The organism is Virgibacillus chiguensis, assembly GCF_900129865.1.
GTDB lineage: Bacteria > Bacillota > Bacilli > Bacillales > Amphibacillaceae > Virgibacillus > Virgibacillus chiguensis.
On the sequence record NZ_FQXD01000009.1, the window covers coordinates 115,343 to 168,029 of the forward strand.

At 36.0% G+C, this 52,687-nt stretch carries 43 protein-coding genes and 1 riboswitch (1 of these 44 only partly in view); of the genes, 34 read left to right on the top strand and 9 right to left on the bottom strand.

Going from position 1 to position 52,687, the window contains the following annotated elements; translation table 11 throughout:
• From BUB45_RS11630 to BUB45_RS11700, 15 genes are all read left to right on the top strand, one after another.
• A protein-coding gene (locus BUB45_RS11630; RefSeq protein ID WP_073009317.1) for a C40 family peptidase crosses the window boundary here: on the top strand, window positions 1–166 show its 3' end. Its footprint begins 833 nt before the window's first position; the window shows 166 of its 999 coding nt (coding positions 834–999); its start codon lies beyond the left edge, outside the window; it ends in the stop codon at window positions 164–166.
• On the top strand, window positions 120–1,079 hold the full coding sequence (locus tag BUB45_RS11635) for an ABC transporter ATP-binding protein (RefSeq protein WP_073009320.1): 960 nt from the start codon (window positions 120–122) through the stop codon (window positions 1,077–1,079). The genes BUB45_RS11630 and BUB45_RS11635 overlap by 47 nt, the downstream gene beginning before the upstream one ends.
• A gap of 475 nt (window positions 1,080–1,554) precedes the next feature.
• On the top strand, window positions 1,555–2,754 hold the full coding sequence (gene spoIID, locus BUB45_RS11640) for a stage II sporulation protein D (protein ID WP_073009323.1): 1,200 nt from the start codon (window positions 1,555–1,557) through the stop codon (window positions 2,752–2,754).
• A gap of 307 nt (window positions 2,755–3,061) precedes the next feature.
• Window positions 3,062–3,940 (top strand): stage II sporulation protein SpoIIQ, encoded by an 879-nt coding sequence (gene spoIIQ, locus BUB45_RS11645; protein WP_073009325.1) that lies wholly within the window; start codon window positions 3,062–3,064, stop codon window positions 3,938–3,940.
• A 468-nt stretch (window positions 3,941–4,408) separates the two neighbouring features.
• On the top strand, window positions 4,409–4,696 hold the full coding sequence (gene spoIIID, locus BUB45_RS11650; RefSeq protein ID WP_073009328.1) for a sporulation transcriptional regulator SpoIIID: 288 nt from the start codon (window positions 4,409–4,411) through the stop codon (window positions 4,694–4,696).
• 512 nt (window positions 4,697–5,208) lie between these two features.
• The gene (gene mreB / locus BUB45_RS11655; RefSeq protein WP_073009330.1) at window positions 5,209–6,210 is read left to right on the top strand and encodes a rod shape-determining protein; all 1,002 of its coding nucleotides are present in this window, start codon (window positions 5,209–5,211) and stop codon (window positions 6,208–6,210) included.
• A 31-nt stretch (window positions 6,211–6,241) separates the two neighbouring features.
• A complete protein-coding gene (locus BUB45_RS11660) occupies window positions 6,242–7,045 on the top strand; it encodes a flagellar hook-basal body protein (protein WP_073009333.1) in 804 nt (267 codons plus the stop codon).
• A gap of 13 nt (window positions 7,046–7,058) precedes the next feature.
• A complete protein-coding gene (locus BUB45_RS11665; RefSeq protein ID WP_073009336.1) occupies window positions 7,059–7,886 on the top strand; it encodes a flagellar hook-basal body protein in 828 nt (275 codons plus the stop codon).
• Window positions 7,887–7,998: 112 nt separating this feature from the next.
• The gene (locus BUB45_RS11670; RefSeq protein ID WP_240458747.1) at window positions 7,999–8,349 is read left to right on the top strand and encodes a DNA-directed RNA polymerase subunit beta; all 351 of its coding nucleotides are present in this window, start codon (window positions 7,999–8,001) and stop codon (window positions 8,347–8,349) included.
• A gap of 87 nt (window positions 8,350–8,436) precedes the next feature.
• Window positions 8,437–8,856, top strand: a complete 420-nt coding sequence (gene fabZ, locus BUB45_RS11675; protein ID WP_073009338.1) for a 3-hydroxyacyl-ACP dehydratase FabZ — start codon at window positions 8,437–8,439, stop codon at window positions 8,854–8,856.
• Window positions 8,857–9,008: 152 nt separating this feature from the next.
• A complete protein-coding gene (locus BUB45_RS11680; RefSeq protein WP_073009341.1) occupies window positions 9,009–9,287 on the top strand; it encodes a hypothetical protein in 279 nt (92 codons plus the stop codon).
• Between the two features lie 777 nt (window positions 9,288–10,064).
• Window positions 10,065–10,580: a competence protein ComK gene (locus tag BUB45_RS11685; protein WP_073009343.1), complete on the top strand. Its 516-nt coding sequence runs from the start codon at window positions 10,065–10,067 to the stop codon at window positions 10,578–10,580.
• A gap of 405 nt (window positions 10,581–10,985) precedes the next feature.
• Window positions 10,986–11,861 carry a TetR/AcrR family transcriptional regulator gene (locus BUB45_RS11690; RefSeq protein WP_073009346.1) on the top strand — a complete coding sequence of 292 codons (876 nt, stop codon included), beginning with the start codon at window positions 10,986–10,988 and terminating at the stop codon, window positions 11,859–11,861.
• Window positions 11,862–11,893: 32 nt separating this feature from the next.
• Window positions 11,894–12,748, top strand: a complete 855-nt coding sequence (locus BUB45_RS11695) for an efflux RND transporter periplasmic adaptor subunit (protein ID WP_073009349.1) — start codon at window positions 11,894–11,896, stop codon at window positions 12,746–12,748.
• A gap of 3 nt (window positions 12,749–12,751) precedes the next feature.
• On the top strand, window positions 12,752–15,820 hold the full coding sequence (locus BUB45_RS11700; protein ID WP_073009352.1) for an efflux RND transporter permease subunit: 3,069 nt from the start codon (window positions 12,752–12,754) through the stop codon (window positions 15,818–15,820).
• Window positions 15,821–16,106: 286 nt separating this feature from the next.
• Here BUB45_RS11700 and BUB45_RS20645 read toward each other — a convergent pair whose 3' ends face one another.
• The 7 genes from BUB45_RS20645 to BUB45_RS11730 all read right to left on the bottom strand — a co-directional run bounded on the left by BUB45_RS20645 (window position 16,107) and on the right by BUB45_RS11730 (window position 21,511).
• On the bottom strand, window positions 16,107–16,235 hold the full coding sequence (locus BUB45_RS20645) for a hypothetical protein (protein WP_280157455.1): 129 nt from the start codon (window positions 16,233–16,235) through the stop codon (window positions 16,107–16,109).
• A 36-nt stretch (window positions 16,236–16,271) separates the two neighbouring features.
• Window positions 16,272–16,697, bottom strand: a complete 426-nt coding sequence (locus tag BUB45_RS11705; protein ID WP_139300147.1) for a hypothetical protein — start codon at window positions 16,695–16,697, stop codon at window positions 16,272–16,274.
• Between the two features lie 49 nt (window positions 16,698–16,746).
• Window positions 16,747–18,234 (bottom strand): glucose-6-phosphate dehydrogenase, encoded by a 1,488-nt coding sequence (gene zwf / locus BUB45_RS11710; RefSeq protein WP_139300148.1) that lies wholly within the window; start codon window positions 18,232–18,234, stop codon window positions 16,747–16,749.
• 50 nt (window positions 18,235–18,284) lie between these two features.
• A complete protein-coding gene (locus BUB45_RS11715) occupies window positions 18,285–18,728 on the bottom strand; it encodes a threonine/serine exporter family protein (protein WP_073009359.1) in 444 nt (147 codons plus the stop codon).
• Between the two features lie 103 nt (window positions 18,729–18,831).
• The gene (locus tag BUB45_RS11720) at window positions 18,832–19,578 is read right to left on the bottom strand and encodes a threonine/serine exporter family protein (protein WP_073009362.1); all 747 of its coding nucleotides are present in this window, start codon (window positions 19,576–19,578) and stop codon (window positions 18,832–18,834) included.
• Window positions 19,579–19,985: 407 nt separating this feature from the next.
• Entirely contained in the window at window positions 19,986–20,684 is a 699-nt protein-coding gene (chbG, locus tag BUB45_RS11725; RefSeq protein ID WP_073009365.1) for a chitin disaccharide deacetylase, read from the bottom strand.
• 71 nt (window positions 20,685–20,755) lie between these two features.
• Window positions 20,756–21,511 carry a GntR family transcriptional regulator gene (locus tag BUB45_RS11730; protein ID WP_244527724.1) on the bottom strand — a complete coding sequence of 252 codons (756 nt, stop codon included), beginning with the start codon at window positions 21,509–21,511 and terminating at the stop codon, window positions 20,756–20,758.
• 440 nt (window positions 21,512–21,951) lie between these two features.
• Between BUB45_RS11730 and BUB45_RS11735 the strand changes: the two genes are divergently transcribed.
• A complete protein-coding gene (locus BUB45_RS11735) occupies window positions 21,952–23,490 on the top strand; it encodes a PTS transporter subunit EIIC (protein WP_073009367.1) in 1,539 nt (512 codons plus the stop codon).
• Window position 23,491: 1 nt separating this feature from the next.
• Complete coding sequence (locus BUB45_RS11740; protein ID WP_073009370.1) at window positions 23,492–24,190, top strand: N-acetylmannosamine-6-phosphate 2-epimerase; 699 nt, start codon at window positions 23,492–23,494, stop codon at window positions 24,188–24,190.
• Window positions 24,191–24,201: 11 nt separating this feature from the next.
• Here BUB45_RS11740 and BUB45_RS11745 read toward each other — a convergent pair whose 3' ends face one another.
• A complete protein-coding gene (locus tag BUB45_RS11745) occupies window positions 24,202–25,008 on the bottom strand; it encodes a MurR/RpiR family transcriptional regulator (RefSeq protein ID WP_073009373.1) in 807 nt (268 codons plus the stop codon).
• Between the two features lie 478 nt (window positions 25,009–25,486).
• A riboswitch (TPP riboswitch) is annotated at window positions 25,487–25,594 on the top strand.
• Between the two features lie 354 nt (window positions 25,595–25,948).
• On the opposite strand from BUB45_RS11745, the gene BUB45_RS11750 reads away from it, so the two are divergent.
• The 3 genes from BUB45_RS11750 to hprK all read left to right on the top strand — a co-directional run bounded on the left by BUB45_RS11750 (window position 25,949) and on the right by hprK (window position 29,630).
• Window positions 25,949–26,767 (top strand): lipoate--protein ligase family protein, encoded by an 819-nt coding sequence (locus BUB45_RS11750; RefSeq protein ID WP_073009377.1) that lies wholly within the window; start codon window positions 25,949–25,951, stop codon window positions 26,765–26,767.
• Complete coding sequence (gene lipA / locus BUB45_RS11755) at window positions 26,760–27,704, top strand: lipoyl synthase (protein WP_073009380.1); 945 nt, start codon at window positions 26,760–26,762, stop codon at window positions 27,702–27,704. The genes BUB45_RS11750 and lipA overlap by 8 nt, the downstream gene beginning before the upstream one ends.
• Before the next feature lie 996 nt (window positions 27,705–28,700).
• Complete coding sequence (gene hprK, locus BUB45_RS11760; protein ID WP_073009383.1) at window positions 28,701–29,630, top strand: HPr(Ser) kinase/phosphatase; 930 nt, start codon at window positions 28,701–28,703, stop codon at window positions 29,628–29,630.
• Between the two features lie 294 nt (window positions 29,631–29,924).
• On the opposite strand, the gene BUB45_RS11765 is transcribed toward hprK, so the two are convergent.
• Window positions 29,925–30,329: a hypothetical protein gene (locus tag BUB45_RS11765; protein WP_073009387.1), complete on the bottom strand. Its 405-nt coding sequence runs from the start codon at window positions 30,327–30,329 to the stop codon at window positions 29,925–29,927.
• Window positions 30,330–30,716: 387 nt separating this feature from the next.
• Between BUB45_RS11765 and BUB45_RS11770 the strand changes: the two genes are divergently transcribed.
• The 14 genes from BUB45_RS11770 to BUB45_RS19905 all read left to right on the top strand — a co-directional run.
• Entirely contained in the window at window positions 30,717–31,793 is a 1,077-nt protein-coding gene (locus BUB45_RS11770) for a glycosyltransferase family 4 protein (RefSeq protein ID WP_073009390.1), read from the top strand.
• Window positions 31,794–32,175: 382 nt separating this feature from the next.
• Entirely contained in the window at window positions 32,176–33,585 is a 1,410-nt protein-coding gene (gene gndA, locus BUB45_RS11775) for an NADP-dependent phosphogluconate dehydrogenase (RefSeq protein WP_073009393.1), read from the top strand.
• A 1,467-nt stretch (window positions 33,586–35,052) separates the two neighbouring features.
• Window positions 35,053–38,853 (top strand): S8 family serine peptidase, encoded by a 3,801-nt coding sequence (locus BUB45_RS11780; RefSeq protein WP_084723645.1) that lies wholly within the window; start codon window positions 35,053–35,055, stop codon window positions 38,851–38,853.
• 390 nt (window positions 38,854–39,243) lie between these two features.
• Entirely contained in the window at window positions 39,244–39,780 is a 537-nt protein-coding gene (locus tag BUB45_RS11785; RefSeq protein WP_073009396.1) for a DUF1572 family protein, read from the top strand.
• A 362-nt stretch (window positions 39,781–40,142) separates the two neighbouring features.
• Window positions 40,143–41,603: an APC family permease gene (locus BUB45_RS11790; protein WP_073009399.1), complete on the top strand. Its 1,461-nt coding sequence runs from the start codon at window positions 40,143–40,145 to the stop codon at window positions 41,601–41,603.
• A 155-nt stretch (window positions 41,604–41,758) separates the two neighbouring features.
• The gene (locus BUB45_RS11795; RefSeq protein ID WP_073009421.1) at window positions 41,759–42,493 is read left to right on the top strand and encodes a glycerophosphodiester phosphodiesterase; all 735 of its coding nucleotides are present in this window, start codon (window positions 41,759–41,761) and stop codon (window positions 42,491–42,493) included.
• Window positions 42,494–42,943: 450 nt separating this feature from the next.
• Window positions 42,944–44,143, top strand: coding sequence for a glycosyltransferase family 4 protein (locus tag BUB45_RS11800; protein ID WP_073009424.1), 1,200 nt, complete (start codon window positions 42,944–42,946; stop codon window positions 44,141–44,143).
• 11 nt (window positions 44,144–44,154) lie between these two features.
• Window positions 44,155–45,435 (top strand): glycosyltransferase, encoded by a 1,281-nt coding sequence (locus BUB45_RS11805; RefSeq protein WP_073009427.1) that lies wholly within the window; start codon window positions 44,155–44,157, stop codon window positions 45,433–45,435.
• 38 nt (window positions 45,436–45,473) lie between these two features.
• Complete coding sequence (locus BUB45_RS11810; RefSeq protein WP_073009430.1) at window positions 45,474–46,730, top strand: nucleotide sugar dehydrogenase; 1,257 nt, start codon at window positions 45,474–45,476, stop codon at window positions 46,728–46,730.
• Between the two features lie 24 nt (window positions 46,731–46,754).
• The gene (locus BUB45_RS11815; protein WP_073009433.1) at window positions 46,755–47,579 is read left to right on the top strand and encodes an ABC transporter permease; all 825 of its coding nucleotides are present in this window, start codon (window positions 46,755–46,757) and stop codon (window positions 47,577–47,579) included.
• Window positions 47,580–47,601: 22 nt separating this feature from the next.
• Entirely contained in the window at window positions 47,602–48,498 is an 897-nt protein-coding gene (locus BUB45_RS11820; protein ID WP_073009436.1) for an ABC transporter ATP-binding protein, read from the top strand.
• 87 nt (window positions 48,499–48,585) lie between these two features.
• Entirely contained in the window at window positions 48,586–49,314 is a 729-nt protein-coding gene (locus tag BUB45_RS11825; protein WP_073009439.1) for a hypothetical protein, read from the top strand.
• 5 nt (window positions 49,315–49,319) lie between these two features.
• On the top strand, window positions 49,320–51,959 hold the full coding sequence (locus BUB45_RS11830) for a glycosyltransferase family 2 protein (RefSeq protein ID WP_073009442.1): 2,640 nt from the start codon (window positions 49,320–49,322) through the stop codon (window positions 51,957–51,959).
• Between the two features lie 162 nt (window positions 51,960–52,121).
• Window positions 52,122–52,687: hypothetical protein (locus BUB45_RS19905; protein ID WP_170861752.1), on the top strand; the 566-nt coding region annotated here is incomplete at its 3' end.

The window sequence follows — 52,687 nt, forward strand, 5'->3', positions numbered from 1 at the left end:
TATGTTACATGCCCCACAAACGGGAAAGGGAATTGAACAAATCAGTCTTGCAAATACGATGTATGAAACAGAGTTATGTGCGGCTAGGCGCTACTGGCAGGAGGAGGAAACGATAGAAAATGGCAAAAGTAATTCTCGAAGTAAACCGTCTGAAGAAATTTTTTGACGTGAACAGAAATCAGACGCTACAGGCTGTCAATGATGTATCGTTTCAAATAAACGAAGGAGAGACATTTGGCTTAGTAGGGGAGTCCGGTTGTGGCAAATCTACAATAGGGCGAACCATTCTCGGTTTATACCATAAGACAGCTGGAGAAGTTTTGTACGATGGGGAGGATATTCATAGTTTAAAAGAAAATGATAGATTCAAGTTGCATAAAAAGATGCAAATGATTTTTCAAGATCCATATGCTTCATTAAATCCTAGGTCGACTGTACAGGAAATTATCTCTGAGCCAATGGAAATACATCGTTTGTATCGACATAAGAAGGAAATAAAAGAACGGGTATACCAATTATTAGCAGAGGTAGGTTTACAGCGGGATCATGCGAATCGTTATCCTCATGAATTCAGTGGCGGTCAAAGACAGCGTATAGGTATTGCAAGGGCGCTCGCTTTAAACCCAGAGTTCATTATTGCAGATGAACCAATTTCGGCGTTGGATGTTTCCATACAGGCCCAAGTCGTTAATTTATTAAAGGAAATTCAACATGAAAAAGGATTAACGTTTTTATTTATTGCCCATGATTTATCGATGGTGAAGCAGATTTCTGATCGAATTGGCGTCATGTACTTAGGCAATTTAATCGAACTTACAAAATCAGAACAGCTATATGACCATCCATATCACCCGTATACGAAGGCGCTATTATCTGCGATCCCAATTCCAGATCCAGAAGTCGAAGAAAAGAGAGAACGAATTATATTGCAAGGTGAACTCCCAAGTCCAATTAATCCGCCGAGTGGATGTGTATTTCGTACGCGATGCCCAATGGCTATGCTTATTTGTGAGCAACAAAAACCGCCGTTTAGAGAAATAGCACCAGAGCACTTTGTTGCCTGTCATCTTTATTCATAAAGTTTTGTAGTTATTGCAATGATGTACCCGAGAGACATTCTGTAGTAGACGATAAAAAAACGGCTATTACGGAATGTCTTTTTTTCATGGTCTAGGAAATCGTAAATTTTTTTAGTTGTGAATAAACTTCCTAAATTATTTAGCCATGTTCGGCTCCAGCGCCTACCAACTGGCGACTTCAAGAATCGCCTTAAGATAAGTCATCATTGATTCATGCAACACCGTCTCACCATGATTCCTAAAACTTTAGTCGCTTCGTTCCACTCGCTGCGTTACTAAACGAGCGCCCCGAGCCTTTGTTCCTTTAGGAGAGAATAAAACCTAAAGGGTTGTATAGAAAAACAGAGGCATATAATCGTCTTAATGGCTTGGCAACCGCCGATTTTTTCAACATTTTTAGTTCTACATAGAAGAAGTCGTGTATATATATCTTAATAGGACTGCTAGATTGAAGTGATGTTGAAGGGGGTAAGCAATGAAACCTAGTAAATATTCAAAAAAACATGGATATAACTACACGAAAAAACGAAATGCCTTATTACTGAAAAAAGTAAAAGCAAAGCAGCAAACATTTATGAAAAAGTCACTAACACGTAATAAACAATGGTTTGCACCCAAAAAGCCATACTATTTACAAAAAAGACCAAAGCAACATGTATGGAAAATTCCTTCTACCATTTTGTTAGCTTGTTTACTGATGATTATCTTAGTAGTACCTACATTAATTGTCATTCCTTATAGCAAGGGGGATGAAAAAGAGGCGAAAGCCCCCCCAATCGCAAGTAGTGAAGAAACAACCAACCAAGATATGGATTCAGATAGCTCATCTTTCTCGGTGTCAGTAATGCGTTCGAATGTAAATAAAGTAGAGGGAGTACCTTTGGAAGAATATGTAGCTGGTGTAGTGGCTTCTGAAATGCCCGCAGAATTTGAAAAAGAAGCGTTAAAAGCGCAGTCCCTTGCAGCGAGAACGTATATTGTGAATCAAAAGCTTCACGGTGAAGGAGCTAAACAAGAATCAGACGTCACAGATACAGTACAACATCAAGTGTATAAAGACGAAGGTCAGTTGCAAAATTTATGGGGGAGCGACTTTGATTGGAAAATGAAAAAAGTAAAAGAAGCGGTGGCAGAAACAAAGGGAGAAATAGTAACCTATAAAGATGCACCAATCACGCCTGCTTTTTTCTCTACGAGTAATGGCTATACGGAGAATTCAGAAGACTACTGGGAAAATGAACTTCCATATTTACGTAGTGTGGAGAGTCATTGGGATGAGGAGTCTCCGAAATATTTAGATCAAAAAACGTTTTCGATACAGCAGTTAGAAAAAGCGTTAGAAGTAGATTTACCGAATCAATTTCCTTTAGCTGTTGAAACTACGCGTACAGATAGTAATCGGGTAGAGCAGTTGCAATTAGGAAAACAAACTTTTTCGGGAAGGGAAATTAGAGAAAAGCTAGAATTGCGTTCAAGTGATTTTACCATTGAACAAAAAAATAACCATTTTATTTTTACAACCAAAGGGTTCGGTCATGGAGTTGGTATGAGTCAATATGGTGCAAATGGCATGGCTAAAGAAGGGAAAAATTATCAAGATATTGTCCGTTATTATTATCAGGATGTAAAAATAAGTACGATTAATGATACAGCTCCAACTCTTGTCGCAAAATAGACGAGAGTTTTTTGTTGCTTTATAGGAAATTATAAGAGTTTAAAGATTTATAGTATAAGAAAAGCTATAGCCTGCTATTGCACGATAGGATGGATTTTTTAAATTACCTAACAAAGTTTGTAATGATAGTAGGAGATAGAAACTTCTATAATAGGAAGTATTACAATCTATTGGATTGTTATAAAAAGCAAAGTCCTCTTAATTTACCTCTTTTTCACAAAAAAATACGGTGAAATGCAAATTATTTGTTAATAGATGTATATAAATTCCTTTTTCTGATCAGAATGGTTGTTGAGGTGATGATCTTATGAAAGAGGAAAACAAAGGGGCTTCAAAAAACAAGTGGAGTCGAATTTTTCGTAAAAAATGGTTCTTCCCAGCTGTCTATTTAACTATTGCCGCTGTATTATTATCTGTTGTCGTTTGGTATCAAAATGTGGACAATCAAGTGCCTGATGCCCAAGAAGGAACAGATGAGTTCATTCCATCTGAGCATGGAGAAAGAGCTGAACCTGTGTTGGAGCAACAGGAAATGATCCAAATGCCTGTGACAAACCCAGAAGAAGCAGAAATCGTAACTAAATTTTATGATTACAATGCAGATCAAGAAGAGCAAGAGCAGGCCTTGGTTTTGTACAACAATAAGTACTATGAGAGTGATGGTGTAAATATTGCTTCTGCAAGTGGTGAATCATTTGAGGTTGTAGCAGCTTTAAGTGGTGAAGTTACAGAAGTAAAAGAAGATCCGCTATTAGGAAATGTTGTTGTGCTTACCCATGAAGATGATGTCCAAACCTATTATGCTAGTCTTGAAGATGTTGATGTAAAGGCGGGCTCTGAAGTGAAGCAAGGCGACACTTTAGGTAAAGCAGGTAAGAGCGTATTTGGAAAAGACAGCGGAACGCATGTTTACTTTGAGCTACGTAAAGAGGATCAAGAAGTTAATCCAGAAGAGTACTTCAATCAACCAGTAAGTAGCTTGAACAGTGCAGTAGAGGAAGAAACAGAAGACGTGGATGCGCAAGATGAAGCAGATCAAGAAGGAACGGAAGATGCAGAAGGAGATCAAGAAAACGAAACCCCTTCTGATGAGAGCGAAACTACAGATGAAGAATCAGATGAAGCTTCAGATGAAGCAGATAATGTGGATGAAACGGAAGAAATGGACCCTGAGTTGAATAATTAAATTTCTTGTTTCTAACGTTTCATAGTGAAAAAGCAACGCCTTTGAAAATAAATCAAAGGCGTTTTTTTGCATTATAGAAATGCAAAGAAATTAGAAATTCGGCTATTTCCATATGGCTTGGCATAGCTGGTTTTCATTCGTGGTCCTATATATTTTCAGTCTCATTGTAAAATGGCTTGTCTTATATGAACAAGGTCTCTTTTTTAAGCATAAACCTCATTGCGTCATAATAAACTTATACAAACCACTAAAACATAAGTGTCTGAGGTGAGATATGTGAACCTGCTAAGCAGGTGAAAACCAACAATACTGATATTTTATCGTTTTAAAATACAGAATTTTGAAACTTTTTCTAAATTAAAAATACTATCTACATAAAACAAATGTTGTATGGTTCTAGCTATCCATCTACAAACGCCTGTACCAATTGGTCACCTCAGAAATATACAACTCAGGGAGGCGAACGGTGTGCACGATTACATCAAAGAACGAACGATCAAGATAGGGAATTATGTGGTGGAAACAAAAAAAACAGTTCGCGTTATAGCAAAGGAGTTTGGTGTTTCTAAAAGTACAGTCCATAAAGATTTAACGGAAAGATTACCCGAGATTAATCCAGAATTAGCAAAGCGCGTTAAAAAAATTTTAGAGCATCATAAAGCAATTAGACATTTGCGAGGTGGGGAAGCAACGAAAAAGAAATACATGGTAGATGCAGATGCAACCACTAAAAAAGAAGTAAAACCTGTAGGATAATATCTTCTCAAAGGAAAGGTATTTATTGGGCTCGCTTCATATGCGTCGCACTAGAAAAAAACTTGCCATATCGCCAAGTTTTTTTCTAGTTACATATAGAGGATATTTGCTTATAATTAAGCTACTCGCTAATGTAGTGTTTCTCCGCAGCGGTTGCATAACATTCTGATAAAACGTCATATATTCCTCCATCATGATCTTTTTAAAAAATGATGGAAAGACGAAGGGATTCGAACAGAAGCTTTTTTAATATAAAAAGCATACATGGAGTAAAAGTCATATAAATTCAATTTTATTTGGCTTATTTTTGTTGGACATCCATTCTTTTCATTTTTTCTGCGCTTATTTTAGAGGTATAAATATTTCGGGATAAAGATAGGTGATGAGCTGACTTTTTTCTAACAAAATTATAATAAACTGCAGTTAATTGTAGAGAATTGTGGTAAAATAATATATTAGAGGTAGTATGGACAAAATAAAGATATAGTTTGTAATTAGGAGGATATTAGCCCATGTTTTCAAGGGATATAGGAATTGATCTTGGAACAGCAAATGTCTTAATTCATCTCAAAGGAAAAGGGATTGTTTTGAATGAGCCGTCTGTTGTTGCCATGGATCGAAATACAGGAAAAGTTTTGGAAGTTGGCGAGGCAGCTAGGAAAATGGTTGGTCGAACACCAGGAAATATTGCGGCAATTCGTCCATTGAAGGATGGAGTAATTGCTGATTTTGATGTTACTGAAGCTATGTTAAAGCATTTCATCAATAAGATTAATGTAAAAGGATTTTTAGCGAAACCAAGAATTTTAATATGCTGTCCTACCAATATTACAAAGGTGGAACAAAAAGCGATTAAAGAGGCAGCAGAAAAATCAGGTGGTAAAAAGATTTATTTAGAAGAAGAACCAAAAGTAGCTGCAATCGGTGCAGGTATGGAGATATTTCAACCGAGTGGGAATATGGTCGTTGATATTGGTGGCGGTACGACGGATGTAGCTGTTCTTTCAATGGGAGATATTGTTACATCTGAGTCCATTAAAATGGCTGGTGATAATTTCGATAGCGAAATTCTTCAATACATAAAGAAACAGTATAAATTGTTGATCGGTGAGCGAACGGCAGAAGAAATTAAAATTAACGTCGCTACTGTTTTCCAAGGTTCGCGTAATGAAGAAATGGAAATTAGAGGACGTGATATGGTCTCTGGTTTACCTCGAACAATTACAGTGAACTCCAAAGAAATTGAAGAAGCATTGCGTGAATCTGTTTATCTCATTGTACAAGCTGCAAAATCTGTCTTAGAACGTACACCTCCAGAACTTTCTGCCGATATTATAGATAGAGGCGTTATTTTAACAGGTGGCGGTGCCTTGATTCATGGTATCGATGAATTACTGGCTGAGGAATTAAAGGTGCCTGTTTTTATTGCTGAAGAGCCAATGAATTGTGTCGCTAAAGGTACTGGTATGATGTTAGAAAACATTGACAAAGTAAACCAGAAAAATGTGATATAAATATCTTGGTATAATCAAGGAGGTAACGTTAGTGTTAAGAGGCTTTTATACAGCTGCTAATGGCATGATCGCACAACAACGACAGCAAGAAGCTTTTGCAAATAATATTTCTAATACGAATACTCCGGGCTATAAAGCAGATCAAACGACGTTGCGTGCTTTTCCTGAAATGCTATTACATCAAATGTCAGGAAAAAAGCTTCCAGTACAAAATAAACCAAATGTTCCATTTCAGCAACCAATAGGTTCGCTAAATACGGGAGTATATGTTCAAGAAATGATTCCAAATTTTGAACAAGGAGATGTCCAAGAGACGGGGATATCTACGGATCTTGCATTAACTCAAAGAGATTTACCTGATGAAACCGGAGCGCTCTTTTTTACCGTGCAAAATGAATCAGGCGATGTACGTTATACTAGAAATGGGAACTTTACCGTAGATGGCGCCGGATTTTTAGTTACTAACGAAGGATACTATGTGTTAGATGAGAATGGGGAGCCTATTGAAACAAATGATATGGACTTTACAGTAACCTCTGATGGTCTATTACAAACTGCTGATGGCGCAACGGCTTTAGGAATTGCTTATAGTACGGATGCAAACACAATGGTTAAAGAAGGAAATAATGTGTACACAGGAGATGTGGAAGCAGTTCCCGCAGAAGCTATTTATTCCGTAAAACAAGGCTTTCTGGAAAGATCGAATGTGGACGCTTTACAGGCAATGACACAAATGATGGAATCTTATCGGTTATTTGAAACGAACCAGCGTGTACTAAAAGCGTACGATCAAAGTATGGAAAAAGCAGTTAGCGAAATTGGACGTTTAGTATAGAGGAGAGATGACTATGTCAAGAACGATGATTCAGGCTGCGGTAACAATGAATCAACTGCAAAATAAAATGGACGTTATTGGTAATAATATGGCTAATAGTCAAACAACTGGTTATAAAAGTAGACAAGCAAACTTTTCTTCACTGCTTTTTCAACAAATGGATAATCTTTCAGATCCGGCAAATGCGGAAGGGAGATTGACTCCAGACGGGTTGCGAATTGGCTCTGGAGCAAAATTGGGCTCCATTAACGCAGATTTCCAAGTTGGCTCTTTGCGTAAGACGGATCGCAGTTTGGATACGGCATTGTTAGCACCAAATCTTTTCTTTCAAGTAGAAGCAACAGAAAATGGAGTAACAGAAACACGTTATACAAGGGATGGCGCATTTTATCTAAGTCCGATAAACGGAAATCAAGAAGTGATGCTTGTGGATAAGAACGGACATGCTATTTTAGGCGCTGATGGTCCGATTATTACAGCTGCTGGATTTGATGACATTTCTGTACAGCCAAATGGACAGATCGTAGTGAAACGTGGCGATGACAGTGAAGTTGTGGGAACACTTGCTGTTGTTGAAGCTTTGCGACCTCATTTACTTGAAGCTGCAGGAGAAAATGCATTTCGTTTATCTGAGGAAGCAAATGCGCAAGTAGCATTTGCTGATGCTATTCAACCAGCAGCTGGTGGTAAAATGCTTGAAAGTGGAAAATTAGAAGCTTCTAACGTAAACATGTCCAAGGAAATGTCTGATTTAATTATGACACAGCGAGCTTATCAATTTAATGCTAGGACGATTTCTACGGGCGATCAAATGTCTGGGTTAATTAATCAGCTACGTTAATGCGTGATGTCTTTGGGTCATACCCTTGGGCTACTAAACAATTGGAGGGGGACACAAGAAAGCCCCCTTCTGATTGAAGATTCAGTTAATGTAAATAGTAAGGAGAAAGAATATGTCCATGCAAAAGAATCCAACTTTCAAAGGCAAATATAATTCGTTTATGAAAGCATGGAAACAACTTTGGCAAAGCAAACAACAAGAAACGGAAGCTCATAATGAGCCAAGCCACCATAATCAAGACAAGGAGAATGGTAAGCAAACACCAAATAAAAAGAGTGTTCGGCTAAGGGTGCGTATTTTTCCGATTTGGTTACGTATCATCGTTACTTTATTATTTTGTATGATTGCCTTGGTTGTTGGATTAATGGTTGGCTATGGAGTCATTGGTGATGGATCACCACTAGACGTGTTAAAAATAGAAACGTGGCAGCATATTATTGATATTGTTACAAAATCAAAGTAGCACCTTTGTCGCATCATGACGTAGGTGTTTTTTCAACGAGAAAGGTAAACATACGTATAATATAAATTTAGAAAAGAGGCTATACCTATGGATGTAGAACAAATTAAAGAGATTATTCCTCATCGTTATCCGTTTTTACTAGTAGATCGAGTAACAGAGATAGAGGAAGGAAAGCGTGTTGCTGGATTGAAAAATGTTACAGCGAATGAACCTTTTTTTCAAGGGCATTTTCCTGAATATGCGGTGATGCCAGGAGTGCTTATTATCGAAGCTTTAGCTCAGCTTGGTGCCATTTCTATTCTAGGAAAAGAAGAGAATCGTGGAAAAATTGGCTTCTTAGCAGGAATTGATAACTGTCGTTTTAAACGTCAAGTTCGTCCAGGAGATCAATTGCAAATGGAAGTGGAAATTTTGCGCTTAAAAGGCCCGATTGGTAAAGGAAAAGCAGTTGCCAAAGTAGATGGAGAGGTAGCTTGCGAGGCGGAAATCATGTTTGCTATTAAATAATTACACCGGTGAGCTCATCATTATTCCGATAGGTGAATAGCTATCAACATAAAAAAAGACATGAAATAGTTGAAAATGGATAAAAAAAAGTATGACTTCTTTTAAGTTGGTTAAGATAAAAAACGAACCAATTATAAAAGGAGGTAGTATACATGAAATCAAAGCTTATCATGAAGTTTGGTGCTTCTGTTTTAGTATTATCACTAATAACAGCTTGTAATATGGGTAATGACGAAGATCCTGCTGATGAGGCTCCAATGGAGGAACAGGATAACAACAATAACAACAATAACAACAATCCTGCTGATGATAATGGTGGGATGGATGAAAACGATCAAGAATTACAGGATGAAGATAACGGTAACATGAACGACAATGGCAATGACAATATGATGGAAGATGAAAAAAAGCAAAACGAGAAAAACCAATAATAGTACTTCCATGCATAACAAGTAGCTAGATAGTGACAAGCTAGAGTATTCAATAAGTTTGTCAAAAGGAGTTTTATCGCAAACTTAAGGTAATGTAAGCATCTCGTTTCAAGGATTAAGTGTTATGAGCCTGATGCTAAAAGAAAGAAAACAGGGCATAAAAAGTCCATTTGTAATTAGCCTGGTCTATATCCTTGGGATACGAATAATCATTGGGGAAAATAAAACCCTCACTGCTGGAAGATTCACTTTTCATGGCTCTATGTTATGATATAGAGTTATTGCAATTCACAACGTGGTAAATAAGGAATATTTACCACAAGTGAAGGCAATAGCCAAGGTATAGTACGAAATATTTTACTTAATAAAGGCAGAACACCATGTAGTTTATTTGTGTTCTGCTTTTGTTTACCATTTTTTCTAAGGACTGGAGCAGTTCATTCGACAGATAAATAAAAAACGATCGATAAGTTCTTCTTAAATGAATTATCCTTCATGCCATTTTAGGTACGGATTTTGGATGAATTTTAAGTAATAACTAGATTAAAAAGCATGTTTAAGATCGTACACGAAACAACTCCTGTTAACAAATGTCCTTCGCTTTACTAGGTTGGCAAACCGAGACAACGAGTAATGGAGATAGTACAATAAAAAGTAAATAGAACTGTGATTTTCTCACTATAGGAAAGCATAAGATTTTTTTGGTTTATAGTATAAGAAAAACAAAGTCTTTCTAAGCAGACTGGAAAATCTGATGGGAAGAAAGGTGGATACGGATTGAAACAGAGGATTACATCGTTGTATGTCATATCACCGCATACAAAAGCAATATACAGGAATGAACATAGCTATTATCGTTCGCGGATTATGGAAAGTGGAAGGGCTGAGAAAATGTCTATTCATAAACCAGAACAAATTTTAGATAATAGTTGTTTAATATACGGATCTTCATTAGAGGGGAGAAGGCTAGCTGTAAAAGATATACTCGATTCATCAAGTAAGCTTCCTGTACCTGTGATACCAGATAAAGGTGTATTTATGATGCCAACAGCTTCTGTAAAAAATAAAAATAATGTTTGGCTTACGTATCATCATATATACGGTTTTGAGGAAAATAAAAGTGGTACATATGTTACTTTTTTCGATGGTTCAGGGATTCAATTGGATATATCGATGAATACTTTCGATTTACAGTATAAGCGGACAAGTCAGGTAATCGTCCATTTGAATCGAACATTTCTCTTTGGACAATCAAAATTCCCTATACCGAGATCACGCCTAAAACGATTGTGACTGCTTAGTGAGTTATACCGATTTTTGTAAGTATGTGATACATCTATATGACAAAATATAAATAACGATGTATTAAATTACTTGGCTTGATTTCATGGTTGTCAAAGAATAGTTGGTAAAAAAACTTAACGACTACCGAGAACTGTTCAATTGATAATGTGCGATATCTAGCCTTGTTTACCTATTTTATATAATACTTTTTTCTTTTCGAATGAAAATAAGTGAGTTTTTTAACTTGTGTTTACAACGCAAATACTGTTATCCTATGAACATCCTTGATTGACTGACCAGTTAGTCAATCAAGGATGTTGCTACGTTTAAGTAACATCTTTTTATGAAAGTTTCAAAAAATGAATTCATTGAAACATTTTCCGCTATGTTTCGTAAAAGAAATAGGTGAAGGCAATGCTTGAAAAGAAAAAGAAATTAATGGAAATTGGCATGAAATTAATTGCTGAAAAAGGCTATCATAATACGTCTGTTCAAGAAATTGCCAATAAAGCAGGTATTTCAAAGGGTTCTTTTTACAGTTATTTTCCATCTAAAAAAGCATTTACGATAACAACTGTAAAAGCATTTCACATACAGGTTATGGAAGAACTGAGCCAGGTAGATGTGGAGGGTGACGACAAGGAATGCTTTGCCAAACAAATAGCCATATTAATGAAATATATGGAACAACATAAGGACCATATTATGATGTATTTTAGAAGTAATATCCTTATTATTGAGGAGTTGGATCAACAATTATCTGATGTAAGGGTAGATCATTTTCATTGGTTGAAGGACAACTTAGAAAAGATATATGGGAAGCAATTGCGGGAATTTTTAATCGATTCGATTATTCAAGCAGAAGGCTTATTACATAGTTATTTCCATTGGTTTGTTTTGGAAAATGTTGATCTTGATAAAGAGCAAGCGGGGGAATTTATTGTTCGGCGTTTGCATGATTTAATAATGGGTATGTTAAAGCGAGAATCTTCCGGACTGGTCGATATGGCACAAATCCCGGAAATCTACAAATCAACGAGAAGATCTACCTTGGAGAAGCAAACATTGCAAAAGGTTTTAAACGCTTTAAAAGAAAAGATAGTATTGTTAGATGTGCAACAAAGCAAAAAAGAGCGATTATATGAAGTTGTCCGCCTATTGGAAAAAGAAGGGCTTGAAGATTGTAATATCGTTGTTATTCAAGGTTTACTGGCCCATTTTTATGCCTATGATATATTAATAGAAGATGTCAGTAAAATCGCTACTATATTGAATATTGAATTATTATAACAGCTTGCTAGTGATGGAGAGGAGCAACACAGGTGAAGAAGATTATAATTGTTGGAACGGTTGTATGGATGATTTTTTTATTAGCTGCATGTAATCAAGAAGAAACAAAAGAGGAAAAGGAAAAGCGCGTAGTACCTGTGGAAACAGAAGAGGTAAAGGAAGGTTCTATTGAAATTGAAAAAAGTATTTATGGCAGAACGCGTCCCTCTGTTTCCAGTCCCGTGATGTTGCAAGCCTCAGGAAAAATTGATGAGTTAAAGGTTAACAATGGAGACCAGGTGGAGGAAAATGATGTTATTGCCACGATCATTTCACAAGCTGGAAGCCAAAGTATTCGTGCACCTAAAGATGGCAAGCTTGTTCAACTAACCGCAAATGAGGGAGAAATGGTGTCTCAAGAAGAACCTCTAGCGATTGTTGCAGATTTTCATCCTTTAACAGTGGAATTGTCTGTAACAGCAAGTGATCGTAAACTATTGGAAGAAGATGATGAGCTACCTCTTCATATAGAAGGAAAAGAATGGAAAGCAACGATTACTTCTGTTGGTTCCGTTCCAAATGATACAGGACTTTATCCTGTAGAAGCGGAGATCGATAATGAAGATTCCGAGCTATTACCAGGCATGACCGCTCAGTTAATCGTAACGGAAACGACAATAAAAGATGCTATCGTAGTTCCAACCACTGCTGTGGAAGAACAAGGCGGTGAATCGTTTGTCTATATTGTAAAAGATAAGCAAGCAAAGCGTGTGGACGTTTCTGTGGAAGAATCACAAACAGAAGAAACGGCAATTGAAGGCGACGTAAAATCTGGCGATCAAGTTATCGTAAAAGGACAACTATCGTTAAAGGATGGAAGCCAGGTTAAAGTTGCGAAAGGGGAGTAAACCTTGAAGTTAATTAAAACATCTGTTAAACGTCCCGTTGGCGTTATTATGATTGTTGTTGCTCTGCTAGCTCTGGGAGCTGTTTCTTTACGGAGCTTGACTGTAGATCTTTTCCCAAAAATTGATCTCCCAGTAGCAGTTGTAGCGACATCTTATCAAGATGCAGCGCCACAAGAAGTAGAAAATTTAATTAGTAGACCAATTGAATCAGCGGTAAGCACTGTAGAAGGAATTGAAACCGTACAATCGCAATCGCAAGCCGGTTCTTCGCTTGTCTTACTTATGTTTAAAAATGGCACAGATTTAGATCAAGCTTTATTGGATGTAAGAGAAAGTGTTGACCAAGTGAAAGGGGTTCTTCCTAGTCAAGCAGGGGACCCAAGTATCATGCGTTTTAATCCAGACCAACTGCCTGTTATGTGGATTGGTTTAACTGGAGAAAATGTAGCGTCGTTAACGGAAACCGCTGATGAACAAGTCGTTCCATTTTTGGAGCGACAAGGTGGTGTAGGTTCTGTTAATGTAGAAGGTGGAAAAGAACGAGAGATTCAATTAATTCTTGATGAAGCTAAACTACAACAGTATGGAACTACTTCCCAAGCTATTATGCAGGCGTTGTCGAGTACGAATCAATCAGCGTCAGTAGGTACAGTGGAGAAAGGTGACAAAGATTTACAAATTCGAGTAACCGGGGATTTTGAATCATTAGAGGATATCAAACAAACGATCGTTCAAACGGAATCTGGCGCAACGGTGCATGTTGATGATTTAGCTGAAGTGAAAGACGATTTTAAAACAGATGCTGGGTTAACCCTAGTTAACGGTAAGCCTTCTGTAGTGTTATCTATTTTAAAAAAGACAGATAGTAATACAGTGGAAGTAGCTACCAATATAGAAGATAGTTTAAAAGAAATAAAACAAGATTTACCTTCAGATGCCAATTTAGATGTTATTATTGACACATCTGATTTCATTCAAATGTCGATTGATTCTGTTGTGCAAAACATTTTAATTGGTGGGGTTATCTCCATATTTATTCTGCTTCTCTTTTTAAAAAGTGTACGCGCAACGATTGTTATTGGTTTATCGATACCAATTGCGATTATAACAACGTTTATTTTGATGTACTTTACAGGTGAAACATTAAATATATTAACTTTAGGTGGTCTAGCACTTGGGCTAGGCATGATGGTAGATAGCTCTATTGTTATCTTGGAACATATTTATTCATATAGACAACGTGGCTATAATTTGAAAGATGCGGCTATACAAGGAGCGACGGAGTTAGCTCCTGCGGTAATTGCTTCAACGACGACAACATTAGTTGTATTTCTACCAATTATTTATGTAGAAGGAATTGCGTCAGACATGTTTACACCTTTGGCACTAGCAGTTTCGTTTTCGCTAATCACTTCTTTAGTGGTAGCAATCACTTTAGTGCCAATGCTCTCATCTAAGCTGTTACAAAAAGCGTTGCAAGATGGTGGGAAACGTTATTGGTTCGATCGCTTTTTAGGCTGGGTAAATGCCAAATATCAAAAGGTTCTTAAATGGGTGCTTGGTCATCGGAAAACAACCGTTTTTGTTACCATTTTAGGCATTGTCGGAAGCCTTGCGTTGACACCGTTTATTGGAGCTGAATTTATACCTTCCGCAGATCAAGGGCAATTAGAAATCCGTGTAGAAACAACGCCTGGGAGCTCTTTAGAGCATACAGAAGACATTGTAGATCAAGTTAATAAAGAAATAACGCCATTTGAATCTGTGATTGAAACAAATTACGTCAGTGTCGGCGGAGGAGGCATGACTGCTGGAGGCGGAAGCAGTAGTGGAAATCAGGCCATTTATACAATGCAGCTGATTCCTTCGGGTGAACGAGAAAAAACAACGGTACAAATCGTTCAAGAGATAGATGATAAGTTGCAGGAAATAGCAGGTGCAGAAATTACTGTTCATTCCATGGATTCTGGTATGAATATGGGCGATCCGATTCAAATCCAGTTAAATGGACCAGAACACGATATGTTAAGAGATATTTCTGAACAAGTTGTACAAGAGATTGAACAAGTAGAAGGAATTTATAATCCTGAGTCGTCGGCTTCTGAAGGTGTACCGCAAATGAATATTGAAGTAGATCAAGAAAAAGCTGCGCTGTATGGACTGAATCACGAACAAGTCTTAGGGCAAATTCAAATGCAATTTACTGGTCAAGTAGCAACAAAATATAGAGAAGAAGGCCAGGAGATGGATGTTACATTAATGTATCCTGAAGAGAAGCGGAGTAAAATAGAGGATCTGCATGATATGAAAATTCAAACGCCGCAAGGTGCAACCATTTCTTTGGATGAGATAGCTACATTTAAACAGATGAGTGGACCTGTAAGTTTGCAAAGAGAAAATCAGCAACCACAAATGAGTGTGACCAGTCAAATCGTTGATCGTGATTTAGGGAGTATAACCCAAGATGTTGAGCAGACGTTGAATAACATGGATCTCCCTGAAGGTTACAATTATGAAATTGGTGGCCAATCACAGGATATGACAGAATCATTTACTGATTTAGCAATCGCATTAGTATTCTCGATTTTCCTTGTATATGCGGTGATGGCTATTCAGTTTGAAAACTTCCTATTTCCGCTCATCATTATGTTTGCTATGCCAACAACAGTAATTGGAGTAATGCTTGGACTCTTTATTGTGGGAATTCCATTAAGTATCCCAGCGTTTATTGGAATTATTATGTTGGCAGGGATTGTCGTCAATAACTCTATTGTGCTAGTAGATTATATTAATCTTTTGCGCCGCAAAGGAATGGAACGATATGCTGCTATACTAGAAGCGGGACCAAGTAGATTGCGTCCAATCTTAATGACGACACTAACCACTATTTTAGCAATGGTACCATTAGCAATGGCTTTAGGAGAAGGTGCGGAAACACAACAGCCATTAGCTGTTACAATCATATTTGGTCTCGGGATATCCAGTATCTTCACCCTGCTTTTAATCCCAGTTATTTACACATTATTTGATGATCTAACTGCAAAAATTACAAAACGCCACAAAAAGAAATAAAATGAAAAAAGGTTCCTGCTGAGGGAACCTTTTTTCAAAAGATAAGAAAGCATAAAATTTGTTGCTTTGGCATACGAGTTCAACGAAATAGCCACGTCCGGCTCCAGCGCCCCGAGCCTTTGTTCTGTGTGGACACCTCGATAGCTCCTGCGTGGAAATCACTCGCGTCAGTCGAAAAATCGCTCGCGTCGGCTAGGATTTCGCTCATGCCATCGGAAAGATCGCTCACGTCGGCCAGAAAATCGCTCATGCCAGCGAAAGAACGCTCCGTCGGCTAGGATTTCGCTCATGCCAGCGAAAGAACGCTCGCGTCGGCCAGAAATTCGCTCATATCATTGGAAAGATCGCTCACGCCGGCCAGAAATTCGCTCATATCATTGGAAAGATCGCTCACGCCGGCCAGAAATTCGCTCATGCCATCGGAAATCGCTCACGTCGGCTAGGATTTCGCTCATATCTTGGAAAGATCGCTCGCGTCGGCCAGAAATTCGCTCATGTCAGTGGAAAGATCGCTCGCGTCAGCTAGGATTTCGCTCATATCATTGGAAAGATCGCTCACGTCGGCTAGGATTTCGCTCATATGAGTCGAAAGACCGCTCGCGTCGGCCAGAATTTCGCTCATGCCATCGGAAAAATAGCTCACGTCGGCTAGAAAATCGCTCATATCATTGGAAAGATCGCTCACGTCGGCTAGGATACCGCTCATGCCATCGGAAAAATAGCTCACGTCGGCCAGGATACCGCTCATGCCATCGGAAAGATCGCTCGCGTCGGCTAGGGTTTCGCTCATATCATTGGAAAGATCGCTCACGCCGGCCAGAAATTCGCTCACGTCAGCCAGAAAACCGCTCACGGAAGCCAGAAGTTCGCGCATCATCGTAGTAAACAAAAAAAGCTCTTTGCTATAAAAGCAAAGAGCTTTAGTTTTAATCGGTTATTGGCCACCAATGAAACCCGTCTTTTTCAAGTAGGCGATCTGCCGCTTTTGGTCCCATTGATCCGGCAGCGTAATTTGGAAATAGAGGCTCGGTTTTTGACCATGCGTCTAAAACAGCATCTACATATTTCCATGAGTAGGCTACTTCATCCCAATGGGTAAAGTTAGTCGTATCACCGATAATACAATCGTAAATTAATTTTTCATAGGCTTCTGGTGTGTTTATTCCATCGACACCATTGTTTGTATAAGATAATTCAATTGGCTGGGCAATGGAACCTATACCTGCTTTTTTTGCATTTAAATGAAGTGTAATGCCTTCGTCTGGCTGAATATTGATGACGAGCAGATTAGGATGTCTCTTTGCTTCATCCTTATAATATAGATTCATTGGAATATCTTTAAATTCAACAACGATCTTAATTGATTTTTCTTTCATTTTCTTACCTGTCCGAATATAGAAAGGGACGCCTGCCCAACGATAATTATCAATCATTACCTTCCCAGCAACGTACGTTTCTGTTATGGAGTCTGTCAATTCCGGCGCTTCCTCGCGATATCCTTTTCCTACAGGGCCTGGACCGTATTGACCACGGACGAAATAATTTTCAACCTCTGTTGGTTTAACAAGCCGTAGAGCTCGTAGGACTTTCACTTTTTCTGAACGTATTTCTTCCGGCGTTAGCTTAATGGGAGGCTCCATTGCAAGTAAGGCGACCATTTGAAGCATATGGTTTTGCACCATATCTCTTGTTGCTCCTGAGCGATCATAATATCGCGCGCGTTCTTCGACACCGAGTTTTTCACTGGACGTAACTTGGATATTGGAAATAAATCGGTTGTTCCATAAATGCTCAAATATTCCGTTTGCAAAGCGGATAACTTCAATATTTTGCACCATTTCTTTTCCTAAATAATGGTCAATACGGTATATTTGATCTTCATTAAATGCTAAGCGGATTTGATTGTTCAACGCTTTTGCCGAGGCGTGGTCATGTCCAAACGGTTTTTCAATGACCAACCTTGTCCAGCCTACACTTTCTTTTAAACCATTTTGTTCAATTTGATTCGCAATCGTTCCAAAATATTCCGGAGCCATAGCTAAGTAAAAAATTCGATTTCCATCTGTTTGGTATTGACCTTCTAGATCATTTAACAATCCATCTAAATGGGTATAAGATGAGCTATCTGTAACATCAAAAGACTGATAATAAAAATGAGAAGCAAATGCTTCTAAGTCTATTTGATGATTTGATTCTGATTCGTTTATTGATTCACATACTTTTTCGCGAAAGAAATCATTCGTCCACGGACGGCGAGCAAGTCCAACAACTGCAAAATCTTCGCCGATTTTTCCGTTTTGATAAAGACGATAAATGGAAGGGAATAACTTTCTTTTTGATAAATCCCCTGTTGCTCCAAAGATGACAATCACGACGTTTGGTTTATCTACCGTTTTCAATAGAACCCTCTCCATTTTCTGTTTAGTAACACAACTATCATATAGGGTTAAAATATGAAAATCAACTATTCTATATGAAGCCAGCCTGAAGTTTTTTTCATCAATTGATGAATTACTTCGGAAAACATTAATCCGATAGCGATTGCTCCAGCAAGTAACATAACTTTTGCTGAAAGCTGTACCGCAGTATAGTAGTCATTTTCTACAAATTTTCGCATCGCATCGTATGCTAAACCACCAGGTACAAGCGGAATGATGCCTGAAACATTAAAAATAATAATGGGCATTTTAAATATTTTTGCACATAGTTGACTAAGTATTCCTACAAGCATAGAACCAAAAAGACTAGCAGGAACAGCATCTAATCCTTGTTCAACTAAAATATAATAAACCATCCAACCGAACATCCCAACCATACCGCATTGAAAAAGAGAGTGCTTCGGTGCATTAAAAAGAATACCAAAACCAGCCGCCGCAACATAACTTGTAATAAGCTGAGCAAGTAACATTGTAATCACTCCCTAGTGAAGATCATTAAAACAGAAATCATGGATAAATGCTTAAATAAGTTACCATGCTTTAGTGTATACTTTTTAACGTTATAAATACATTCTACGGAAAAAATGCAAACAGAACAGCAACGCCTGCACCGATCGCAAATGCTGTTAATATAGCTTCTACGCCTTTTGAGATGCCAGCTACTAAATGACCAGCAACTAAATCACGAACGGCATTTGTAATATGTAAACCAGGGACAAGCGGCATCACAGCACCAATAATAATTTTATCTAAATGTTGCCCAAATCCAGCATGAATACTGAAAGCTGCGATAACAGCAATGAAAAATGAGGCTATGAATTCAGCAAAGAATCGTATTTCAATTAATTTTTCAATCCAAATCATAGCAGCATATCCGAGAGCACCAGCAATACAGGCAGGTAAAAAATCAGACCAAGAACCTCCAAACATAATGGCAAAACTTCCGCTAGCAAGGGCAGCAGCTATAAACTGTAACCAAAGCGGAAAAGTTTCACTTTGATGTTCGATTCCTTTTAAAAGCAATAAAGCTTCTTTGGCATCTAAAGATTGGGCTGTAATTTGCCTAGATATACTATTGACATCTGTAATTCTTTGAAGATCATTGGAACGATTGGAAATTCTCCGAAAATAGGAAACTTCTCCTTCCGTAGAAAACTGAACCCCTGTAGGTGTAGCATAACTTTCAGCGTTTTCAAGCCCAAATGATGTAGCAATCCGGTTCATCGTGTCCTCTACACGATACGTTTCAGCACCGCTTTCCAGCATGATTTTGCCTGCAAGCAAACAAACTTTTGCAATGGAACCAGGTTGAGCGTTCATCTGTTCTCCTCCATTAAAATATTTTAATCTATAGTGAAGGCTATACACTAACCATGTACTAGACATAAAGAGTTGCTATTAACATATTTGCGAAAGAAGTCTTTTCCACTTCAAGCTATGCTAAGTGGCGAATAGTTCACACCACCACCTACATACCCGACCCATACAGACCCCGTGTCGAATAAGCCCCCCTGTTCATTAAGGTCCTTGCCTCAAGAGCTAATTTTCCTTACTACTAATCTTTCAAAACGTATATATGAAGGAAAACTTCCATTAGTTGGCGTTTTCTTTCAATGCCACATGGATTGTTACGTAACATATGGGCGAAGGACTCATTCGAATTGGAATCTTATGCGATGTTTGCATTTAGCTCACATCTTCCAATTTTTAAGGAGAGTGCCACTCGGTTAAAGCTTTTCTGCCCAATTCGGCAATTGTAGGGAGCAAAGTAACTCTAATTCTTCTTCTCGCTTCAATGTATAAGAACTTTGTTGTCGTAGATCATCATCAACAAATCCTGGATGAGTCATCACTTCAACATGCTTATCTGGTAAATTTTTTAAATGAGAAAAGAGATTATTGTTCACCCCAGAATCATAAAAATGTGTCCAAATCTGTTCTGTTAATAGCAAATCGCTTTCATTTCGTAACGATTCTGTGTAACGAATGGGAACTTGGTACATTGTAGCTAATTCTATAATAACAGACTTTAGCGCTTTCCATCCATGTACATGGTGGTGGCTATCAATATGGTGAAGAGGTAATCCAGAAGATAGAAAAGCGTCTATTTGTGTTTGCCACTCTTTTTTAATGGCTGTTAATTCTTCTGTATGAAGCTCTTTTTCCGATTTTGAAAATTTGAAAAAACCGTCTTTATTAGTTAATATGGTTAAATCGTTATTCAACGGCTTTCCCCAAGTTAAAACGAGGTGAATTCCTACCTGTAAGGAAGGCTGTTTTTTTGCTTTTGCAATAGCGTATTGTGTAGCTTTTCCGTTCATCATAAGTGTTGTTGATTGAACAATACCATCTGTATGTGCTTTTATAATTCCTTCTGTGACACCTTTTGTTAAGCCAAAATCGTCTGCATTGATTAAAATTTTCATGAGATATGCCCCCCCCATATATTTTATAATAGTTGAAATGCCGCAAGCTGTACATCAAAATATCTCGCATTTTACGAACGGTGGCTTGCATCATAAGATTTGCTGTCAAGCCGTATTGTTCTAAGTACTAGGATAATTTCGCTCAATACAAAATTAGTTTTATCTCCTCTAAAATAAGCACGTGAATATTCTACTTTTTCTTGGTTTTCATTTTCAGCAAGGGTTTCAATATAAAAACAAGGTGCATGCAACTCACAGTCTAAATGCTTGGAACAAATCTCGTCCGCCAGCGTTATTTCTATATGCTCAATTGTTTTTGCAACATGCACTTGAAAATCATTTTTTAAGGAAGCGTATAGCGATGAAGCCGCTTGTGTTTCTGTGATTCCTGGTGCTACATTCCAAGGGATGTAAGCAATTTCATATTGTGTAGGTTCATCATTGGCTTTACGAATTCTTTCAATACATTGAATGGGATCGTTGTGCGCGACCTCTAGCTGCTGACTTAAATATTCATTTGCTGGAATAACAGTGATCGACAGAACAAAGATTTTTGCCTCTTTTCCTTGAATGGCTACCTGATCGCTATAGCGTTTCACTGTTTGGGTTAACGTTTGCTTTAGCTTTTGATCAGCTACAAAGGTACCCCTCCCTTGATGACGTACTAAGTATCCTTCGAGCGTTAATTGGTTTAGGGCAGTTCTAACTGTAGTACGACTTACATTAAAATCTTTACACAATTCTAGCTCTGTTGGAATTTTGTCCCCTGGTTTATATTTGTTTGCTTTAATTTGGTTCAGTAGTTCTTCTTTAATATAGGCATGCAAGGATCCGCATATTATTCATACAGTCCTTTTGTTCCTCCCCCTTGGTTTATAAATAAATAGTAGGGAATGAAAGGAAATGTCCCCCTGCTTCATGCAGGTTCACTTTATAAACGTTAGAAAAGTAAAGTTTGTTAAAAGAATAAGAGGATAATATTTGCACTTGATTAAAACTATTATCTGTTTTATAATATTTTTGTAAATAGTTTACAAAATGCTTTTCATTCCAATCAAAAACGTTTTTAAAACCATTCGAGAAAAGTTAAATTATCTTCAGTCTTTATGGGCTCCAATTTACCCAAACAACCATGTTGATTGCGAATGATTGTATTTGAATGACATTATTTTTGACATGGCGAGTGATGTTTTTATTGCTTTGAAAAGTAGACGCTTACAGATTGTGGAGCTTATTTGACAACATAGAAGAGATGAGGTGTTTAGAAATGAAAAAGGCATTATTTGAGCAAGCGCAAAGGTTTGGGAAATCGTTTATGCTTCCAATTGCAGTGCTACCTGCAGCAGGTTTGTTGCTTGGGATTGGAGGAGCTTTTAGTAATCCAGCAACAATAGAGGCATACACCTTCCTTGATCAGAAATGGTTACAAGCTATTTTTACCATTATGAGTTCAGCTGGTAGTATTGTTTTTGCAAATCTTGCATTGATTTTTGCCGTAGGTGTCGCAATAGGGCTGGCAAGAAATGATAAAGGTACAGCAGGTCTAGCAGCTGTATTGGGGTATTTAGTTATGAATGCGACAATTAACGCAATGCTGACTATTACTGGTAAATTAGCTGAAAATAATTTAGCTGAAGTTGGTCAAGGAACAATACTAGGTATTCAATCTTTAGAGACAGGCGTATTTGGTGGTGTTATTTTAGGGCTTTTAACTTATTTCCTTCATCAACGATATAATAATGTGGAACTTCCTAAATTTTTAGGTTTCTTTGGTGGGTCAAGATTCATACCAATTATTACAGCATTTATGTCCATTCTATTAGGTGTCATTTTATACTACATTTGGCCAATCATCCAAACGGGGATTTTCTCGCTTGGTGGGCTAGTAGAGGCAACCGGTTATTTAGGAACGTTCTTATATGGATTTATTTTGCGGTTACTTGGTCCATTCGGTTTACATCATATTTTTTACATTCCATTTTGGACAACAAGTCTTGGTGGATCGATGATCGTTGACGGTACTTTAATTGAAGGGACGCAAAGAATCTTTTTTGCTCAGTTAGCACAGCCCGATGTAGAGCAATTTTATATTGGAACTGCTCGATTTATGGCTGGCAGACATATTACGATGATGTTTGGTCTCATTGGAGCTTGTCTGGCTATTTATCAAACGGCTAAGCCGAAAAACAAAAAAATCGTACTCGGATTAATGTTATCAGCTGGATTAACCTCTTTTTTAACAGGGATCACAGAGCCAATTGAATTTTCCTTCTTATTTGTTGCTCCGATTCTGTACGTTATTCATGCTTTTTTTGATGGGTTAGCGTTTATGTTCGCACATATGTTTGAAGTAACCATTGGGCAAACTTTTTCAGGTGGTTTTATTGATTTTATGCTCTTCGGTGTTTTACAAGGTGTTGAAAAAACAAATTGGATATGGGTTCCAATTATTGGTCTGTTCTGGTTTTTCTTATACTATTTTACATTCCGTTTTGCTATAGTAAAATTCAATTTAAAAACACCCGGTCGTCAAGAAGAAGATATGGATATACAAATGTTTACTCCAGAAGAACAAGCACGCGCTATTATCGACGGGCTTGGTGGTAAATCTAATATTAAAGATGTAGATAATTGCGCCACACGATTAAGGGTGAGCGTATTCGAGCAAGATCAAGTACAAAAAGAAGCGCTCATGAAAACTGGTGCCAAAGGTGTTGTAGCTAAAGGAAATGGAATTCAAGTAATCTATGGCCCAGAGGTAACGACGATTAAAAACAATATTGAGAAGACAATGGGAGATTTGTAATATGTATGTTAAACAACTAGAGAATCAGCTAATTGTATCTTGTCAGGCGTTAGAAGATGAACCACTGCATTCTTCAGAAATAATGGCAAAAATGGCATTAGCAGCTGTACAAGGTGGTGCTAAAGGTATTCGAGCCAACTCAGTAGCTGATATAGAAGCAATAAAGCAACAAGTAAACGTTCCAATTATTGGTTTAATTAAACAAGATTACAAGGATAGCGAAGTTTATATTACACCAACAAAAAAAGAAGCGTCCGCTTTGCTAGATGCAGGTGCAAATATTATTGCAATGGATGCAACGATGCGAAAGCGTCCAGAAAACGAAAACTTAGAAGAAATGATACGCTTTATCAAGGAGCAATCTGATGATACCGAGCTAATGGCGGATATATCTACAGTAGAGGAGGCGAAACGAGCGGAATCGCTAGGTTTTGATTGTGTATCGACGACCTTAGTAGGATACACACAAGAAACGGCAGACCAACATATCGCAGCCAACGGTTTTCAATTATTGCGTGAGATGCAATCAGTAATATCCATTCCAGTTATTGCTGAAGGAAAAGTTAGTACACCAGAAACAGCTCTAGCAGCTCTTAGGAATGGCGCTTTTTTTGTTGTAGTTGGTAGTGCCATTACTAGACCGCAATTAATTACGGAAACCTTTGTAGATGAAATTCAAAAATATAGTAGTAACCATTAAGTTGGTTACCGCTATATTTTTTTGTATTCTTCTAATTTAGCTAGGGTCTGATTATAAGTAGCATGTGCCTGTTCATCTGTTAAAAGCATCATACTAAGAATGTCTAAACAAATTAGAATAGATAATTGACTGTTCATAAAACCTTTTGCTTGATAGTGCTGAATACTTGTAGTGTATAGAATCGCATCAGATTGATGTGCTAAATTTGTTTCGGAAAAATTTGTAATAGAGACAATTTTTGCTCCTTTTGATTTGGCGATGTGCACACTATCGATCACTTCTTTCGTTTGACCAGAAGAAGATATCGCAATAACGACATCACTTTTGGTAAGAATCGAGGCATTAATAACCATTGCGTGCGAGTCTGTATGTGTATCTACACTATACCCCATTCGAGTTAATCTTATTTTTAGTTCCTCAGCAGATAAGCCTGAACTGCCAATACCGTAAATATGAATTCGATTTGCCTGCTGTATCCAGTTGGAGACACGTTCATAATCATTCATGGTTGCTATCGAATGTGTGGATTTAATGACAGAATGATAAACTTGAGCCGCTATGTCTATTACTTCATCCGACTCCACTGTCTGTTCGACCGCATCTCGTAATAATATTTTAAATTCTACAAAGTTACTTACGCCTACTTTTTTACAAAAACGCGTAATCGTAGCTACGGAAACTTGGATACGACTTGCTAAATCTTTAATATGTATATTTAACATATGTTGACTATTATTAATGACATAATCAGCTACTTTTTTTTCCGTTTTACTTAAGGTTTGATATTTTAACAGAACTTCATCGAGAATCGAGTTCATTTTTGTAGCCTCCATATTAGATCATTTTTTAAAACCATTTACCCCGTAAGATTCCAATACAAGATTGGAAGAAGTGAGCTGAACAAGTCTAAGTGGGAACAGCTAAATCTCTTTTCGTAAGAGACCTTTAGGTCATACCCTTGGGCTACTAAACAATTGGCGGGGGTGAAAAAAAAACTCTCCCCAACGAATTGAAGATTTATTAGATGTAGGTAACGAGTTAAATTTAACTCTGTATAGAGTGATTTTTAACGTGCTTATAAAACATGAATTTCTTTCCTAATAACATTATATAAGAGCATGGAATTAAATGCGAATGCAGTATTTATGAGTAGAGTTGTTTAAGCGCTAGGATCATTGAATATACGGACGTATTTAATAAATTCACACTTTACATTTTTTTGTATTATTGCTAACCTTAACTTAGCTAAAATAAAGTTTTTTAAAAGCATTGCAACAAGCAAATTTTTTCTTAAACTGTTAACACTAGGGGAGCTAGTTGATGAGCTGAGAGGAACGGTGCACGTTCTGACCCTTTGTACCCGAACAGGATAATGCCTGCGTGGGAAAGTGTGGTCATACCTGACTGCATTTCACGTAAGCGGAATGCGGTTTTTTATTTTTGTATATAACGTGCTGTAAGATTTCAATCTCCATTTAGGATAGGTAAGTAGCAAGTCTAAATATTAAATAAGAGCAAGTTGCGTCTAAGTCCCTTTTGTGTAACAGATTTTTGATACATATCCTGGCATGATAGGTAAACTTAAATTTTAGCATGTAACATATAAAAATAGGTAGCTTTCGCCATAAGACTTGGCGTTATGATGATTTTCTAATAAAATGAATTATAGGTAAATTATTACATTAAATAGTAGTTCATTTGATAATTATGGTATAACCTTCCACATACAAAATTTGACTTTACTGGAGGCGGTTGTAAATGAAAGAGCAATGGGGATTTTTAGAAAATGTACCTCATGATGCTGCGATCAATATGGCATTAGATGAGGCACTATTGCATTGGCATAAAGAAGGGAAAATACCTCCAACATTACGCTTTTATCAATGGAGGAAACCAACGCTTTCTGTTGGGCACTTCCAAAAGATAGCAGGAAAAATTGATTTAGATGGCATAAAGAAACATCAATGCCAATTGGTTCGCAGAATGACTGGAGGAAGTGCTGTGCTTCATGACGATGAATTGACATACAGCATTGTTATTTCAGAGTCACATCCAGCAATTGCTTCCTCTATTCGTCAAGCCTATTATGATTTATCAAAAGGGATTTTGGAAGGGTATAAAAACTTGGGCATTGAAGCGGGGTATGCGGAATTAGCTTCAAAAGAAAGAAGCAATATTTGTTTTGAACGCCCAGCATTTTATGAAATGGTTGCAGATGGTAAAAAACTGTCAGGGAATGCGCAAACGAGAAAAAAAGGCGTACTTCTTCAGCATGGCTCTATTCCTATTTCCATGGATATAGACATGTTGTTTGATATGTTTATTTTTCCAAGTGAAAAATTAAAAGCGCGAAAGAAGCAAGCTTTTTGGAATAAAGCGACAACGATAAATCGAATCTTGCAAAAAGATGTATCCTATGATACTGTAAAAGCCGCATTTAAAAAAGGTTTTTCAGATGGGCTAGGTATTGAACTTACCAAATTTTCATTAACAAAAAGTCAGTGGAATGAAGTGTATCAGTTAGCTGAAAAAGAGTACGCCAATTTACCATTAGAAGGAGTGGTTTCACATGTCTAAAAACAGTACAACTTTAAGAAAGCCCGAATGGTTAAAAACGAAAATTAATACGAACCAATCTTATCGTGGTTTGAAAAAGCTTATGCGTGAAAATCGCTTAAATACCGTTTGTGAAGAAGCTCGTTGCCCGAATATCCATGAATGTTGGAGCGAGAGAAAGACAGCAACTTTCATGATTTTAGGAGACACGTGTACGAGGGGATGTCGTTTTTGTGCTGTTAAAACAGGGCTACCGAATGAATTGGATTGGGGAGAGCCAGAGCGTGTAGCAGATTCCGTTGAAATCATGGGGTTAAAGCATGTTGTAGTTACAGCTGTTGCTCGAGATGATTTAAATGATGGTGGGGCAGCTGTTTTTGCAGAAACGGTGCGAGCAATTAGACGGAAAAATCCTGGTTGTACGATTGAAATTCTTCCTTCTGATATGAAAGGCGACTATGAAAGTTTACATACACTTATGGATGGTGAACCAGATATTTTTAACCATAATATTGAAACGGTGCGAAGGTTAACAAAACGAGTACGTGCGCGCGCAATGTATGATCGGTCACTCCAACTTTTACAGCGAGTAAAAGAAATTCGACCAAACACGCCAACAAAATCAAGTATCATGGTTGGTTTAGGTGAGGAAAAAGAAGAAATCATTCAAGCGATGGATGATTTGCGCGCACATCACGTAGATATTATGACAATTGGACAGTATTTACAGCCGACAAAGAAGCATTTAGCAGTTGAACGTTATTATCATCCAGATGAATTTGAAGAATTAAAGAAAATTGCTTTGGAAAAAGGGTTTAAGCATTGTGAAGCAGGTCCTTTAGTGCGTTCTTCTTATCATGCCGATGAACAAGTAAGCAAGACCTCAGCACAACGAAGAATTGATTATATGAAAGGGTATGAAAATCAAGAAAACAAGCAAGTTGATTTTCAGTTTTAATATTTTCAAAAGCTATCCAATAGTAACATATAAAACTTTATCATACAGGTAGCCAATTTTTTGCCAAGCGATTTATTGACAAGTTATGTTTCTATTAAGAACCACTTTTATTAAGTCCTTCTGCTTATTAAGGAGGGCTTTTTTGTTTGGAAAATTATAAAATGAAGTACTTGTAAGGTATTGAAATAACCGAAGACTGACGTCCAGCTCCATCGCCTACGATAAGTCAACATCGGTTCGTCACTAAGAGGAAGGCTGACTAAAAATGGTCTTGCCGCCCAACGTGGGCATACCCCTATTTTAGTGGCATGATTCCTTTATATCAGCGAATGCGTTCCTTGTTCAATGAGTGTAGCTACTCTCTACCTACTTATTGTAATTATCCCAAGGAAAGGGCTTAAATCTCCTCTGAGAAAAAAGAGATTTAGGGGTTATTTGTCGCTATTTTTTGGTTAATAATACAAGAAAAACTACAACTTTCGCCATAGATTTGGGGTTTTCTAAATCTCCTCTCCCAATAGCTTTACAGCATCCCCAAAGGATAACTGGTTCCTTTTAAGTCAACACTAAACAGAGTGGCTTTTCGTTGATAGATGAGAAAGTATAAAATTTGATGCTATGGCGTAACCAAATAACCGAAGAAGCCCCGTCCGGCTCCAGCGCCTAGCAACTAGGCGACTTCACTCCATTGCCCTAAGCTAAGTCAACATCGGTTCGTTCTAAATAGGAAGGCCGACTAAAGACGGGCTTAGCGCCCAAAGTCGGCATATTCCTGTTGCAGGAGCATGATTCCTAAAACTTTCGTTGATTCGTTTCAGTCGCTACGTTGTTAACCGGGCGCTTGCTCCTTCGTTGCAAATTTTCATACAAAGAGTTATTGTGAAACTTAATACAAAATATTCACTATTTGCAGACCGAGCCTCACGAAACTTTCATCACACATTATCGTATATAATAGTACATAGTTATAGCAGATTAGAAATGGAGCGTATTATGATGAAATCCGTCACTGTAAAACAATTAGCAGAACAGTTTAATTTAGAAATATTGGCAGGAAAAGTTGAATTGAACCGACCAATCACCAAGCCAAGAACACATCGGCCGGGGCTTGAATTTATTGGGTACTTTGATTTTTTCCCTATGGAACACGTGCAAGTATTAGGGAAAAAAGAAATTACTTATTTACATCAATTGACACATGAGCAGAGAAGATCACGAATTGGCAATATCGTAAAGTACCATCCACCCTGTTTTATTGTAACTTCAGAACAGGAGGGGTTGATGTATTTAACCCAATTTTGTAATCAGGAAGGCATCCCTCTACTTCGAACAAAAGAGCCGACATCAACATTTATTGAAAAATATGATGCTTACATGATTAAAGCATTGGCTCCAGAAACAGCCATTCATGCTGTTTGTGTAAATATTTTTGGACTTGGAATTCTCATTCGCGGCAAATCAGGAATTGGCAAAAGTGAAATTGCCCATACACTAATTGGTAGAGGTCATCGGCTAATCGCAGATGATATTGTTGTGTTAAAGAAGCTAGGTCCGGATACGTTGTTAGGTACACATAACCAAACGAATAAAGAGTTCCTTGCTTTGCGTAGCGTTGGACTTCTTAATGTTGTTCGCATATATGGTCAAAAGGCCTTTCAAGAAGAAACGCGTATCGCGCTTGATATACATTTAACAGAATGGGAAAAGGATGCTTTAAACAACGAATTGGAACTTGAAACAAAGACGAACGATTATATGGGTGTTGCTATACCAGCAATAGAAATTCAATTACAGCCTGGACGTGATGTCGTAGGATTAATTGAAGCTGCGGCAAATAATTGGTACTTACATCAACAAGGCTATAGCGCTGCAGAAGAATTTATTCAACGATTGGAAACAGATATAGAAAATAAAGAAACGGAGTAGCCATGTATTCTGAAAGAGGTGCCTCGTTTCAAGCGTGTGAAAGGTACAGCTGAATAATAAGGGTGTACTGTCGATGATGCCTGAAGTTTTTTCGAAGCAAACTATATGAGGAGTAACAACTGGTTGGAGTCGTTCGCGAAAAGCTACTTCTTCTTATTCATATAAAAAGAAAATCTTGCTGCTAAATTGAAAGGATGTAACTCTATATAGTAGTAAACATGCAGTAGGAAAGCCTCCATCCTACTGCATGATATAACCCAAGTGTTTCTTTTGGAAATTTCATAGTTGTTTATGCTAAGGCATCATCATAATTAAAGACACAATAGAAATAATAGGAATAGCAAGTGCGAGTATCATACTAATGATGGAAAATTGCGTAATCATGGATTTTGCTTCTTCGGGGACGCCCACTTTGGCTTGCATAAAAATAAATATAACAGCAAAAATGACCAAAAACAATAGAATAATTCCTGGTAAATACAAGGCGGATATGTTAGATACGCTTTCCATCTGGGCATAGCCATAAATAATGAGTAGTATAGGAATAACTTCACTTAGAGCGACACCAATCATTAAATTATTTTGTACTCTCGCATGCTGACTTGGATCTTGTTTTAGCTTTTCTACATTCATTTTATAAAGGGTTAAAATGGGAAACACAGCTAATGTAGCTGCTGCAACAAATATGTACGGTAGCAAATTGGAAACCTCCTTTATCGTTATTGGTGTGGTAGTTGTAAATGGGTGGAATATAATCCGTTATTTTCAGATATAGCGAATAAAACAAAGCTAGCCCCTTACGTATCTCATGTTCGTAATGATGATTCAGGTTATGATGTAAATAAACGAAAATGCGTTTGAATAGTGGGTAAACCAAGGAAGTTTGAACAATTTTTATTAGAAAAATTTACCATAATAAAACCTTTTTTCGAATTCGAAAGGGATAACACTTCCAAAAATAGCCTATCATGTTTTAATAGTGTGTACAATATAATTTGCTAAAAACTGCTAGGATTCGATATAATTTAAGTCGATTATAACATTTTAGCGAAGAAGAAACTCAGCTAAGAATAGTAGGAGAATAATATGATAAATTATGTAGACTTTATGATAGCTTTTGTCATTGCAGCTGCCACTTCCTTTCTATTGACCTATCCGGTGAAAAAATTTGCCGTTTTTGTGGGTGCTGTAGATTTCCCGAACTATCGGAAAATACATACGAAGGTTACGCCTCGTTTAGGTGGTTTAGCTATATTTTTAGGAATGGGAGCAGGGTTATTATATTTACAGCCGAGCCATCCACACTTAGCTGAAATAGCTGCTGGAGCAGTAGTTATTATAGTAACTGGTGCATTAGATGACCGATTTGGCATCCAACCAGTTGTGAAGTTAACCGGACAATTAATTGCAGCTTCCTTTTTAGTTTCTTCAGGACTGATTATTGAAAAATTAACGCTTCCACTTTTTGGAACAGTAGAATTGGGATTTGCCAGTGTATTAATTACAGTACTCTGGGTGGTAGGAATTACAAACGCTATAAATTTAATTGATGGGTTAGATGGTTTAGCAACAGGGGTAACAACGATTGCTTTAATTAGTATTAGCGTCATGGCATTTATTGATATGCAAATGATGGTTGCGTATTTATGTGTTGCCTTAATAGGGAGTAACCTTGGGTTTTTATACCATAATTTCTACCCTGCTAAAATTTATATGGGAGATACGGGATCTAATTTTTTAGGTTATATGATCGCTGTCGTTTCCATGCTCGGTTTATTTAAAAACGTGGCATTATTTAGTTTTGTAATTCCGATTATTGTGTTAGCTGTACCTATATTTGATACGTTGTTTGCAATTGCAAGAAGAGCATATAATAAGGAAAATATTATGATGCCTGATAATAAGCATATTCATTATCAACTATTGCAGGCTGGGTATAGTCATCGCAAAACAGTGTTAATTATTTATGGTTTTAGTGCATTGTTTGGCACTTTGGCTGTGCTGTTTTCCAATGCAAGTATTACGGTTTCCTTTATTATTACCGTTATTGTGCTTATTTTATTGCATTTATTTGCTGAAATGGCAGGTATCGTAATGGGAGGAAAGCGACCTGTATTGCGTATGCTTCGTTTATTGGTTACAAGAAAGAAAAAAAATCGTTAATGCGTGGAAGTCTTTCAAGTGATTATCTACGCTACAAGGATAAGACGTAAAGTCTATGAGCAACGGAACATATACGTGCTTATACAGTGTGTACGCATTCTTCCGCTGGAAATAGGAATACGAAGGCATAAACGTAATCAATCGTCAAAATGTGAAAAGTTTAATATAATAAAGGAAGAATTTATTCTGGGGATAAGATGCTGTAACAATCGGACTTTAAGAATAGGAAGATGCGCTTTGGACAAGTTTAAGTGGAGATAACAGCATCTAAACTCTGATACATTCATCAAACAATCAGTGGGAAAGGAAAGAAAACCTCACTTATTGAAGCTGCACTTTATAATACATGAAGCATGATTAGAGAAGGGAATGACCTACAAACATGGAAAAACAACAAATCGGTGTAATTGGCCTAGCAGTAATGGGTAAGAACTTAGCGTTAAATATTGAAAGTCGTGGGTATTCGGTTGCTGTTTATAACCGTTCAAGTGATAAAACAGATGCTTTCTTAGCCAATGAGGCAAAAGGAAAACAATTTAAAGGTGCAAAATCAATTGACGAATTTGTTGCATCATTAGAAAAGCCTAGAAAAATTTTATTAATGGTGAAAGCAGGAGCTGCTACGGATGCTACGATTGAGTCACTTCTTCCTCATTTGGATAAAGGCGATATTTTAATTGATGGTGGAAATACACTTTATGAAGACACGATTCGTCGTAATAAAGAACTAGAAAAATCAGGCATCCATTTTATTGGTACAGGTGTCTCCGGCGGGGAAGAAGGAGCATTAAAAGGTCCTTCCATAATGCCAGGTGGTCAAAAAGAAGCGCATGAATTAGTGGCTCCCATCTTTGAAGCTATTGCAGCTAAAGTAGATGGAGCAGCATGTACCACATATATTGGTCCTAATGGTGCTGGGCACTATGTAAAAATGGTGCACAACGGTATCGAGTATGGCGATATGCAGCTAATAGCTGAAGCTTATTTTATTTTAAAACATGTCCTTGGTATGGAAGCAGACGAGTTGCATGAAGTGTTTGCTGATTGGAATAAAGGCGAATTAGATAGCTATCTTATCGAAATTACGGCAGATATTTTTACGAAGAAAGACGAAGACACAAATCAACCATTAGTAGATGTCATTTTAGATACAGCAGGACAGAAGGGAACTGGAAAGTGGACAAGTAAAAATGCGTTAGACTTAGGGGTACCTCTTCCTTTAATCACGGAGTCTGTATTTGCGCGGTTTATTTCTGCGATGAAGGATGAGCGTGTACATGCAAGTGAGCAGTTACATGGTCCTGAGAAAAAGCCATTCAATGGTGATCGAAAAGCGCTTATTGAAGCAGTTAGAAAAGCTTTGTATATGAGTAAAATTTGTTCCTATGCTCAAGGGTTTGCACAAATGCGTGCACAATCGGAAGAAAATAACTGGGATCTAAATTATGGCGAGATAGCTATGATTTGGCGTGGTGGCTGTATTATTCGTGCGCAATTCCTACAAAAAATTAAAGATGCGTACGACAGAACACCTGACTTAGCGAATTTATTACTGGATCCATATTTTAAAGAGATTGTAGAAAATTATCAAGATGCTCTACGAGAAGTTGTCGTAGTTGCAATTAAGCAAGGCATTGCTGTTCCTGCTTTTGCAAGCGCGATTGCTTATTACGACAGTTATCGCTCTGCTGACTTACCAGCTAATTTAGTACAAGCCCAACGTGATTACTTCGGTGCTCATACGTATCAACGAAAAGATAAACCAGGCGTGTTCCACACCAACTGGTTCTAATAACGAACAAAGCTCGGGGAGCCCGTTTAGCAACGTAGCGAATGGAGATAAAGGAATGAGTCCACTAAAACCGACACTCCTTTTTCAGTCGGCTTTCCTCTTATCGACAAACCGATGATGACGTATCGTAGGGATTTGGTGAAGAAGTCGCCTCGTTGCTGGGGGATGGAGCCAGACGTGGCCTGGTAGGTTACAAGCAGCTAATTGTATATATTCTTATTTCTCAACATAAACCCTCTCCACATCAAATGGAGGGGGTTTAGTTGTGGTGCTTAAAGTGGAAAATAATGTTAAGTAGCTCGAGCTATAAAAAATTCGCTTGAGTTCAATAAAAATTCGCTGGAGTTCACAACCAATCTACTTGAAGTTCACAACTTTTTCGCTGAAGTTCACAATTTAACAAGGATGTCAGATTGTAAATCATTTTACTATACAACCATTTCATACTACATATGGAATTTTCAACAATCAAAACATACCACATAAAACGAAATTATGCAGAATTTGACGAAAACTACTAAAAAAGTCCTACTTCTACAATATAGTTATGTATAATTTTTTTGTTTTATAATATAAGCAAAAAGATAGCTTTCGCCATAGAATTATAATTAGGACAAGTTTTTCTCATAAGCAAGGCGGAGCAAGATGCACATAACGTCGGTAGTTCCGTGCATGGAACAGCCTGAGCATCCAAGCTATCATCTCGTGGATTCAATCGATCAAATGTTGTCCCTTCCCTTTTGCTCCGCACAGGATGAAGGACAGCATCCAAATGGGATGCTCACCCACTGAATAGATGATGATAAACACCCAAAATCCCGAATTAAGTAGTCGCCCCTAAATCTGTACTCTCACTCCCCAATGAAGTAAACCTCGAAAAGATTAAGTCAAGCATCGGATCCATATTCTCAAGCCGAAAAATAAGTTTTCGTACCTGAAATGCTATAAAATAAAGCTAGTCATTTTGATTTTCAATATTTTGCATAGTTCAAAAGTTTGATAAAAATATGTATATATTTGTCGAAATTTCCCAACTGCCCTATTAACATGCAGGACTATTTACACTTCCTTCAATCTAGTAACTTTATTATGCTTTAATATATCGGAAAATTTAGATTAATAGAAAGGGGGGGATTGCTTGTTTTTAAATATGAAATAAAATTTGTCGATCCAGAAAAACTACCATGAATAGCTTGAGATAGCTACTCTATTAAAAAAAGCAACTGCAGACATGTTTTTTGAACAAAAAACGGCAGTTTATGTCATGAAAATGTAGTATGAAACAAGTTTTTCTAACACTATAGGAAAGTATAAAAGTTTAAAGGTTTATAGTATAAGAAAAACTATGCCTTTCGCCATAAGGACTTGGCGAGAAGCCAAGTTTTTCTAAGGATTTTATCCATTGGTGTCTTTTCTAGTAATGGATTGCATATCAAAATATCTACCATTTTATAAGGGGGAAAATGAATGAGGTTTACACCAGCAATGAAACGTTCTTTTATGATTTTATTAATATTTTTACTCACTTTTAGTAGTTTTTCAACTATCCACGCCGTCGAGCAATTGCCAGAAATGAAGAACAAGCCTGATGTTTCGTCTGAACCATTAAAACAAACAGAAAATCCAGATGAGAAAACGCGTGTTATTGTAGAGGTAGAGGATGAACCGGCGATTGAAAAGGCAACGAAAAAAGGTATTATGTTTAATCAAATGCCGAAAAATGAAAAAGAAAAACTGGAAAACGATGCCAAGAAAAAGCAAAAGTCGGTAAAAGAAGAAATGAAACAGAAAAAAGTCGATGTAACGTATCATGAAGAATTTACAACAGTTGTAAATGGCTTTAGTGCTGAAGTAAAACAAGGCGATCTCGATAAAATAAAAGAGATTAAAAATGTTAAAAAGGTGCATACGGTAAACGAATATGAGCGCCCAATTGCTAAGCCAGATATGAAGTATAGTAAAGAACTAGTAGAAGCACAGCAGGCTTGGAGGGAATATGATTTTAAAGGTGAGGGCATGGTTATCGGTATTATTGATACTGGTATTGATCCAACTCACCAGGATATGGCTATATCTAACGAGCAAACGGCGGATTTATCTGAAGAAGAGGTCGAACAAGTCGTAAATGACGAATCGCTTCCAGGTAAATTTTATAACGAAAAAGTTCCATATGGATATAATTATATGGATAAAAATGATGAAATAAGAGAAATACATGCAAATGCAAGTTATCACGGCATGCATGTAGCAGGTACGGTTGGAGCTAATGGGGATGAAGAAAATAGTGGTGTCATCGGGGTGGCACCAGAAGCGCAGCTACTTGCACTAAAAGTGTTTGGAAATGACCCTGAAATGCGATCTACTTTTGGTGATATTTATGTAAAAGCGATTGATGATGCGATTAAGCTTGGCGTAGATGCATTAAATTTGAGTTTAGGATCACCCGCAGGCTATGTAAATAATGATTCTCCTGAACAACAGGCTGTTTCTCGTGCCGTAGAAAATGGCGTTCTTATGTCTATTTCTGCAGGAAATTCTGCTTTATTTGGAGATGGGTTTGCTTATCCAGATGTAAATAACCCAGATTACGGTGTAGCAGGCTCGCCTGGTGTTTCTGATGATTCGCTTCAGGTTGCTTCGTTTGAAAATACGTTTATGCAAGTAGATCAGTTAGCGTATACGATAGATGATCAACAAGGTACAGCAGCCTTTCTGTCGGCAGGTAACACGGAGCCTAAGCCAGATGGTACTTCTTATTCTCTCTTTCATGCTGGGCTTGGACAGCCAGAAGATTTTGAAGGCAAAGATGTAGAAGGGAAATTTGCCCTAATGCAACGTGGAGAATTGGCGTTTACAGATAAAGTAATTAACGCGCAAAATGCGGGAGCTGCTGGCGCAATTATTTATAATAACACAGATGGTATTGTTAATATGGCAACTGAAGCTGAAATTACCATCCCACAGTTATTTATGTTAAAGAGTGATGGAGATAAGCTCGCACAGGCTATTGCAGAAGAAAAGCAAGTAAATATTGCTTTTACAGGCGATAGTGCAACGATAGACAACCCAGATGCTAGAAAAATGAGCGCATTTACTTCTTGGGGACTTACTCCAAATCTAGACTTTAAACCAGAAATTACAGCCCCAGGTGGACAAATTTATTCTACATTAAATGATAATAAATATGGTTTAATGAGCGGAACATCGATGGCTGCACCACATGTAGCAGGAGGAGGGGCTCTTGTTTTACAGCGTGTGGATGAGGAATTTGGATATGAGAAGGCTGATCGGATTGCATTAGCCAAAAATATGATGATGAATACGGCAAAGCAAGTACAGTTTGAAGAAGAACCAGTATCTCCACGCCGACAAGGTTCTGGTATGATGCAACTTCACGCGGCACTTACTACCCCTATAGTTGTGACAGAATCTAACACGAAAGAAGCCAAGGTCGCTTTAAAACAAATAACAGAAGATCGCGTGTCTTTTGAACTAACAGCTGAAAATTTCCAAGATACAGCTGTATCCTATGAAGTGAATGCAAATGCGCAAACAGATACGTCTGCAAACAGTGGAGATGATCTCGTTACAGCTCCAAATCTATTACCGTCTAATGATTTAGGAGACGCTGTGACCATTAATGGGAAAAAACAAGCTACGATTGAAGTACCTGCAAACGGAAAGACAACTTTTACGGTAACCGTTGATGTAAGTTCTGTCAACAACGAGTTAGCAAAAGTATTTACAAATGGTTACTGGTTAGAAGGATTTGTTACATTAACCGATCCGACAGACACATATCCAGAACTAACGGTTCCATATGTCGGTTTTAAAGGTGATTGGGATGCAGCTTCGATTTTTGATGCGCCAGTATGGGAAGAAGATTCATTTTATGGTATGACAGGGGTTGTAACTTCAACTGGCGAAGATAAAAATGGTGATATGCAATATAATTTTTTAGGAGAAGATTTAAATACAGGTGACATTAACCCTGAGAAGATCGCCTTTTCTCCAAATGATGATGGTGTAAAAGATGATGCGCTTCCGATATTGTCATTTTTAAGAAATGCAAAGGATGCCAAGTTTACTGTACTGGATGAACAAGGAAAGAAAGTTCGTACCATTCGTTTAGAGACTCATATTAGGAAAAACTATTATGATTCTGGAAAAGGAGACTATTATTCTATTTCGTCAGATCGAGCTTGGGATGGAAAAGTGAAGGGGAAGATGGCCCCAGAAGGAAAATACTATTTACAAGCAGAAGCAAAGGTTGATTATGAAGGTGCTGAATGGCAGAAACTAAAGCTTCCAGTAATTTTAGATACAACTGCTCCAGAAGTAGAAGCAACGTATAATTTTGATAATGAAATGCTTACTGTAACAGCAAAAGATGCTAAAAAAGGGAGTGGCGTCGCTTCTTGGGAGATTTTCGTAAATGATGAACCTGTGTTAGAAGAACCGTATGTGAATGGAGAAAAGGAACATCCTTTATCAGAAATTGATGAAGATGCAAACATAACAGTAAAAGTGACAGACTATGCAGGAAATGAAACGGAAGTAGAAGCAGAAATGCAAGAGCCTGATAAAACCGCACCGGACTTACGTTTGCATGCTCCAGAAAATCTAGGGGCTCATGCTAAGCGAGAAGTTGTTTTCTCTGGTTATGTAACAGATGAAACGGATGTAAAGGAAGTAACAGTCGATGGAAAAAAAGCAAAGCTTGATTTTAATGAAGAAAAAGACCGTTATGAATTTTCCTTACCTGTGAAACATAAAAAGGACGGGTATTATTTTAAACGGGTGAAAGCAGTGGACACACTTGGCAACGAAACAGAAATAGGCCGACGCTATTTTGTCGATACGAAGGAAGCTAAATTAAATGTAAAAGGAAAAAAGAAAACAAAGCAAGATACAATTACTGTAAAAGCAAGAGTTCGCGACAACTTTGACGATATTAATGTATTTGTTGATGGCGACCATGTCTATACACATGAGCTTTCCCAACCTTATGGTGATAACCGTTTCGATCAGCTTGTCGAAGTAGAACTAGACTTAGAGGATGGGAAAAACGAATTTGAGTTTAAAGTCGTCGATGTAGCCGGAAATGAAACCGTTAAAACGTACGAAGTAACAAAACAAAAAGAGAGCAAAGAAGACGAAGAGGATAAAGATGATGATAAAGACGGAGGCATAGAGGACAACTTCTTTTCCTATCTATTTTCCCAATTATGGATCATGTTCGGTAAATTATGGTCGATTTTTGGTTAAGTAAATGAGTTAAATGTCAGCAAGGCTCGGCGCTAGATTAGTGTCGGGTCTTTCTTTGCACTTTATGTGAATATTTTTAGGTGCAGTAAGACTCTCACTTCATGAATTGGAAGATATGAGCAGACCAAGTCTAAGTTGGAGATAAGAGCACGTACTCCTTTTTCGTAAGAGGTCTTTAGATCCATACCCTTGGGCTACTAAACAATTAATAGGGGTGAAAGAAAGCGATTACTTATTGCAGGTTCGCTTTATATTATAGGAGTCCATTTCTAATAGGAAAAGCCCTTACAGGCGAGCTTTTTCAACAAAACGGCAATGTTTTCACTATAAGTGTTTGGCAAGAAGCCCCTTTCATTTAAAATAGAAGAAATTAACATGGAGGTTGAAGCGATGACTTTAGGGGATGAATATATACGTATTATTAAACAAAGGTTTGTACAAATCAAGGAGCAAGGGGAGGGCGCTTTTCAACAGTTGAATGAATCGGATATACATTGGACATTGAATGAGGCTTCCAATAGTATTGCTGTCATTGTAAAACATTTACGAGGCAATATGCTGTCAAGATGGACGGATTTTTTAACAACTGACGGAGAGAAAAGTAATCGACATCGAGATCAGGAATTTATTAACACTGTCGATTCAAAACAGCATATGCTTACTTTGTGGAATGAGGGCTGGTCTGTCTTATTTGCAGCATTAGAACAGTTAACGGCTGCGGATTTGCAAAAAAATGTAAGGATTCGCGAACAGCCCATTTTAGTTTTAGATGCGATTGAAAGACAGCTTGCTCATTATGCTTCCCACGTTGGACAAATTATGTTAATTGGCAAGCAGCGAAAGGGAAATGAATGGAAAAGTTTAAGCATTCCTAAAGGAAAATCTGAAGAGCATTTAAAAGAAATGAAGCAAAAATATAATAAATAGTTTCTCACGTTGGCATTATGTTTTTTGTACTATAGAAGAGAAAAAAATTTTATACAATGGAAATCATCATGGTTCACTTCTAATGATCTATGATGGTTTTTATGTTTATTCATTTGTCATAAGCTTATCCATTTATGCTGTGAAACACTTCCTTGAAGTTTAATTTCTACATGAAACAGGAATAAGGAAGAATATATATTAAAACTTAACGTTCAAGATGTATTCTACATGAGAGAGGCAAAAAAAGCTTCTAAACAGCAATTTTAGGCTTATAGTCCATTTGTTCGTTTACTACAAAACATGATAGGATTTTACAAGTAAACAAAATCGTAGTTTTTAAAACTAAAGGAGATTCCAATTTTATGGAAGAAAGAACGACGCTGAAGAAATCTTTAAAGGCTCACTGGGTATGGGCGATCGCTTTAGGTTCATCAATTGGTTGGGGTGCATTCGTTCAACCGACCACATGGATGGCAACAGCAGGTCCACTAGGGGTCATTATCGGTTTGAGTATTGGAGCAATATTAATGATGCTCATTGCAGTAAGTTATGGTTTCTTAATTAAAAGCTTCCCGGTAACAGGCGGGGAATTTGCCTATGCTTTTATAAGTTTAGGTCGGACACATGCATTTATTAGTGGATGGTTTTTAACGTTAGGATATATTTGCATTGTAGCGTTAAATGCATCTGCCTTTGCTTTAATGTTTAAATTTGTGTTTCCCACATTGATTGAAAACTTTCCACTTTATCAAATAGCTGGTTGGGACGTTTATGGAATGGAAATTATTATTGCTTCCGTTGCTTTAGGGACATTTGGTTATTTTAATATTCGAGGGACAGGCATTTCTGGTCGCATGCAATTTTTATTTTGCAGTGTGATGATTGCTAGTATCTTAATGATTACATGGATGGTTGGGGCACAGCCGGGAACAGGTCTTTCCAGTGTACAACCTTACTTTCCTTCTGACACAACTGCTTGGGCTGCTATTATATCTATCGTAGCCATTGCTCCTTGGGCGTATGTTGGCTTTGACAATGTACCACAAGCAGCCGAAGAATTTCATTTCTCATCTAAAAAAGCATTTTCCTTAATTATTATGGCGATCTTTTTTGCAGCTGTTTTGTACAGTTTAATGATTTTAGCCACTGCTATGACACAGCCATGGGAAGGCTTAGTCGCAGAGGATCATGTATGGGGAACAGGAGCAGCCATTCAAGAATTGCTTGGCACCATTGGCTTAGTGCTCTTAGTAACGGCATTAACGATGGGAGTATTTACGGGGTTGAACGGGTTTATTATTTCTTCAAGCCGTCTACTATTTGCAATGTCACGAGCTAAAATAATACCTGCCAGCTTTTCAAAACTGCATCCAAAATATAAAACTCCCTACATTGGGATCATCTTTACTGTCGTCGTTTCTGCATTTGCTCCATGGTTTGGAAGAGAAGCACTATTATGGGTCGTCGACATGTCTTCTATAGGTGTAACCATTGCTTATTTTTATACTTGTTACACGGCGTTTACATTATTTAAAACAAAGAAAACAGTCGCATTCAATCCGAAGAAACATATCGTTTCTCCATTTAAGAAAACCATTTCAGGTGTTGGGATGCTAGCTAGCTTAATCTTTTTAGCATTATTATTAATACCTGGATCACCGGCTTTTCTCGGTATAGAATCTCAAATTGCCTTGGTCGTGTGGATTGTGCTAGGTATTGGCTTTTATTTGGTGAAACGTGGAGAGTTTAATAAGATTCCAAAAGAGGAGTTAAATTACTTAATATTAGGATCGAAAGAGATTGAGGCGGAGAATCGATTGTGATGAAAAAATTGCTAGAAAAAATTCTAGCAGTTTTTTCATTTTACGTTGTTATTTACATAAAATTTACATGTTAGTTATAGAAAATTAATAAATTCAAATTATAATAGAAGATAAACTACAACTTGAAATTATTTTTTTGATAAAGGGGAATGTACATGCGTATACGTGGTGTTGCTCATAGAGGCTATCCAGCTAAATACCCGGAAAACACAATGGCTTCATTTAAAGCTGCCGTTCATTTGAATTTCACCCATATTGAATTAGATGTACATTTAAGTAAGGATGGCGTACCAGTTGTTATGCATGACCATACCATTGATCGTATGACAAATGGGCAAGGAGAGATTAGATCCTTTACCTTGGCAGAATTACGTAAATTCAAAGTAAATCATATGGAGAACATTCCTACATTAGAAGAGGTGTTGTTATTTGTAAGAAATCGTGTTACTGTTTCTATTGAAATGAAGGATACGAAATTATACCCTAATTTTGAAGAACGTGTTCTATCTGTAATTGAAAAAACAAATATGATGGAACAAGTTTATATTATATCTTTTCATCAACAATCATTAAAACGCCTGCGAAAACTTTCAGATAAAATAGAATTAGGACTGTTAGTCAATAAACTTAAACGGTCGCATTTTCGGTTGGTAGAAAAGCTACATGCAAATTATATAGCAGTGAACCATAAAGGCGTAAAAGAATCTTACATTAAAAAATGTCAAGCAATCGGTGTTCAACTCGTCGTTTGGACAGTCAACACGAATGAACACATGAACTATTTTCAACAATTTCCATCTGTACTTGTTACAACAGATAACTTAGAGAAGTTCATGACCGTTACTAATCGCCCAAATGAAACACCCTGCTTAAAGACAGTTCACGCATAACTACAATGAAACATTTTGAATAGCCGCACGGTACCCTTGTGTTTGCAAGGGTTATTCTCATTTAGCTAATGCTGTTAAGTGAGTTTTGTACTATAGGAAAGTATAAAAGTTTAAAGGTTTATAGTATAAGAAAAACTACAGCTGTCTCCATAAGACTTGGCGATAAGCCAAGTTTTTCTAAAAAATGTGGTTATAAATTAGATAAATGAAACTAGAAGAGGTTAAACTAAACTAACTCATCAAGAAGTTGTATAAAAATAGATTGGAGGCAGCGTCTTTTCTATTTTTCACTATGGAAAAACCGCCATTTACTATGGGAAGCGCTTGTTCGTGCGTTTTCTAAGAAATATATGCAAATAGCAACTGCTAAATTTTTCATTTTATCTTATCGAAAAATGTAAAGTTGTGATAAAATAAACTAGGTGTTCATTTTCAACTAGGAGCGTTAAAATGACAAGAAAAGTATTAATTATGACACAAAATTTTTATCCTGTTATTGGTAGTGCGGGAAACCGTATGAAAAATATTTTTCAATTATTAAATGATAAAAATATTGAAACACATGTCTTGACTACCGAGCCAGCTTATCCAAATAAGAATTTATATAAGGATGATCAGTTTTGGGATGATGACAATATCGCAAAAGATGAAAAAAAAATAGTAAGAGTCCCCATTAAAAACAATCATTTCTCTAATCATATATTAAGTAGATTGTTTTTCTATGTAGAAATTATGTGGCGCTTTTTATTGAAGTTATGGAAGTTAAGAAAAGAAAAGTATGATTACATATATGTATCTACCCCTCCTATTTTTATTGTGTTTGCTGCTTTTGTAGGAGCATTTTTTATGAAAGCAAAAGTAGTTTTAGAAGTTAGGGATTTGTGGCCGGACAGCTTGATAGGGGTTAAAACATTTGATTACCCAATTATCATCAAATGTTTTCGTGTTTTGGAGAAGCGTATGTATAATAAGTCTGATTACATAGTTATAAATAGTTTGGGGTTTGAAGAACATATATTATCAAAGCTAAAAAACAAAGCCAAGAAAATAATCTATTTACCAAATGGACCAAGAAAACAAGAAATCGTTTGCGAAAAAGAGCGGCAAAGTCAATTTCGCGTTGTTTATACTGGTAACTTAGGATTGGCACAGGATGTAGATCACCTAAAGAAAATGGCTTCTTTATTTCACATCCATGATATTCGTTTTGATGTATTAGGTTATGGGATGAAAACGAAAGAGTTTAAAGAACATGTTGAAAATAATGACTTGTCTAATGTTTATATGCACAATCCAACGACTAGAAAAAAAAGTCTGCAACTTATTAAGCAATCCAATTTGTCTATTGCTTTTTTAAATGATAATCAAGTATTTGAAACGGTATTACCGGGAAAAGTAATTGATTATATGACTTGTCAAACACCAATAATAGCAGGAATTAAGGGAACCGCAGCAAAGATAATTGAGACAAATAAAGCTGGCTTTGTGTTCGATCAAGATAATATTAGTGAAATGATTAAAAAGGTTCTCGAATTAAGAGAAAATCCTAATCAACTGCAACACCTAGCTGAAAATTGCACAAGAACTATTAGGGAAAACTTTCTATGGGAAGAAAACATTGAGAAATTAACGGAGATTATTGACAGATAAGAGGTAATTACATGAAGCGTGTAGGTATGTTTGTTTGGAATCATTTTACAAATGACGCAAGAGTATTGAGAGAATGTACCAGTCTCTCTAAAAATGGATATGATGTAGAACTCATTTGTATTGATGACCCAAATGATCCTAATGTTAAAAGATATGAAGAAGTAAATGAAAACTTTCGAGTATATCGAATGAAGCGCTACCCGCCGACTTTGCTGTTGTTGCAAAAAATGTATCGATTTGCAGTCGGTAAAAGGTGGCCATTGATTCCTTTAGTCATAGTATGGGGCTTTCTCGTTTATTTATTGCCATGGATTGTTGTTCCGTTGACTATCCTTGTAGGCTTATTATTAAAGACAAAGGTTCGAGTTGTGTGGATACGAGCTGCATTAATCTTAAGAATGATGATGAAGGGGCACCGTGGTAAATATGATATTTACCATGCAAATGATTTAAACACGATGCCTCAAGCCTATGTGAGCGCAAAATGGAGGTTGGATAAGAAACCGCTAATATATGATTCCCATGAAGTGCAAACAAGCCGAACTGGTTATGATAGCCCTTGGTATAAACGATTTGAATTGTTTTTCATTAAAAGAATAGATAGTATGATGGTAGAGAACGATACAAGGGCAAAGTATAATGAAGACTTATATGGGTTTTATCCGCATGTATTGCATAATTATCCTTCTTTAGAAATACAGCAAGTAGATGACAAAATTAATCTTCATGAAATGTTGCAGCTACCACCAGATGAAAAGATTTTGTTGTATCAAGGTGGGATTCAAGCGGGAAGAGGGCTTGAAAAATTAATTGAAGCGTATCCGTTATTTAACGAAGGCACCCTTGTATTTATAGGTGATGGGAAAATTAAAGAAAAGCTTGTAGATATGGTAAAGGAAAAAGGGTTAGAGGAACATATCCGTTTTATTCCAAAAGTTCCTGTGCGAGATTTACCTAAATATACAAAAAATGCCTATCTTGGTTTTCAAGTGCTAAATAATATTAACTTTAATCATTGGTCTGCATCATCAAATAAATTATTTGAGTATATGATGAATGAGGTACCTGTAGTTGCTTGTAATTTTCCAGAAATTAAACGGGCTGTGGAAGAAAGCGAAGTAGGTATCACTATTGACCCACATGATCCTGAAGAAATAGCAAAAGGTGTTAACTATTTATTAGAAAATCCAGACAAGCGTGATTATTTTAGTGCTAATTGCAAAAATGCCCGAAAAAAGTATAATTGGGAAATAGAGCAACAGTATTTACTTGAAGTTTACAATAAATTTTAAACACAAAATATTACTAAGGCAGAAAGAAGGGCATTACAATGAAGATATGTACTGTAGGACTTGGATATATAGGGTTACCAACATCGATTATGTTTGCGAACTATGGAGTTGACGTGTTAGGTGTAGATGTAAAGCGTGAAGCTGTAGAAATGTTAAACAACGGTCAAATTCATATTGAGGAGCCTGGTTTACAAGAGGCGTTAGACAACGCAATTGGATCAGGAAAGTTTAAAGCTTCTTTAGAACCGCAACCTGCTGATGTTTTTATTATCGCAGTTCCTACTCCGAATAATGATGATCAATTTAAATCAGCAGACCTTAGCTATGTGATGCAAGCTACAGAAAACATTATTCCATTTCTGGAAAAAGGAAATGTTGTTATTGTAGAATCGACTATTGCTCCTCGAACAATGGATGATTACGTGAAACCTAACTTAGAAGAAGCTGGTTTTGTTATTGGAGAGGACATTTATTTAGTTCATTGTCCAGAACGTGTACTTCCAGGTCAAATTTTAAATGAATTAATTTATAATAATCGAATCGTCGGCGGAATTACGCCAGCATGTACAGATGAAGGTGCAAAAGTATATGAAACTTTTGTTAAAGGGGATATTATTAAGACCAATGCAAAAACGGCAGAAATGTCGAAGTTGATGGAAAATACATTTCGTGATGTAAATATTGCTCTAGCCAATGAATTAGCCAAAGTGTGTAACGAGTTAGATATCAATGCTCTAGATGTTATTGAAATGGCGAATAAACATCCTCGTGTTAATTTGCATACTCCAGGACCAGGAGTAGGTGGGCATTGCTTAGCAGTAGATCCTTATTTCATAATTGCGAAAGCACCAAATGAGGCAAAACTAATTAACCTATCTCGTCAAATCAACAAATCTATGCCTCAATATGTAATCGACGCTGCAGATAAGTTATTAGCAAAATACAATGGTAAAAAAATCACAGTGTTCGGTTTAACTTATAAAGGAAATGTAGATGATATAAGAGAGAGTCCGGCAATGGAAATATATGAAGCGCTGAACTCCCGCCCGGAATATGAAGTGGTGGCTTATGATCCACATGTTAAATTAAGCTTCGTAGAACAGGATTTAGACAAAGCATTGACAGATGCTGATTTAGTGCTTGTACTAAGCGATCATAATGAATTTAAAGAACTAAACAGCCCAAGTTTCAAAAAAATGAATGTACCGCAAGTATTTGATACAAAAAACATCGTGAAGTCTCATGCTGATCAAATGCAGTATATCAACTATGGTAACTTATATAAATATCTTTAAATTCTGGGTAAAGGAAGCAATTTTATGTTTAAAGAAATAAAACAAGTATTGCAGGAGCAATTTCAGTATAGAGATTTAATTTTTAGGATGGCTTCATTTGAGATAAAAGCAAAATATCAAATTCATTATTTGGGAGCCATATGGCAAATTTTAAATCCCTCCATACAAATAGCAATATACTGGTTTGTTTTTGGGCTAGGAATACGAGGAGGCAATCCAGTTACAACCAAGTTAGGGGAAGTTCCATTTTTTCTTTGGATGCTAATGGGGCTAATCCCTTGGTTTTTTATAAGCCCTTCTATTGTGGGGGGATCAAATAGTGTGCATCAAAAAGTAAGCTTGGTTTCAAAAATGAAATTTCCAATTAGTTTGCTACCTACTACTAAACTTTTTGTTAATAGCTTCCAGTTTATAACAATGTTATCACTTTTATTTATTGTTTTATTTATATATGGGATTTATCCAACTTTACATTGGATACAGTTGGTATACTATATTGGATGTTTGTTTATATTCTTGTTTTCTTTTGCGCTCTTAAGTTCAACTATAGCGACTTTAGTTAGAGATTACCAAATGTTATTACAGTCAATGATGAGGATGTTACTTTATTTATCCCCTATTCTTTGGGATCCAAATGGTGACAGAGTCCCAGACTGGATAAGTAATATATTAAAATTAAATCCATTTTATTATATACTTACTGGAATAAGAAGTTCATTTTTAGGAGAGTCTTGGTTTTTTGAGGATATGACCTATACCATATATTTCTGGCTTTTTACATTCGCCTTGTTGTATTTTGGAGCAAAAACGCATTTGAAGTTTAGAAATAATTTTATGGACTATTTATAAAAATGAAATAAGGTGTAGATGGATGAATTTAAAAGTTGAGTTTAAAAATGTTTACAAAAGCTTTAGCATGCACGCTAAACAGTCACAAAAATTATTAGAACTGTTCTCACTTAACAAAAAAGGTAAAAAAGAAAAAAGATTCCAAGCTGTTCGGAATGTTTCATTTAAGGTTTTTGAAGGAGAATCTGTAGGTATAATAGGGCTCAATGGATCAGGAAAATCAACATTATCGAATTTGCTTGCTCAAGTAATTCAACCTACTAGTGGGAATATTGATATATATGGTGAAACTTCTTTAATTGCTATCTCAGCTGGATTAAATAAAAATCTAAACGGATTAGAAAATATTCAATTGAAGTGTATGATGCATGGTATTAGTAAGGAAGATATAAAAAGGTTAACACCTGATATAGTTAAGTTTGCAGATATAGGAGATCATATATATCAACCTGTTAAAAATTATTCTAGTGGTATGAAATCAAGATTGGGTTTTGCTATAGCAGTGCATACTGATCCAGATATATTGATAATTGATGAAGCTTTGTCAGTAGGGGATTCAACTTTTGCTGAAAAATGTTTAATTAAGATGAATGAATTTAAAGAGAAGGGTAAGACAATTTTTTTTGTTAGCCATTCAGCCGGACAAGTTAAAAGATTTTGTAATAAGGCAATATGGATGCATTATGGAGAAATTAAATCATTTGGGGATATTCAGGAAGTAACATCTGTATATCAAGAATTTATTAAGTGGTTCAATAATTTAACTGAAACAGAAAAGGCCCGATATAAGAAAGAGAGTTTAGAGGAACAAGCTGTTTTATCACACAAAGATAAAAATTCCCGTGACACTGCTTTTTTAAAGAATATTGCTGTAATTTTACCAGTTATACTATTTGGGGTTTTAGTGGTTTTACAATGATTTTAAAATAAACATTAAATTAATGTAAACAAACGAGAATTACAGAATAACTTTTAATAATAAAAGAAGAATAGAGGAGGGGGTAAGATGTCAGAGAACGTTATTATGGATGATAAAAAAAGGGATTGGATTATCTCAAATCTAGTTGGCAGGAATATTCTTGATATATCTTTTGATGCCGACCTAGCTGTTTTGGGGGACTATAAAACTGTAGAATATTGTAATTTTATTCTTAACAAGGAATGCTATATAGAAAACTGTTCAACTGTTCATGACTTAATGGATTATGATTTTGCTAATTTAAAATATGATACTATAGTTTTCAATAAGACAATATCCGACCAAAAGTATATAGGTATTTTACTAAAAAAAATGATGCCTATAATATCGGATAAAGGAAAGTTATTATTTTCATTAGATCTAGTTAAAGTTAAAGAATTAAATTTTGATACGTATCAAGGTTTATTGTTAAATTACCTTTTTTTGGATGGTGTTTTATATTGTACTTTTAAAAAAGATATAAGTAACCACCGTATACAGTTAAATAAAAGTAATTTAAACAAAACTTCTTGCGAGGAGATTAAAAAAATAGAAACCTTAGAACAGAGAAATCGTAATTTGAATGAACAATTAAGACAGGAAAAAATTCAAAAATTAGAAGCGAACAGAGAATTGTATCAAGAATATGAAGATACAGAAAAGTTGTTAAATAACCTCATTATTATGGAAAGAAAGTATAATGCATTAATGAACTCTAAATTAGGAAAAGTAACGCTTAAGTATTGGGATATGAAAAATAGAAAACGAAGAAGGTGAGGTTAATGAATAATTTTAACTCTAAGTATGAAGAAAAGTTAAACAAGATTAAAGAAAGAAAAAAAGAATTATTAAAAAACATTGATACAGAAAAAGAAATTGTCAAATATTTAAGAGAAAATGATCAGTCTTGGTATTTCTTTTTAAAAGACAATCTAATTATAGAAAAAGAAAAAAAATTAAGTAAAGAAGAGTATTTACAAATTAAACAACGTAAGTTTGACAATGAATACTTAGGTTTAATCCGCAATAGGTTAAAATCCATTTCAAAAAGTAATGGATCAAGATTTTATGAAAAAATGAATACTAATATTGCTACCGTATGTGATTCGAAATTTTATAATACGTTCAAAGATACTGTGAATTTAGAGGTTGTTGATCCCCAGAAGAAACTTGATATCACCTTATACGAAGCTCTAATAATTAGTAGTTTTAATGAGAGCTTATGTGGTGAATGGGTTTATAATGATAAAGAAAACAACATAATTAATCAAATGTTGGCTATTGTAAATGAATTTCATAAATATGGAAAACCAGTTATATTTTATGATCAAAGAAAAGATGTAAATAATTATATTTTGGAAGTGGCTAAAAATAGTGATATTATTTTTACTACTACAAGAAATAAGTTAAGGTATTATCATGAAAATAATATATATAATGTGGAAATAGGTTCGTATACGATTAATCCACAGCTATTCAATCCGATAGGGATTTATGATATTCCAAGAGTAGATGGTGTTTTATATGAAGGAGACTGGGAAAATAACTTTCTTCAAGAAGAAATTCTTGATGGCGTTGTTAATAGTGATAAAAATTTGAAAATTATTGAGCCAGGGTCTATCTACAAAACTCCAGAAGAATATAATTATCCAACAAAATATTTAAAATATATCTCTCCATTAGATGGTTATACTTCGAAGGATTTTCATAAATTATATAATTATTCTATTGCTTTTAATGATATAGAACGAATTTATGAATTACAAGCAACAGGCAGTATAGTGATTTCTAATTATCACCCTTATATAAATAATAATTTTCCCAACGTATATACTGTAGATACGCAATTTGAAGTCATTAACGTATTAAATTCTCAAAACCCTCAAAGTATGTATCAGTTACAATTAGAGGGTGTACGAAATGTAATGAACAATTATACGTGTTACGAAAAAATGGATTTAGTATTAAACAAGGTTGGAATAAATTGTAATTTGAAACCTAGAAGAGTATTGGTTGTTGGATGTAGTAATAAGTCTAGAGAGCAATTTGAAAGGCAGTCTTACAAAAATGCCCAATTTGCTTTATTGAGTGAATTTAAAAATATTAATTTTTCTGATTTCGATTTCTTGGTTTATTTTAATGACAATTATTTTTATGAAGAGTATTACTTGGAGGATCTCTTAAATGGTTTTAAATATACAAATAGTGATTTTGTAGCAAAGAATGACAAAAATGATGCTATAAAGTCCTTTTCTTATATAAATGAAATAACAGATATATATAAAACAATGTTCCATATTAAATCATTTTTAAAAGAAGATATTATTAGTCAAAGATTCAAAACAAATGCTTATAATGGGTTTTGTATTGACCATTTAGAAGTTTCTCTAAAAAAAGATAAAAAACTAAAGGAAAGTAATGAATTAAAGGAATTATCAGTTATAGTGCCAATATATAATAATGGAAAATTTTTAGAATATAAATGCTTTGAAAGTTTAAAAAGAAGTAGCATTTTTAATAAAATGGAAATTATTTTTGTGGATGACGGTTCTACAGATAATGAAACCCTGAAGATTGTAAACAGGCTGTTTAGGTCTTATGATAACATTATTTTATACACTTTTAATGACTATGGTAGTGGAAGTGCTTCACGTCCTAGAAATAAAGGTATAGAATTAGCTACCTGTGAGTATGTCACTTATCTTGATCCAGACAATGAAGCGATTAATGATGGATATGCAAGGCTTTTATGTGATATTAAAAGTAGAGAGTCTTTAGATGTTGTAGTAGGTAATATTTCTAGATACGACTCTTCTTTAAATAAAAAAGAAATTAATTACTATAATACAGCATTTAAAATAACACATTCTGACATAGTAAGGAATCCAAAAGAATTACTAAAAAAATCTAACTTAAAAGTTCAAAGTATACAGGCGTTGATAGCTAAAAAAAGTTTAATAACAGATAATAATTTGAAAATGGTAGAGAGCGCAGCTGGCCAAGACACTTTGTTTTTTCAAGAACTACTAGTACATGCTAATGAGTTAAAAATAGTTAATATGAATATTCATGTTTACTATGCAGCAGTTGATAATTCGGTTACAAATACTGTTTCAAGTAATTTTTATAAAAAATATTATAAAGTTGAAAAGGAAAGAATCAAATTTCTCCATAGACACGACTTATTTGATATTTACATTAACAAAAAGTTCCCATTATATTTTGTCAATTGGTACCTAAAAAAACTAACATCCTTAAAGAAAGGTGAGGAGTCGGAGTCTTTAATTATTTTAAAGAAAATATATGACATGTATTCACCTTATGTAAAAATAGATGACGACTTAATAAAAATGTTTAGAAAATATGTAGAGCGGGGCAGGTACGTTGATTTTGTAATATACTGTAAAGAAAATTGTAAATAGATGGTTTTGTTCACTATTGAATAATTTCAGGAAGGTTGTAATTAGAGTCTTGAATATTTTGATTTAAATTATTTTGCATTATACTAGGGTTACTATCAGTACCTTAGTTTTTTACATAAAATAGAAACTTATAAAAAGTTTTATTTTTTGGAGGTGTTTAAATTGAGAAGAATTACTAGTATATTACTAATTTTTATTTTTACATTTGCGGTGTATTTGCCACTATCTGCAGTTGAAAAAGAAGATGCGTATAAATTTGTAGAATTAAAGAAAGATATTTTAATAAGTGAACATTTAACATTAGAGAAAGGCACTTTTGTTTTTGTAGAAGAAACGGAAAAAAATAAAAAATTAATTAATTTTGAGGGAAATAGTTTTTTGGTGAGTGAGGATTCTTTAAAGTATTTAACAAAATCAGAGAAAAAGGATTTGCTAGAAAAAGTTAATTATATAGATAATGACTCTATAAAAGAAGATAAATTCTCCTATCAAAGAGTAGATGAACTGTTTGGTGCAAATGGTGGGAAAATAAAAATTAAAAAGAACGAAACTGAAGAGGATGTTAAATTACCTGTTCATATATTAAATGGCGCTGAAGTTGTTTATATCGGAAATACAGTATTTTATGTTGATGAAACAGATTATGAACAAAATTTGCAGAGGAATGAGGAAGCAGTAGAGGAAGAGCAACTAGATGAGGAGAATGGTGAAGCAGTAGAGGAAGAGCA

Excerpts from the sequence above, each read along its gene's own strand:
- BUB45_RS11635 (WP_073009320.1), top strand. The coding sequence starts at position 120 with ATGGCAAAAGTAATTCTCGAAGTAAACCGTCTGAAGAAATTTTTTGAC.
- spoIID (WP_073009323.1), top strand. The coding sequence starts at position 1,555 with ATGAAACCTAGTAAATATTCAAAAAAACATGGATATAACTACACGAAA.
- spoIIQ (WP_073009325.1), top strand. The coding sequence starts at position 3,062 with ATGAAAGAGGAAAACAAAGGGGCTTCAAAAAACAAGTGGAGTCGAATT.
- mreB (WP_073009330.1), top strand. The coding sequence starts at position 5,209 with ATGTTTTCAAGGGATATAGGAATTGATCTTGGAACAGCAAATGTCTTA.
- BUB45_RS11665 (WP_073009336.1), top strand. The coding sequence starts at position 7,059 with ATGTCAAGAACGATGATTCAGGCTGCGGTAACAATGAATCAACTGCAA.
- BUB45_RS11670 (WP_240458747.1), top strand. The coding sequence starts at position 7,999 with ATGTCCATGCAAAAGAATCCAACTTTCAAAGGCAAATATAATTCGTTT.
- fabZ (WP_073009338.1), top strand. The coding sequence starts at position 8,437 with ATGGATGTAGAACAAATTAAAGAGATTATTCCTCATCGTTATCCGTTT.
- BUB45_RS11680 (WP_073009341.1), top strand. The coding sequence starts at position 9,009 with ATGAAATCAAAGCTTATCATGAAGTTTGGTGCTTCTGTTTTAGTATTA.
- BUB45_RS11690 (WP_073009346.1), top strand. The coding sequence starts at position 10,986 with ATGCTTGAAAAGAAAAAGAAATTAATGGAAATTGGCATGAAATTAATT.
- BUB45_RS20645 (WP_280157455.1), bottom strand. The coding sequence starts at position 16,235 with ATGAGCGAATTTCTGGCCGGCGTGAGCGATCTTTCCAATGATATGAGC.
- BUB45_RS11705 (WP_139300147.1), bottom strand. The coding sequence starts at position 16,697 with ATGATGCGCGAACTTCTGGCTTCCGTGAGCGGTTTTCTGGCTGACGTG.
- zwf (WP_139300148.1), bottom strand. The coding sequence starts at position 18,234 with ATGGAGAGGGTTCTATTGAAAACGGTAGATAAACCAAACGTCGTGATT.
- BUB45_RS11715 (WP_073009359.1), bottom strand. The coding sequence starts at position 18,728 with ATGTTACTTGCTCAGCTTATTACAAGTTATGTTGCGGCGGCTGGTTTT.
- BUB45_RS11720 (WP_073009362.1), bottom strand. The coding sequence starts at position 19,578 with ATGAACGCTCAACCTGGTTCCATTGCAAAAGTTTGTTTGCTTGCAGGC.
- chbG (WP_073009365.1), bottom strand. The coding sequence starts at position 20,684 with ATGAAAATTTTAATCAATGCAGACGATTTTGGCTTAACAAAAGGTGTC.
- BUB45_RS11735 (WP_073009367.1), top strand. The coding sequence starts at position 21,952 with ATGAAAAAGGCATTATTTGAGCAAGCGCAAAGGTTTGGGAAATCGTTT.
- BUB45_RS11740 (WP_073009370.1), top strand. The coding sequence starts at position 23,492 with ATGTATGTTAAACAACTAGAGAATCAGCTAATTGTATCTTGTCAGGCG.
- BUB45_RS11745 (WP_073009373.1), bottom strand. The coding sequence starts at position 25,008 with ATGAACTCGATTCTCGATGAAGTTCTGTTAAAATATCAAACCTTAAGT.
- BUB45_RS11750 (WP_073009377.1), top strand. The coding sequence starts at position 25,949 with ATGAAAGAGCAATGGGGATTTTTAGAAAATGTACCTCATGATGCTGCG.
- lipA (WP_073009380.1), top strand. The coding sequence starts at position 26,760 with ATGTCTAAAAACAGTACAACTTTAAGAAAGCCCGAATGGTTAAAAACG.
- hprK (WP_073009383.1), top strand. The coding sequence starts at position 28,701 with ATGAAATCCGTCACTGTAAAACAATTAGCAGAACAGTTTAATTTAGAA.
- BUB45_RS11770 (WP_073009390.1), top strand. The coding sequence starts at position 30,717 with ATGATAAATTATGTAGACTTTATGATAGCTTTTGTCATTGCAGCTGCC.
- gndA (WP_073009393.1), top strand. The coding sequence starts at position 32,176 with ATGGAAAAACAACAAATCGGTGTAATTGGCCTAGCAGTAATGGGTAAG.
- BUB45_RS11780 (WP_084723645.1), top strand. The coding sequence starts at position 35,053 with ATGAGGTTTACACCAGCAATGAAACGTTCTTTTATGATTTTATTAATA.
- BUB45_RS11785 (WP_073009396.1), top strand. The coding sequence starts at position 39,244 with ATGACTTTAGGGGATGAATATATACGTATTATTAAACAAAGGTTTGTA.
- BUB45_RS11790 (WP_073009399.1), top strand. The coding sequence starts at position 40,143 with ATGGAAGAAAGAACGACGCTGAAGAAATCTTTAAAGGCTCACTGGGTA.
- BUB45_RS11795 (WP_073009421.1), top strand. The coding sequence starts at position 41,759 with ATGCGTATACGTGGTGTTGCTCATAGAGGCTATCCAGCTAAATACCCG.
- BUB45_RS11800 (WP_073009424.1), top strand. The coding sequence starts at position 42,944 with ATGACAAGAAAAGTATTAATTATGACACAAAATTTTTATCCTGTTATT.
- BUB45_RS11805 (WP_073009427.1), top strand. The coding sequence starts at position 44,155 with ATGAAGCGTGTAGGTATGTTTGTTTGGAATCATTTTACAAATGACGCA.
- BUB45_RS11810 (WP_073009430.1), top strand. The coding sequence starts at position 45,474 with ATGAAGATATGTACTGTAGGACTTGGATATATAGGGTTACCAACATCG.
- BUB45_RS11815 (WP_073009433.1), top strand. The coding sequence starts at position 46,755 with ATGTTTAAAGAAATAAAACAAGTATTGCAGGAGCAATTTCAGTATAGA.
- BUB45_RS11820 (WP_073009436.1), top strand. The coding sequence starts at position 47,602 with ATGAATTTAAAAGTTGAGTTTAAAAATGTTTACAAAAGCTTTAGCATG.
- BUB45_RS11825 (WP_073009439.1), top strand. The coding sequence starts at position 48,586 with ATGTCAGAGAACGTTATTATGGATGATAAAAAAAGGGATTGGATTATC.
- BUB45_RS11830 (WP_073009442.1), top strand. The coding sequence starts at position 49,320 with ATGAATAATTTTAACTCTAAGTATGAAGAAAAGTTAAACAAGATTAAA.